This is a genomic window from Stenotrophomonas sp. 1278, assembly GCF_029892765.1.
GTDB classification, from domain to species: Bacteria; Pseudomonadota; Gammaproteobacteria; order Xanthomonadales; family Xanthomonadaceae; genus Stenotrophomonas; species Stenotrophomonas indicatrix.
The window spans coordinates 1-51,835 of the sequence record NZ_JARXWD010000026.1 but is presented as its reverse complement, the minus strand read 5'-3'; the positions used below and the strand labels follow the sequence as shown (position 1 = coordinate 51,835).

The 51,835-nt window shown below is 67.3% G+C and carries 51 protein-coding genes; 34 read left to right on the top strand and 17 right to left on the bottom strand.

Features of this window, described 5'->3' with window-relative positions; translation table 11 throughout:
* Positions 1 to 224 precede the first annotated feature (224 nt).
* Entirely contained in the window at positions 225 to 1,001 is a 777-nt protein-coding gene (locus tag M2299_RS17595; RefSeq protein ID WP_033830232.1) for a lytic transglycosylase domain-containing protein, read from the top strand.
* 7 nt (positions 1,002 to 1,008) lie between these two features.
* Here M2299_RS17595 and M2299_RS17590 read toward each other — a convergent pair whose 3' ends face one another.
* Complete coding sequence (locus tag M2299_RS17590; RefSeq protein WP_223484550.1) at positions 1,009 to 2,532, bottom strand: hypothetical protein; 1,524 nt, start codon at positions 2,530 to 2,532, stop codon at positions 1,009 to 1,011.
* 174 nt (positions 2,533 to 2,706) lie between these two features.
* Here M2299_RS17590 and M2299_RS17585 point away from each other — a divergent pair, with 174 nt between their 5' ends.
* Positions 2,707 to 4,788, top strand: a complete 2,082-nt coding sequence (locus M2299_RS17585) for an SMP-30/gluconolactonase/LRE family protein (protein ID WP_099782651.1) — start codon at positions 2,707 to 2,709, stop codon at positions 4,786 to 4,788.
* Here the strand turns inward: M2299_RS17585 and M2299_RS17580 are convergent.
* On the bottom strand, positions 4,766 to 5,173 hold the full coding sequence (locus tag M2299_RS17580) for a YciI family protein (protein ID WP_049464203.1): 408 nt from the start codon (positions 5,171 to 5,173) through the stop codon (positions 4,766 to 4,768). The genes M2299_RS17585 and M2299_RS17580 overlap by 23 nt on opposite strands.
* 719 nt (positions 5,174 to 5,892) lie before the next feature.
* Here M2299_RS17580 and M2299_RS17575 point away from each other — a divergent pair.
* From M2299_RS17575 to M2299_RS17515, 13 genes are all read left to right on the top strand, one after another.
* Positions 5,893 to 6,309: a YciI family protein gene (locus M2299_RS17575; protein ID WP_099841820.1), complete on the top strand. Its 417-nt coding sequence runs from the start codon at positions 5,893 to 5,895 to the stop codon at positions 6,307 to 6,309.
* A 39-nt stretch (positions 6,310 to 6,348) separates the two neighbouring features.
* A complete protein-coding gene (locus tag M2299_RS17570) occupies positions 6,349 to 6,771 on the top strand; it encodes a VOC family protein (protein WP_025878381.1) in 423 nt (140 codons plus the stop codon).
* A 37-nt stretch (positions 6,772 to 6,808) separates the two neighbouring features.
* Entirely contained in the window at positions 6,809 to 7,219 is a 411-nt protein-coding gene (locus M2299_RS17565; protein WP_025878382.1) for a VOC family protein, read from the top strand.
* A 24-nt stretch (positions 7,220 to 7,243) separates the two neighbouring features.
* Complete coding sequence (locus tag M2299_RS17560; RefSeq protein ID WP_025878383.1) at positions 7,244 to 7,600, top strand: DUF1428 domain-containing protein; 357 nt, start codon at positions 7,244 to 7,246, stop codon at positions 7,598 to 7,600.
* Positions 7,601 to 7,645: 45 nt separating this feature from the next.
* Complete coding sequence (locus M2299_RS17555) at positions 7,646 to 8,908, top strand: sigma-70 family RNA polymerase sigma factor (RefSeq protein ID WP_099782657.1); 1,263 nt, start codon at positions 7,646 to 7,648, stop codon at positions 8,906 to 8,908.
* 107 nt (positions 8,909 to 9,015) lie between these two features.
* Positions 9,016 to 10,212, top strand: a complete 1,197-nt coding sequence (locus M2299_RS17550; RefSeq protein ID WP_025878385.1) for a hypothetical protein — start codon at positions 9,016 to 9,018, stop codon at positions 10,210 to 10,212.
* Entirely contained in the window at positions 10,203 to 11,303 is a 1,101-nt protein-coding gene (locus tag M2299_RS17545) for a hypothetical protein (protein ID WP_280884752.1), read from the top strand. Before M2299_RS17550 ends, M2299_RS17545 begins: the two co-directional genes overlap by 10 nt.
* A 134-nt stretch (positions 11,304 to 11,437) precedes the next feature.
* Positions 11,438 to 12,112 carry a hypothetical protein gene (locus M2299_RS17540; RefSeq protein ID WP_025878387.1) on the top strand — a complete coding sequence of 225 codons (675 nt, stop codon included), beginning with the start codon at positions 11,438 to 11,440 and terminating at the stop codon, positions 12,110 to 12,112.
* A gap of 16 nt (positions 12,113 to 12,128) precedes the next feature.
* Positions 12,129 to 13,775 (top strand): CsgG/HfaB family protein, encoded by a 1,647-nt coding sequence (locus M2299_RS17535; protein WP_280884751.1) that lies wholly within the window; start codon positions 12,129 to 12,131, stop codon positions 13,773 to 13,775.
* Between the two features lie 391 nt (positions 13,776 to 14,166).
* Positions 14,167 to 15,816 carry a M28 family metallopeptidase gene (locus M2299_RS17530; RefSeq protein ID WP_099841824.1) on the top strand — a complete coding sequence of 550 codons (1,650 nt, stop codon included), beginning with the start codon at positions 14,167 to 14,169 and terminating at the stop codon, positions 15,814 to 15,816.
* Between the two features lie 361 nt (positions 15,817 to 16,177).
* Positions 16,178 to 17,437, top strand: coding sequence for a histidine kinase (locus M2299_RS17525; RefSeq protein WP_025878390.1), 1,260 nt, complete (start codon positions 16,178 to 16,180; stop codon positions 17,435 to 17,437).
* Positions 17,427 to 18,197: a LytTR family DNA-binding domain-containing protein gene (locus M2299_RS17520; protein ID WP_033830239.1), complete on the top strand. Its 771-nt coding sequence runs from the start codon at positions 17,427 to 17,429 to the stop codon at positions 18,195 to 18,197. The genes M2299_RS17525 and M2299_RS17520 overlap by 11 nt, the downstream gene beginning before the upstream one ends.
* Positions 18,198 to 18,229: 32 nt before the next feature.
* On the top strand, positions 18,230 to 18,574 hold the full coding sequence (locus M2299_RS17515; protein WP_088099863.1) for a hypothetical protein: 345 nt from the start codon (positions 18,230 to 18,232) through the stop codon (positions 18,572 to 18,574).
* A 39-nt stretch (positions 18,575 to 18,613) separates the two neighbouring features.
* Here the strand turns inward: M2299_RS17515 and M2299_RS17510 are convergent, their stop codons facing one another.
* On the bottom strand, positions 18,614 to 19,228 hold the full coding sequence (locus tag M2299_RS17510; protein WP_025878393.1) for a hypothetical protein: 615 nt from the start codon (positions 19,226 to 19,228) through the stop codon (positions 18,614 to 18,616).
* Positions 19,229 to 19,537: 309 nt separating this feature from the next.
* Here M2299_RS17510 and M2299_RS17505 point away from each other — a divergent pair, with 309 nt between their 5' ends.
* Positions 19,538 to 20,467 (top strand): oxygenase MpaB family protein, encoded by a 930-nt coding sequence (locus M2299_RS17505; RefSeq protein WP_280884750.1) that lies wholly within the window; start codon positions 19,538 to 19,540, stop codon positions 20,465 to 20,467.
* A gap of 128 nt (positions 20,468 to 20,595) precedes the next feature.
* Here M2299_RS17505 and M2299_RS17500 read toward each other — a convergent pair whose 3' ends face one another.
* Complete coding sequence (locus M2299_RS17500; RefSeq protein WP_099841827.1) at positions 20,596 to 21,183, bottom strand: TetR/AcrR family transcriptional regulator; 588 nt, start codon at positions 21,181 to 21,183, stop codon at positions 20,596 to 20,598.
* A 131-nt stretch (positions 21,184 to 21,314) separates the two neighbouring features.
* Between M2299_RS17500 and M2299_RS17495 the strand changes: the two genes are divergently transcribed.
* Together M2299_RS17495 and M2299_RS17490 are read left to right on the top strand one after the other, a co-directional pair.
* Complete coding sequence (locus M2299_RS17495; protein WP_280884749.1) at positions 21,315 to 22,529, top strand: MFS transporter; 1,215 nt, start codon at positions 21,315 to 21,317, stop codon at positions 22,527 to 22,529.
* Positions 22,526 to 23,701, top strand: coding sequence for an MFS transporter (locus M2299_RS17490; protein ID WP_280884748.1), 1,176 nt, complete (start codon positions 22,526 to 22,528; stop codon positions 23,699 to 23,701). The genes M2299_RS17495 and M2299_RS17490 overlap by 4 nt, the downstream gene beginning before the upstream one ends.
* A 97-nt stretch (positions 23,702 to 23,798) precedes the next feature.
* Here the strand turns inward: M2299_RS17490 and M2299_RS17485 are convergent, their stop codons facing one another.
* A complete protein-coding gene (locus M2299_RS17485; protein ID WP_099782668.1) occupies positions 23,799 to 25,910 on the bottom strand; it encodes a M13 family metallopeptidase in 2,112 nt (703 codons plus the stop codon).
* A 174-nt stretch (positions 25,911 to 26,084) separates the two neighbouring features.
* Between M2299_RS17485 and M2299_RS17480 the strand changes: the two genes are divergently transcribed.
* Positions 26,085 to 29,147, top strand: a complete 3,063-nt coding sequence (locus M2299_RS17480; RefSeq protein WP_099782670.1) for an EAL domain-containing protein — start codon at positions 26,085 to 26,087, stop codon at positions 29,145 to 29,147.
* A gap of 92 nt (positions 29,148 to 29,239) precedes the next feature.
* On the opposite strand, the gene M2299_RS17475 is transcribed toward M2299_RS17480, so the two are convergent.
* On the bottom strand, positions 29,240 to 30,121 hold the full coding sequence (locus M2299_RS17475) for a LysR family transcriptional regulator (protein WP_223484559.1): 882 nt from the start codon (positions 30,119 to 30,121) through the stop codon (positions 29,240 to 29,242).
* Between the two features lie 94 nt (positions 30,122 to 30,215).
* Here M2299_RS17475 and M2299_RS17470 point away from each other — a divergent pair, with 94 nt between their 5' ends.
* From M2299_RS17470 to M2299_RS17455, 4 genes are all read left to right on the top strand, one after another.
* Positions 30,216 to 30,626 (top strand): DoxX family protein, encoded by a 411-nt coding sequence (locus tag M2299_RS17470; RefSeq protein ID WP_280884747.1) that lies wholly within the window; start codon positions 30,216 to 30,218, stop codon positions 30,624 to 30,626.
* Positions 30,627 to 30,669: 43 nt separating this feature from the next.
* Positions 30,670 to 31,479 carry a class III extradiol ring-cleavage dioxygenase gene (locus M2299_RS17465; RefSeq protein ID WP_105163356.1) on the top strand — a complete coding sequence of 270 codons (810 nt, stop codon included), beginning with the start codon at positions 30,670 to 30,672 and terminating at the stop codon, positions 31,477 to 31,479.
* Positions 31,476 to 31,607, top strand: coding sequence for a hypothetical protein (locus M2299_RS17460; RefSeq protein WP_263291268.1), 132 nt, complete (start codon positions 31,476 to 31,478; stop codon positions 31,605 to 31,607). Before M2299_RS17465 ends, M2299_RS17460 begins: the two co-directional genes overlap by 4 nt.
* 110 nt (positions 31,608 to 31,717) lie before the next feature.
* On the top strand, positions 31,718 to 33,361 hold the full coding sequence (locus M2299_RS17455; protein ID WP_025878400.1) for a Na+/H+ antiporter: 1,644 nt from the start codon (positions 31,718 to 31,720) through the stop codon (positions 33,359 to 33,361).
* 69 nt (positions 33,362 to 33,430) lie between these two features.
* On the opposite strand, the gene M2299_RS17450 is transcribed toward M2299_RS17455, so the two are convergent.
* Positions 33,431 to 33,679 (bottom strand): DUF3297 family protein, encoded by a 249-nt coding sequence (locus tag M2299_RS17450; RefSeq protein ID WP_025878401.1) that lies wholly within the window; start codon positions 33,677 to 33,679, stop codon positions 33,431 to 33,433.
* Between the two features lie 90 nt (positions 33,680 to 33,769).
* Between M2299_RS17450 and M2299_RS17445 the strand changes: the two genes are divergently transcribed.
* Positions 33,770 to 34,312: a hypothetical protein gene (locus tag M2299_RS17445; RefSeq protein ID WP_025878402.1), complete on the top strand. Its 543-nt coding sequence runs from the start codon at positions 33,770 to 33,772 to the stop codon at positions 34,310 to 34,312.
* 87 nt (positions 34,313 to 34,399) lie between these two features.
* On the opposite strand, the gene M2299_RS17440 is transcribed toward M2299_RS17445, so the two are convergent.
* The 5 genes from M2299_RS17440 to msrB form a co-directional block, all read right to left on the bottom strand.
* Complete coding sequence (locus M2299_RS17440; RefSeq protein ID WP_025878403.1) at positions 34,400 to 34,675, bottom strand: DUF4031 domain-containing protein; 276 nt, start codon at positions 34,673 to 34,675, stop codon at positions 34,400 to 34,402.
* Between the two features lie 13 nt (positions 34,676 to 34,688).
* Complete coding sequence (locus M2299_RS17435) at positions 34,689 to 35,180, bottom strand: hypothetical protein (protein WP_033830249.1); 492 nt, start codon at positions 35,178 to 35,180, stop codon at positions 34,689 to 34,691.
* 134 nt (positions 35,181 to 35,314) lie between these two features.
* Positions 35,315 to 36,289: a flagellar motor protein MotB gene (gene motB / locus M2299_RS17430; RefSeq protein WP_280884746.1), complete on the bottom strand. Its 975-nt coding sequence runs from the start codon at positions 36,287 to 36,289 to the stop codon at positions 35,315 to 35,317.
* 3 nt (positions 36,290 to 36,292) lie between these two features.
* Complete coding sequence (motA, locus tag M2299_RS17425) at positions 36,293 to 37,147, bottom strand: flagellar motor stator protein MotA (RefSeq protein WP_012509934.1); 855 nt, start codon at positions 37,145 to 37,147, stop codon at positions 36,293 to 36,295.
* 101 nt (positions 37,148 to 37,248) lie between these two features.
* Positions 37,249 to 37,716, bottom strand: a complete 468-nt coding sequence (gene msrB, locus M2299_RS17420; RefSeq protein ID WP_280884745.1) for a peptide-methionine (R)-S-oxide reductase MsrB — start codon at positions 37,714 to 37,716, stop codon at positions 37,249 to 37,251.
* A 138-nt stretch (positions 37,717 to 37,854) separates the two neighbouring features.
* Here msrB and M2299_RS17415 point away from each other — a divergent pair, with 138 nt between their 5' ends.
* Entirely contained in the window at positions 37,855 to 38,229 is a 375-nt protein-coding gene (locus tag M2299_RS17415; protein WP_280884744.1) for a classical arabinogalactan protein 4, read from the top strand.
* A 572-nt stretch (positions 38,230 to 38,801) separates the two neighbouring features.
* Entirely contained in the window at positions 38,802 to 38,954 is a 153-nt protein-coding gene (locus M2299_RS17410) for a hypothetical protein (RefSeq protein ID WP_025878408.1), read from the top strand.
* A gap of 57 nt (positions 38,955 to 39,011) precedes the next feature.
* On the opposite strand, the gene M2299_RS17405 is transcribed toward M2299_RS17410, so the two are convergent.
* A complete protein-coding gene (locus M2299_RS17405) occupies positions 39,012 to 39,491 on the bottom strand; it encodes an AsnC family transcriptional regulator (RefSeq protein WP_025878409.1) in 480 nt (159 codons plus the stop codon).
* Positions 39,492 to 39,640: 149 nt separating this feature from the next.
* On the opposite strand from M2299_RS17405, the gene M2299_RS17400 reads away from it, so the two are divergent.
* The gene (locus M2299_RS17400) at positions 39,641 to 40,945 is read left to right on the top strand and encodes a D-amino acid dehydrogenase (protein WP_032976409.1); all 1,305 of its coding nucleotides are present in this window, start codon (positions 39,641 to 39,643) and stop codon (positions 40,943 to 40,945) included.
* On the top strand, positions 40,924 to 41,994 hold the full coding sequence (alr, locus tag M2299_RS17395) for an alanine racemase (protein ID WP_280884743.1): 1,071 nt from the start codon (positions 40,924 to 40,926) through the stop codon (positions 41,992 to 41,994). The genes M2299_RS17400 and alr overlap by 22 nt, the downstream gene beginning before the upstream one ends.
* Positions 41,995 to 42,290: 296 nt before the next feature.
* Here the strand turns inward: alr and M2299_RS17390 are convergent, their stop codons facing one another.
* Positions 42,291 to 42,857, bottom strand: coding sequence for a DUF3016 domain-containing protein (locus tag M2299_RS17390; protein WP_280884742.1), 567 nt, complete (start codon positions 42,855 to 42,857; stop codon positions 42,291 to 42,293).
* A 249-nt stretch (positions 42,858 to 43,106) separates the two neighbouring features.
* Between M2299_RS17390 and M2299_RS17385 the strand changes: the two genes are divergently transcribed.
* Both M2299_RS17385 and M2299_RS17380 read left to right on the top strand, forming a co-directional pair.
* Positions 43,107 to 45,092 (top strand): ATP-binding protein, encoded by a 1,986-nt coding sequence (locus M2299_RS17385; protein ID WP_235189957.1) that lies wholly within the window; start codon positions 43,107 to 43,109, stop codon positions 45,090 to 45,092.
* Positions 45,093 to 45,136: 44 nt separating this feature from the next.
* Positions 45,137 to 45,427 carry a DUF3247 family protein gene (locus M2299_RS17380; protein ID WP_025878414.1) on the top strand — a complete coding sequence of 97 codons (291 nt, stop codon included), beginning with the start codon at positions 45,137 to 45,139 and terminating at the stop codon, positions 45,425 to 45,427.
* A 162-nt stretch (positions 45,428 to 45,589) separates the two neighbouring features.
* Here M2299_RS17380 and M2299_RS17375 read toward each other — a convergent pair whose 3' ends face one another.
* Positions 45,590 to 45,853, bottom strand: a complete 264-nt coding sequence (locus tag M2299_RS17375; RefSeq protein ID WP_025878415.1) for a hypothetical protein — start codon at positions 45,851 to 45,853, stop codon at positions 45,590 to 45,592.
* A 156-nt stretch (positions 45,854 to 46,009) separates the two neighbouring features.
* On the opposite strand from M2299_RS17375, the gene M2299_RS17370 reads away from it, so the two are divergent.
* Genes M2299_RS17370 through M2299_RS17360 form a run of 3 tightly spaced genes read left to right on the top strand, consistent with a single transcriptional unit; the run spans position 46,010 to position 48,458 of the window.
* Positions 46,010 to 47,080 (top strand): class I SAM-dependent methyltransferase, encoded by a 1,071-nt coding sequence (locus M2299_RS17370; RefSeq protein WP_099841836.1) that lies wholly within the window; start codon positions 46,010 to 46,012, stop codon positions 47,078 to 47,080.
* Positions 47,077 to 47,778, top strand: coding sequence for a pseudouridine synthase (locus M2299_RS17365; RefSeq protein WP_099782687.1), 702 nt, complete (start codon positions 47,077 to 47,079; stop codon positions 47,776 to 47,778). The genes M2299_RS17370 and M2299_RS17365 overlap by 4 nt, the downstream gene beginning before the upstream one ends.
* Complete coding sequence (locus tag M2299_RS17360; RefSeq protein WP_033830258.1) at positions 47,775 to 48,458, top strand: HAD family phosphatase; 684 nt, start codon at positions 47,775 to 47,777, stop codon at positions 48,456 to 48,458. The genes M2299_RS17365 and M2299_RS17360 overlap by 4 nt, the downstream gene beginning before the upstream one ends.
* Before the next feature lie 202 nt (positions 48,459 to 48,660).
* Here M2299_RS17360 and fabB read toward each other — a convergent pair whose 3' ends face one another.
* Both fabB and fabA read right to left on the bottom strand, forming a co-directional pair.
* Positions 48,661 to 49,869, bottom strand: coding sequence for a beta-ketoacyl-ACP synthase I (fabB, locus tag M2299_RS17355; RefSeq protein WP_025878419.1), 1,209 nt, complete (start codon positions 49,867 to 49,869; stop codon positions 48,661 to 48,663).
* Positions 49,869 to 50,384 carry a 3-hydroxyacyl-[acyl-carrier-protein] dehydratase FabA gene (gene fabA, locus M2299_RS17350; RefSeq protein ID WP_025878420.1) on the bottom strand — a complete coding sequence of 172 codons (516 nt, stop codon included), beginning with the start codon at positions 50,382 to 50,384 and terminating at the stop codon, positions 49,869 to 49,871. The genes fabB and fabA overlap by 1 nt, the downstream gene beginning before the upstream one ends.
* Before the next feature lie 191 nt (positions 50,385 to 50,575).
* Between fabA and dinB the strand changes: the two genes are divergently transcribed.
* Complete coding sequence (gene dinB, locus M2299_RS17345; protein WP_280884741.1) at positions 50,576 to 51,670, top strand: DNA polymerase IV; 1,095 nt, start codon at positions 50,576 to 50,578, stop codon at positions 51,668 to 51,670.
* Positions 51,671 to 51,835: the final 165 nt, after the last annotated feature.

The window sequence follows — 51,835 nt, the reverse complement described above, 5'->3', positions numbered from 1 at the left end:
TGCGGGGGTGTCCGCGGCATGGATGCCGCGGCCAAGCCCCCAGGGATGGGTTTACGGCGTCCCCCGCAACCGGACCCACCCCGCCATCCCACGGATAGCCCGCTGTTGCTGTTGCCGTTGCCATTGCCGTTGCTGCGGCCGTTGCTTCTGCGGGTGCCGGGCGCCACCCGGCCGAACCCCCATTCACTCAGTGTTAGCGGCCGCAGCCGGATCATCCCGCCGCCATGTCCCTCCGTCCCGCCCTCGTCGCGCTGTTGCTGCTGTCTGGCCTGTGGCCAGGGCTGGCCGCTGCGCGCACGGTCTACCGCTGCGTGCAGGGCAACACCGTCAGCCTGGCCACCGCACCGGAGCCCGGCTCGCGCTGCACGCCGAAGGAGATCGAGGACAGCGCCGTGCAGACCCCCAACCTGTGGGGCAACATGGGCGTGTTCAGTGGCGTGCTGTACGAGCGCGAGCAGGACGGCAAGCTTGTCTACTCCACCCGCAACCTGCCTGGCTCGCGGGTGTTCCTGAAGTTCACCGTAGCCACACCGCCGGGCGAACCGGCGCATGAAGGCCTGGGCAAGGTCGGCAAGCCCCAGCTGGCCCAGCACGCAAAACAGTTCAAGGCGGCGGCCAAGGCCACCGGCGTGGACGATGCCTGGTTGCGGGCGATCGCCCACGCCGAAAGCAATTTCGACGCGCTGGCGGTGTCCAGCAAGGGCGCGCAGGGCGTGATGCAGCTGATGCCGGACACCGCGCTGGAATACGGCGTGCGCGACCCGTTCTCGCCGCAGCAGTCCATCGACGGCGGCGCCCGCTATATGCGCGCGCTGCTGCGTCGCTACAACGGCGACCGTCCGCTGGCAGCGGCGGCCTACAACGCCGGCATCGGTGCGGTGGCGCGCTACAAGGGCGTGCCACCGTATGCCGAAACCCTTGCCTACGTGGACAAGGTGATGGCCCTGTACACCCGCTATCGCGAGGCGATGGGCATCCGTATCGAAGTGCCGGCGAAATGACCGGCGATCAGCGCGATGTGGAAATGCTGTAGAGAGGGTAGCGCTCAATCCGGCCGACGCGGTTGATCGCGGCACGCACATCGGCACGCTGTTTCAGTTCGCGCCAGCGTTCGTCGGCCACCCGCTCCGCCGGCAGCGAGGGATACACGCGCATGTCCTGCAGGCTGAGCAGTGCGTCGGTGCGATCCTCTGCGGATTCCAGTTGGCTTATCAGCGCGGCTGCGGCGGCCTCCATGTCGCCTTCTTCAATCAGCAGCTCCATATGGATCTGGGGTGCGTCCTTGCGGTGGCCGACGATTTCCGCGCGCGCGGCCGCCGCTGCCGCCGGATCGTTGTTCTCGCGCGCATGCACGAAGGTCAGGTAGGCGCGCGCCGCCAGCCCGAAGGGCGACAGCCCGTCCATGCCGGCAAGCAGGGTGTCGCTCTCGCGTTCGTGGCCAGTGGCAGACAGCATGAAGGCCAGGTTCATGCGGTGCTCCGCCGCGTCCGGGCCAAGAGCACCGACCGCATCGGTCAGTCGTGCGGCCGCCACCGAGTCGTCGATGCGATCCAGCCGGCGCAGTGCCAGCGTGCGGTAGTCCAGCAGCCACGCCAGCCAGGTTGCCTCCTCACCCGCAGGACGCTGGCCGGCACTGACCATCCGCGCCATGTCATCGGTGAACTGCACGATCTGCTCGTTCTCGCCCACCATCAGCTGGATGAAGCCGAACGCAGCCAGCTTGGCATTCAAGCGGCGATCGAGCAGGCCCGACACGCGCAGGTCATCCAGCTTGCGCTGTGCCACCTGCTGCGGATCGAACCGCGGATCGCGGCGATCGACGTAGCGGTCGAAGCGCTTGTCGCTGCGCAATGCGATCACCTCCAACGGTGTATCGATGCGGGCAATCGTGGCAGCTGCCTCTGCGCTGCGGCCGTGCTCGACCTGCAATGTCGCCAGCACCAGCCAGAGGCCGGTGGGTTCAACGCCATCCCCCGTCCACTGGTTGTCGAACAGGCTCTTCAGCAGGGCCATGCGTTGAGCCGGCTGCGCACGCAGCGTGTACTGCAGGTAGCTGACGGTCTGCGTATCAACCTGCACGGGGGCATCTGCATGGGTGGCCGCTTGCAGCAGGTGTAGGGTTGCGGCGGCGGTGTTGTCCTCGGCCAGTTCCACCGATACCAGGGTGGCCAGCGTGGCCGGGTCGTTCGGCAGCGCGGTCAGTGCCTGCTGCAGGTAGCGGCGGGCAACGCCGGGGGCATCCTGCATCAACGCGGTGGCACCGGCGATCTGCGCGTTGCGCCCACGCACGGCGGGCTCGAGACGGGCGAACAACGGATCGTCCATCAGCCGTTCGAACGCGATCATGGCACCCAGCATGTTGCCGCTGCCGGCCATCATCAACGCCGACTCCCACCGTTGCTGGTAGGCGGAAAAGGGGGTATCCGCGATCTCCTGCGCTGGCGCCTCGGGATGGGGCTCGACGGCGTGTGCAGATGCTGCCGCCAGCACGGTGAGCAGCAGCGCGGCGAGAGGCAGGGTAGGTCGGGACATGACGGCATCCATCCTTGGAAAGTGCGTTGATTTGAATGCGAAGTGCGTTGATTTGAACCCGCAAAGGGCTGCCACCACAAGCACCCCCGCATTTGCAGCGGCGTGGCCTTGGCAGCCGGGAGTGCAGCGACTATCGTCTGACCCTCTTCACGGTCTGGCAGGCGAACAGGAACGATGGCACGGCGGCATTGGATGGCGGCAGGCGTAGTGGTGGCAACAGCGGTGGCGCTGGCGGCAACCTGGTGGGAGTTCCCGGCATCGGGCCCGACAGTAGCGAGCGGCCCGGCCGCCACGCCGCTGGGCTGGACCGCACAGATCGAGCTGCTGGCCGGCGACGGTCATCCGGGTAATCGCGATGGCGCCTCGGCGCAGGCACGCTTTGCCGACCCCTACGCGCTGCTGGCCAGTGCCGATGGCAGCGTCTACTTCACCGATGCCGGTGACAACAACCGTATTCGCCGCCGCCTGGCCGATGGCCGTATTGAAACGGTAGCGGGGCAGGGCGAGGGTCGTGTTGATGGGCCTGCCCTGCAGGCAAGTTTCAACACGCCTTCGGGTATTGCCGCCGATGCGCAGGGCAACCTGTATGTGGCCGACACCGGCAATCATGCGATCCGGCGCGTCAGTACCGATGGACAGGTGACGACGCTGGCCGGTGGCCAGCAAGGCTTCGCCGATGGTCCTGCCGCGCAGGCGCGCTTCGATGGGCCGATGGGCATCGCCGTGGATGCGCAGGGACAGGTCTATGTGGCTGATACCTGGAATGACCGCATCCGGGTGATCGGTACCGATGGCAACGTGCGTACGTTGGCCGGCGGCGACCGCCCGGGCTTCGCCGATGCGGTCGGCGCTGACGCTCGTTTCGATACACCGGTGGCGCTGGCCTTCGATGCGCACGGCGCACTGCTGGTGGCCGATCTGTTCAACAACGCAGTGCGTCGCGTCGGCACCGATGGCATGGTCAGCACCGTCGTTGGCCGCGGGGAGGTCATCAATGGCCCGCTGTCACTGGCCACCACGCATGACGGCGTGCTGTACGTGGGTGACCTGGATGGACGCATCGTGCAGGTGACCCCGCAGGGACATCAGCTGGCACTGCTGGGCAATGACCGCCTGCCACGCCTGGCGCGCCCGAGCGGTCTGGCGGTAGAGGCCGACGGCACCCTGCTGGTGGCCGATTCCGCGGCTTATCGCCTGCATCGCCTGCGCCCGTTGCCGGTGGGTGAACTGCCCGCACCGGCGCTGGTGGGCCCGGCCTCGGATGCGGCGCTGCCGGACAGTGGCGGACGCTGGCCACTGGCACCGCAGGATGGCTGGCACGAAGTGGTCGGCACACTCGGCGAGGTGCGCGGCACCTTCCAGGGTGAGAGCCGCCACCACCTGCACGGCGGCTTCGATGTGCGCGGCGATGTCGGCCAGACCGTACTGGCGATCGCCGAGGGCAAGATCAGCAGCCCGATTGCCGCCTGGAGCCTGGGCGGACAGGCCGAAGGCCTGGCCGTGGACCGGTTGAAGTACATCCACATGCGCGTCGGTCGTACGCCACGCGGCGAACCGTTCGACGCGCGCTGGCAGCCGCTGTACGCCGAAGACGGCACGCTGGAGCGGATCCGCGTGCGCCGTGGTACACGCATCCACGTCGGCGACCGCCTGGGCAGCATCAACAACCAGGCGCACGTGCACCTGGCCGTGGGCAATGGCGGTTTCGAGACCAATGCGGTGGCGCTGGGGTTCAAGGGCTATGCCGACCACTTCGCGCCGCGCATCACCGATGTGGCGCTGCTGGACGATAACGACCAGCCACTGGCCGCCGGCAGCGATGGCGTGGTGATGCTGGCCCGGCAGGGACGCGGCGTGCAGATCGTGGTGGAGGCCTGGGACCAGGTGGACAACAACCTGCCGCGTCGTCGGCTGGGGCCGTACCAGGTGGGCTACCAGATCCTCGATGCCGCCGGGCAGCCACTGCAGGGCTACGAGCAGCCGCGCTGGAACATCGTCTTCAACCGCATGCCACCGCAGAAGCAGGCGGTGAAAGTGGCTTACGCACCCGACAGCGGCATCACCGTGCATGGCAGCGCGGTCACCCGCTTCCGTTATCTGGTGACCAACACCGTGCGCGATGGGCTGATGGAAACCGGGCGCTGGCAGCCGGCGGCGTTGCCGCCGGGCGAGTACATCGTGCGTGCCAGTGCGCGCGACTACAGCGGCAACGAAGGCGTGGGCCCGCGCGACATCAGGGTACGGCTGCTGCCATAGCCGCGGCCGGGGCGCCGCAGCGTTCGCGCTCGGCGTCCATGTCTTCCAGCGGCCGCACCTCGATGCTGCCGAAGCGGGCCCACGGGAAGCCCTGGGCGATACGCATGGCCTCATCGCGGTCACGGGCCACGATCAGGTTGAAGCCGGCCAGCAGTTCGCGGGTTTCGGCGAAGGGGCCATCGAGTACCCGGCTGTGGCCATCGCGCACGCGCAGGGTCTGCGCCGATTCGATCGGCTGCAGTTTCTGCGCGGCCAGCAACGTGCCTTCGGCCTGCAGTTTGTCGGCATGGGCGAGGCAGTCGCGCATCAACGTATTGAAGTCGTCGATGGGCAGTGTGCGCAGCAGTGACGGGTCAATGTAGATCAGAAGCAGGTACTGCTGCATGGCGGAGTCCTGGCGGGGGCGGGGGGACCATGATCGCGCAGGTTTGCGCGGGGGCATGCTGCACTGCGAAAGGCAGAGCGGGAAGCGCGCCTTCGGCGGGGATCGGCGAACGGCGGGGCCCCTCCGTGGTGGAAGCACAAGCACAAGCATGAGCCATGGGATTGGCCGGGTGGGTAGGCGGGTCGGGGGACGCCGTGAACCCATCCCTGGGGGCTTGGCCGCGGCATCCATGCCGCGGACACCCCCGCCCCGCCTACCCACCCGGCCCTGGACAGTTTCCTGCGGCGTCCACCACGGAAAATCACAAACAAAGGCAAAAAGCGGGTCGCTTCGCTCGCAAAGCCGAGGCCGCCAGCCAACCGCCTTTGCTGTTGCTTCTGCCTTTTTTCCTGATCTTCCCGTGGTGGATCGGAGGCAGGAATCTGTCCGTGGCCGGGCGGGTGGGTTGCGCAGGGGCGTAAGCGCCATGGATGGCGCGCCCGAGCCTACAGGGACGTATTCACGGCGTCCCCTGCGCAGCCCACCCGCCCGGCCAACCCACAGAGATGCAGCTCTTCACGACCAACCAACCCCACCACGGAGGGGCCCCGCCGTTCGCCGATCCCCGCCGAAGGCGCGCTCTCCGCAGGAAAAATAATTCGCACGACGGTGTCGATCCTCGCGCCCCTGGTTCGTTGTAAGAGGGAAGGGCACGCACCCGCAGCCCAGCGGAGACCGCAATGAAAGTGATGGTGATCGTCAAAGCCAACGCCGATTCCGAAGCCGGGCGCATGCCCAGCGAACAGGAACTGGCCGCCATGGGCGCCTACAACGAACAACTGGTGGCCGCCGGCATCATGCTCGCCGGGGAAGGCCTGCATGCCACCCAGCGTGGCCGCCGCATTCATTTCGGCAGCGGCGCGCCGCAGGTCGAGACCGGCCCGTTCGGCCCGGCTGGCGAGCAGATCGCTGGGTTCTGGCTGTGGGAGGTGCGCTCGCTGGACGAGGCCACCGAATGGGCCAGCCGTGCGCCCTTCGGCGCGGGCGGTGCCCTCGAACTGCGCCCGCTGATCTCGGCCGAAGACTTCGGCGAAGCCTTCACCCCTGAATTACAGCAGCAGGAACAGCGTCTGCGTGAGCAGCTCGACCGTGCCTGAGCACGGCCGCGCATTCATCCCATCCTACGGAGCATTCCCATGAAACTGATTCCCTTCCTCGGCTTCAGCGGCCAGGCCCACGACGCAATGGCGTTCTACGCCAAGGCGCTTGGCGGCCAGGTCACGTCGGAGATGAAGTACCGCGACATGCCGCCGTCCGACGGCTCGCCGGGCTGCAATGAGATGCCGGCCGACACCCTCGACCATGTGGCCCACAGCCAGCTGGAGATCGGCGCGGCGATCCTGATGGCAGCCGATGGTCCCGGCGGCGGCGAGGGTGGTTCGACCACCATCAACGTCGACGTGGACAGCATCGAAGAAGCCGAGCGTGTTTTCGCGGCGCTGGCCGAGGGTGGCCAGGTGCAGATGCCGATCGCCGAAACCTTCTGGGCCCACCGCTGGGGCATGTTGACCGACCGCTACGGCAAGCCGTGGATGGTCAACTGCATGAAGCAGCCCTGATTTTCCTTTTCTCCATCCATCGCAGGGAACCGCACCGATGAGTACACCGCAACCGCAGATGATCTTCGTCAACCTGCCCGTGCAGGATCTGGAAAAAGCCAAGGCGTTCTTCGCCGCGTTGGGCTACAGCTTCAACCCGGCCTTCACCGACGAGAACGCCGCCTGCATGGTGGTCAGCGAGAGCATCTTCGTGATGCTGCTGGTCAAGCCGTTCTTCCAGCAGTTCACCACCAAGGGCATCGCCGATGCGCATGCGCAGACCGAGGTGATCACCTGCCTGTCGGCTGACAGCCGCAAGGCGGTGGACGCCATGGTGGACAAGGCGCTGGCCGCCGGTGCCAGCGAACCGCAGCCGGCGCGCGACTACGGCTTCATGTACCAGCGCGGCTTCCAGGACCTGGATGGGCATCTCTGGGAAATCGCACACATGGACGGCGAGCCGGGCTGAGCGGCCGCCGCAGGGAGAATCCCGATGGCTTACGTGGATGCTTACGTATTGCCGTGCCCGCAGGACAAGGTGGCGGCCTATCGCCGCCTTGCCCGCCAGGCCGGCGCAGTGTGGAAGGACCATGGCGCGCTGCAGTACATGGAATGCGTGGCCGATGACGTGCAACCCGGCAAATCGACCTCATTCCCGCAGGCGGTGAAGCTCAAGCCGGGCGAAACGGTGATCGTGGCCTTCGTGGTGTTCCGCACGCGTGCCGCGCGCGACCGCATCAACAAGAAGGTGATGGCCGACCCGCGGCTGGCGCATATCGGCCCGAAGGACATGCCGTTCGATACCAAGCGCATGTTCTGGGGCGGCTTCAAGCCGATCGTGGAAGCGTGAACGCCGGCGCTTGTGCGGGCCGGGCCCGCATGCTGTGATCGGCGCATGCACGAGCCCGCCCTGAGCCAGCGCCTGGACACCCTCTGGCGGATGGAATCGCCAGTGTTGATCGCGCGCCTGGCGCGCCTGCTCGGCGGCGATGTCGGTCGTGCCGAAGAGCTGGCCCAGGACACCTGGCTGGCCGCGCTGGAGCGTTGGCCGGTGCAGGGCATCCCGGACAATCCTGGAGCCTGGCTGATGACCACCGCGCGCAACCGTGCGATCGATGTGCTGCGCCAGCACCGTCGGGTGGCGCAGCAGCATGCGCAATGGGGAGAGGAACTGCATCCGGCCGCATTGCCCGCGCCCGACGACAGCCAGGCGCTGGAAGACGACATCGGCGATGACCTGCTGCGGCTGATGTTCGTGGCCTGCCATCCGGTGCTGCCTGCCGATGCGCGGGTGGCGCTGAGCCTGCGCCTGCTGGGCGGGCTGACCACGACCGAGATCGCCCGCGCGTTCCTGCAGCCGGAACCGACCATCGCCCAGCGCATCGTGCGTGCCAAGCGCACGTTGGCGCAGAAGAAGATCCCTTATGAAGTGCCCCGTGCCGATGCATTGCCGGCACGACTGGCCTCGGTGCTGGAGGCGATCTACCTGGTGTTCAACGAAGGCTATGCAGCCAGTGCGGGTGACGACTGGATGCGACCGGCGCTGTGCGCTGAGGCGCTGCGGCTGGCGCGCATCCTCGCCCATCGCATGCCGGCACCGCCGGTGCTGGGGCTGTTGGCGCTGATGGAACTGCAGGCCTCGCGCGCGGCGGCACGGGTGGATGCGCAGGGTGCGCCGATCCTGCTGGACCAGCAGAACCGGGCGCGCTGGGACTGGCTGCAGATCGAACGCGGCCAGCAGGCACTGGCGCGTGCGGTGTCGGCGGGTGGCGGCGATGACCCCTATGTGCTGCAGGCGCGGATCGCTTTCTGCCATGCCAGTGCGCGGCGTGCCGAAGACACCGACTGGGCGCGCATCGCTGCACTGTATGCACAACTGCTGCAGGTGATGCCATCGCCGGTGGTGGCATTGAACCGGGTGGTGGCGGTGTCGCGCAGCGAAGGCGCGTTCGCGGCATGGGCACTGTTGCAGCCGCTGCTGGATGAGCCACGCCTGCAGGGCTACGCACCGCTGATGGTGGTGCGGGGCGAACTGCTGCAGCAGCTGGGACGTGAGCAGGACGCGCGTGACGCATTCGCCTCGGCAGCGGCGCTGAGCCAGAACCAGGCAGAGCGGACCCTGTTGCGGCAACGGGCCGGCCTGCCGCAGGAAAATTGAAGCCGACAAGGTCAGCACTTGTCGGTTTGCCCCGGAGCGGCTATGTTTCGCGCCCAGCGGGCGTGTTCGCGCCTGTCATTCGTGTGTCGTGACCGAGGAGCGGTTGGATGTTTTCAAGGACGAAGAGCGCACCGCGCGCTTTTGCGCGCCTGCTTGCCTATGCCCTGTGCCTGGCCGTATGGCCGTTGGCCAGCCAGGCCGCAGACAAATCGCAGCAGGCCTACTGGGCCGGCTTTGCCTATACCGCTGACGCCGCCGCCGTACAGGCGACCACCCCGCATGCGCATGCCGTGCTGGAAAAGCGTGGCCTGATTCCGCTCAACCAGACCCTGGCACAGGCGCTCAAGCGCCGCGCACCGGCCAACCTGGAACTGATCGACCAGCCGGTGGCGATGCTCGACGGCACCACCAGCGCCGTGGTGCTGGCCGCTGCGCTGGACCGCGAGCTGGTATCGGTCGAACCGATCGGCGACCAGTACAAGGTGCTGGTGGAAGTGGCACTGCAGGCGCTGTTCTTCGATTTCCGCGAGCGCCAGGTGATCGCCTCCTATCCACTTACCCTGCAGCGCATCGACGTGCAGGAGTACCGCCCGGACAGCGACGATATCGATGCGATCGTCGCCGATCTGCTGTACGGCGGTGCCGATACCAGCCTGTCGCAGGTGCTGGCCACCACCCTGGCCCAGGCCAAGCTGCCGGAAGCGGCCACGCGTCGCCTGCAGGTGGGTGCGGTGACCTTGTCCGACGCCACGCTGGCCAAGCTGCCCGACCCGAAGTGGGCCGGGCCGCTGCGCGCCACGCTGGCCCATGAGCTGTCCAAGACGCTGTCGTCCAATACCGGTGTCGGCCTGCTGCCGCCGGCCTCGGGCCAGGCGATCGGCGGTGCCATGGCCGCACGCTTTGCCGACGGCAAGGTCTACCAGCTGAAGATTCCCGAGGCCGACTACGTCATCAGCCTGCAGGTGGATGCGCTGAAGAACGGCGTCATCAGTGAAACGCCGGCGATGAAGACGATGCTGTTCGGCGCGTTCTTCACCGCCAAGGTCACCGAGCCGTTCTCCGGCAAGGTGTACTTCGAACAGCCGCTGCGCAAGGGCGCCACCAAGGTGGTGCCGGTCACGCAGTGGCAGGTCGACCAGTGGTCGGCCAGCTACGAAACCCTGCTGGCCGGCTTCGATGCCTTCGCCGGCGCCGCCGCCAAGCGTGCCGATTCGCGCGCCTGGCTGGACGAGCAGAAGCCCGGCGGACGCCCGCTGCAGCAACAGACCCAAGCCCTCCAGGAGTTGATCAAATCATGTCGTTGATGCGTACCATCCTGCTCATCCTCATCGCCCTGGCGTTGGCCTCGCCGGTCGCCGCGCAGACCGCCAGCTCGCGCGGTACCGGTTCGGCCAGCTACAGCCTGCGCCTGAGTGCCGATACCCGTGCGCAGGCCCTGAACAAGGCCAAGGCCAATGCACTGGAGGCGTACATCGCCGAATCCGGTGCGGCCAAGCTGCGCCTGTTCGAATCGCGTCGCGCCGAGTTCCTCGGTGAAATCGACCGCTACGTGCTCAGCGCCGTGCAGCTGTCGGACAACGAAGACAAGAAGGCCAAGACCTACAGCGTCACCGTCCGCGCCGAAATCAACACCACCCTGCTGCAGACCAAGCTGGATGCCGGTTCGGCCGTGGCCGGTGCCACCGCTGCACAGCGCTCGCTGCTGACCTTCCTGTTCATGGCGCGCTCGCAGGACACCGTGCAGTCGTTCCAGGACAAGGAATACCGCCGCGTCGACGCCAGCAGCAGCTACAGCGAAAACACCCGTGAGGGCGACAGCTTCCGCGGCAACTCGGTCAGCACCAACGGCAGCATCAACCAGAACGGTTCGGTGTCGGTCACCAGCGGCGGCAGCACTACCGCCCGCAGCGACAACATCAGCTGGAAGGTGGCCAACGCCGCCGAAGTCAACACGGCCATGACCGGTGCCTTCAGCGCCGCCGGCTACGAAGTGGTTGAAGCCGAATACGTGGAAGGCGAGTCGCGCGGCCTGCTCAGCATCGAGCGCATCCGCAAGGACTTCAGCACCGGCAACGATCTCTCCGCGGCCACCCTGCGCGATACCGCCAACGGCATCCGTGCGGCGAACATCCCGTACATCGCCGTCGGTACCCTCGACGTCGGCATGCGCGACCGTGATCCGGCCAGCGGCAACACCCGCGTGTTCGTCACTGTCACCGGCAAGGTGCTGGACGTGACCGGTCGCTTCCCGCGCACCGTGTCGTCGGTGGGCCCGGTGCAGTTCTCCGGTACCGGCCCGAACGAAACCGTCGCCCGCACCAATGCACTGCAGCTGGCTGCCGAAAAGGCCGCCCAGCAGATGATCAACGAACTGAACGTCAAGGCGGTCCGCTGACGTTACCGCTGCGATCGCCGGGCATGGCCCGGCGCTACCGGCTCTGGTGGGTGCCGAGCGTGCTCGGCACCCACCCGCTGCTATCCCCGATCCCGCGCGCCGCATTGCGGCCGTCTCTCCCAAAGGACTCTTCCATGATCCGTAATACCGCTCTCGTCGTGGCCATCGCGGCCGCCACCCTGTCGATGCCGGCCCACGCCCAGTTCGGCAAGCTGAAGGACCTGGCCGGCGGCGCCACCGGCAGCTCCAGCAGCAGCGCCAGCGCTGCCGCCCCGGACGAAGCCGCGCAGGAAGCGCTGGTCCGTCGTTTCGTCAGCTCGCAGTCGCACTCGCTGCAGGCACAGACCTCCTTCGCCCGTGCCTTCGGCCTGGCCGAGCAGGTGCAGCTGCTGGAAGCCGAGCGCCAGGCGCTGTCGTCTGGTTCGGTGAACGTCGATGCGATGAAGAAGTCGGTGTCGGTCAGCGAAGCCGCCCAGGCCGCCATCGACGAGCGCCAGGCTGCACAGCCGGAACTGAACGCTGAATCCAAGCAGCACTACGCCGAAGGCCTGGTCTCGCTGCTGGCCTCGGCTGCCGAAGCACAGAAGTTGAGCGGCGAAGCCAGCGGCTTTGCGGCCGGCATGAAGAACCTGGGCGCCACCCAGATGGCCACCGTTGGCCGCAAGCTGGCCGCCGGTGCCTGGGTTGCCAAGGAATCGCCGGGCTTCATCAAGGGCCTGTACGGCTCGACCAAGTCGGCTGTGACCTTCGCCAAGAAGAGCAAGGTGAAGGTGCCGTCCAACGCCGATTCGATGCTGGATTCGCTCTGATACGAGGCAGCTCCGCATGCGTACGACGACTCGATTGATCGGCCTGGGTCTGGCAGCGGCCCTGCTGGCAGCCTGCGGCAAGCAGGATGCACCGGCAGAAACCGCTCCGGCCAAGGACAAGGCTGCCAGTGCACTGGCCAGCAATGCGCCGGTGCAGGAAGCGCCCCTGCGTGGCACGCCGGATTTCGGCGGCACCACCCAGGTCGCGCGTGAAGCCGACGGTATCGGCAGCACCCCGGAACTGGCGGTGCTGGCGGCATTGCAGTCGGCCGTGGCCCAGGTCAACGGCGTACGCGTGGCCAGCCAGATGCAGAGCCTGCGCGCAGGCCTGCATGTGGACGTGGACGGTGAACACGTCGGCGATATCCGCGCCGACGCGTTCTCCCAGCAGATGATTGCCGGCTCGCAGGGCGCGGTGCTGGGCTATGAAATCCTCTCGCAGGATGAAGTGAGCCAGCTCGACGAAGAAACCATCGCCCGCGTGCGCGCCAGCGACGAAGGCTGGAGCTTCAAGGGGTCGGCCTCGGCCAGCGCTTCCGGCGAAGCCTCCGCCAAGGGCGGCTCGGCGTCGGCCAGCGTCAAGGAGAACTACGAGGAGCAGGTCAAGGTAGACGCCAAGCGCGGTGCCAGCTCCTTCGATTCGGATGTCACCCGGCGCAGCATGCGCAGCTACTGGAAGGTGCGTGTCCGCGCGCAGATTGCCCAGTACCGCGCACCGGACGAAGAAGGCAAGCCGAAGATCGTGGTGGCCCTGCCGCGCACCAAGTCGGGCAGCTATGCCGTTGGCGATGGCCGGGTGAACGCCGACGAGGTCGCCCAGGCGATCCGCGCGCGGCTGTCCGACACGCTTACCCAGACCCAGCGTTTCATCGTGCTGGACCGCGAGTTCGGCGACGAACTGCAGGCCGAGATCGACCACATCAACAGTGGCAACGTGCGCCTGCAGGACACCGCGCGCGTTGGCCAGCAGCTGGCGACCGACCTGATCCTGATTCCGACGATCGAACGGTTCGAGTACCCGCGCAGCGTGCGCAACCTGCGCATGTCCGATCGCCAGGTGACCTCGTATTCCGGTGGCGGCCGCATCACCCTGCGCCTGGTCAATGCCACCACCGGCCAGGTGGTGATGTCCGACAGCTTCGACCACCAGCTGGCCTCGACCGGCCCGAGCACGCTGCCGCGCGTGGTCAATGGCCGCAGCATGGCCGCCTCGATGATGGACTCGCTGTCCGGGCAGATCGGCAGCACGATCGTCACCACGCTGTTCCCGGTGTCGGTGGTGTCCGTCGATGGCGACCAGGTAGTGCTGAGCCAGGGCGGTGACACCGTGCAGGTCGGCCAGCGCTGGCAGGCCGTGCGCCTGGGCGAAGAGCTGAAGGACCCGCAGACCGGCCGTTCGCTCGGCCGCAGCGAGCATCCGTGCTGCACCATCCGCATCGACCGCGTTGCCACGCAGACGTCCTACGGCACCCTGGAAGAGGGCGTCGACGCGATGCGCGGTGGTTTCCGCCCCGGCCAGATCGAACTGCGCCAGAAGCTGGGCAGCAAGCCCAAGGCCGCCGCCGGCGCAACCGCATCGGCCGCCCCGGCCGCCGCAGCGCGCCCGGCCAGCAAGCCCAAGCCCAAGCCCGCCGCCGCCCCGGCCGAAGACCCGAACTGGTAAGACACCTCGGTAATGCACAGATGGGGTCAGAGCTCTTTCCCACCGGGAAAGGGATCTGACCCCTTCTTGTTGCGTGTCGACCAAGGTCGATACCTACCAACAGCATCACAGAACGCCGTTCCGACAGATCGCAGAAATCTGTCCAAGGCGGGGAGGGTCTGGTTGCGGGGGTGTCCGCTGCATGGATGCCGCGGCCAAGCCCCCAAGGATGGGTTTACGGCCTCCCCCGCAGCCGGACGCTCAGCGCCATCCCACGGAATGCAGCTTCTGCTGTTGCTGTTGAGGTTGCCGGCCAGCGGCCGGCACTACCGCGGCTGCCGGGTGCAGGGCGCAGCCCTGCCGAACCTCTTACCCCTTACACTCCAGAACGATTTCCCTGCTGGAGAGAGCAATGAAGCGAGTAGTACTGGGCGTGCTGGCCCTGTCGGTGTCGAGCGCACTGATGGCGGCCACCCCGAAATTCGATGGCGCGCGGATCTCCGCCGACGTCAAGGAACTGGCCTCCGACGCCTACGAAGGCCGCTCCCCGGCCACCGCCGGCGAACAGAAGACCATCGCCTTCCTCAGCAAGCAGTTCGCCGACGCCGGCCTGCAGCCCGGCGGCGACCTGAAGGACGGCAAGCGCCTGTGGACCCAGGCCGTGCCGCTGCGCAAGGGCGACATCGTCGGCACCCCGCAGCTGTCGCTGCAGCAGGGCGGCAAGACCATCGCGCTGGAGCAGGGCAAGCAGATCGCCGTGCGTGCAGCCATGAACGGCGCCACCAACGTGGATATCAGCAAGGCACCGCTGGTGTTCCTCGGCTATGGCGTAAAGGCGCCGGAGCGCAACTGGGACGACTTCAAGGGCGTGGACCTGAAGGGCAAGATCGCCGTCGTGCTGATCAACGACCCGGACTTCGAAACCGGCAAGGGCGACTTCGACGGCAAGGGCATGACCTGGTATGGCCGTTGGCCGTACAAGTACGAAGAAGGCGCACGCCAGGGCGCACTCGGCGTGCTGATCGTGCATGAGACCGCCCCGGCGTCGTATGGCTGGGCCACGGTGGCCGGCTCCAACACCAACACCATGTTCGACGTGGTGCGCGACAATCCGGCTGACAGTCATCCGCTGCTGGAAGGCTGGATCCAGCGCGATCTGGCGGTCGAACTGTTCCGCTCGGCCGGGCAGGATTTCGAGGCGCTGAAGAAGAAGGCGCAGCAGCGTGACTTCACCCCGGTGCCGCTGACCGGCGCCAGCCTGGATGCGAAGTACGCGGTGAAGACCGAAGTGATCACCTCGCACAACGTGGCCGCGCGCCTGGAAGGCAGCACGCATCCGGACGAGACCCTCATCTACAGCGCGCACTGGGACCACATCGGCGTGGGCGAGCCCGACGCACGCGGCGACCGCATCTTCAACGGCGCGCTGGACAACGCCAGCGGCACCGCCTCGCTGATCGAACTGGCGCGTGGCTTCGCCAAGGCACCGCGTCCGCAGCGTTCGGTCGTGTTCCTGGCGGTAACCGCCGAGGAGAAGGGCCTGCTGGGTTCGGAGTACTACGCAACGCACCCGCTGTACCCGCTGGAAAAGACCGTGGCGATGATCAACATGGACGGCATGGCGCCGTTCGGCCCGTCGCGCGATTTCGGCATCTACGGCGCGGCGCGCTTCGAGCTGCTGGACCAGTTGAAGGACGTGGCCAAGGGCTGGGACATCCGCTACACGCCGGACCCGAAGCCGGAGGCCGGCCTGTTCTTCCGCTCCGATCACTTCCCGTTCGCCAAGCGTGGCGTGCCCGCGCTGTCCTGGTCGGCAGGGCAGGACTGGGTGGACGGTGGCGTCGCGGCGGGCAAGAAGGCGTCCGAGGACTACACCGCCAAGCGGTACCACCAGCAGGGCGACGAGTGGCAGCCGGACTGGGTGTTCGCTGGCGCCGCCCGCGACCTGGAAGTGCTGTACACCCTGGGCAACCAGTTGGCCAACTCGCGCAGCTGGCCGAACTGGAGCAAGGACGAGGCGTTCCGCGCCGTGCGTGACGCCAGCGCCGACCAGCGCAGATAAGGGAATGCGCCGGGCTCACCCGGCGCCTCCCCGGTTGCCGGCCGCTGGCCGACAACCCGGTAGTGCCTGGTAGTGCCGGCCGCTGGCCGGCAACCAGGTGATGCCTGGTAGTTCCGGCCGCTGGCCGGCAACCCGGTGATGCCTGGTAGTGCCGGCCGCTGGCCGGCAACCCGGTGATGTCTGGTAGTGCCGGCCGCTGGCCGGCAACCCGGTGATGCTTCCGGAAGCAATGGGGAGCCGGCCAGCGGCCGGCCCTACCAGAACTGGTTCCATCCACCCTTTCCCGGCCTTCGTCGCACATCGCTTGTTTGCCCGAAGGGCCGCTCTATGCTCGGCTCACCCCTTCCACCAAGGCGCCGCCGTGATCGCCAGCTTCTCCCTCATCATCCGTCATCTGCTGGCCTGGGCCGCGGCGCTGTTCGTTGCCGGCATGGTCTGGAGTGGCATCTTCAGCGGCATGAACGACGGCCCAGGCTGGGTGTTCGGGCTGCTGGTGATGTTCCTGATGATCTCCGCGCTGGGCAGCGCGATCACCCACGTGCGCCGGGTCTGGCTGGTGGCCGGTCGCCTCGATGGCGCCACGTTGTCGGGCCGCCAGCGCCGGCAGATCGAACTGCCGATGGATGCCGGCCAGGCCTTCGCAGTGGTCGAGGCTGCCGTCGGCGAACTGCCGCGGGTGGAAGAGGTGGAGAGCTCTGCCGGCAGTCTGCAGGTGCGTGCCTATGTGCGGCGCGTCGATCTGTGGAACGGCCGGCAACCGTCGCGCTGGAACCTGCCGGCGCGGCTGGCGATCAAACGCAACAGCGTGCTGGCCACGGTAACGCCGGGGCAGGGCACCAGCACGGTGACGCTGCTGTTCGAACCGGACGCCGGCTGGTGGGCCGATCTGCTGGCACTGGATGAAGGCAGCAACTATGAGAACGCCGAAGCGGTGACCCGTGCGATCAGCCGCCGCGTGGCTGACCAGCGCCGCGACGAGCAGGCCGCTGCCGAACAGACCCAGGTGGAAAAGGAACTGTCGGTCGCGCGCTTGAACCTGCTGCACGCGCAGGTCGAGCCGCACTTCCTGTACAACTCGCTGGCCAATGCGCAGGTGCTGACCCGCACCGACCCGGCGCGCGCCGAGCAGATGCTCGGCCACCTGATCCAGTACCTGCGCAGTTCGCTGCCGCAGGTGGACGAATCGGTTTCCACGCTGGGCGTGGAGCTGGAACGCACCCGCGCCTATCTGGAAATCCTGCGTATCCGCATGGGCGCACGGCTGGCGGTGGAAGTGCAGGTGCCCACCGAGCTGCACGAAGTGAAGATGCCGGCGATGGCGCTGCAGACCCTGGTCGAGAATGCGATCAAGCACGGCCTGGAGCCCAAGCCCGGCGGCGGCACGATCTGGATTCTCGCGCGTGGTTTCGATGACCATGTCACCGTGACGGTCGCCGACGATGGGCTCGGTTTCGGACAGGGCACCAGCGGCACCGGCATCGGCCTGAAGAACCTGCGCGAGCGCCTGCGGCTGACCTGCGGCGAGCAGGCCGGAGTGGCGATCGTGGCCAATTTCCCCAGTGGTGTAGCCGCTACCATGACCCTGCCGCAGTTGGCCAAGGAGCCCAGCCATGCCGCTTGAAGCGCTGATTGCCGAAGACGAGGAGCTGCTGCGGCACTCGCTGGTCGAGCAGCTCGGGCGGCTGTGGCCGGAGCTGAAGCTGGTGGCCGAATGCGAGGACGGTGCCAGTGCGCTGGAACAGCTGGCCGAGAAGCAGCCGGACATCGCCTTCCTCGACATCCGCATGCCCGGCATCAGCGGCATCGAAGTGGCGCGGTCATTGGCCGAACTGAGCCCGCGCACGCAGGTGGTGTTCGTCACCGCCTACGACCAGTACGCCATCGATGCCTTCGAGCAGGGCGCGATGGATTACCTGCTCAAGCCGGTCAGTGACGAACGGCTGCTGGCCACGCGCGACCGCATTCTTTCGCGGCTGCCATCCACGCGCCAGGACGATGCGGTGCTGGAGCGCCTGCTGCAGCGCCTGGGTGCAGGCCCGGCCGCCAACGACCGGCCGCCCTTGGCCTGGATCACCGCCAGCAATGGCCGCGATACGCAGCTGATCATGCTCGACGATGTGATCTATTTCCGCGCTGACAACAAGTACACCACGGTGGTCACTGCCGCCGGCGAAAGCCTGCTGCGCACACCGCTGCGCGAGCTGCTGGAAGTGCTCGATCCGCTGCACTTCCGCCAGGTACATCGCTCCACCATCGTCAACATGAAGGCGGTGGCAGCCGTCAGCCGCGACGATACCGGCCGTGGCGTGCTGCGCCTGCGCCAGCGTGCCGAAACCCTGGTGGTCAGCCAGCCGTTCATGAGCCTGTTCCGCGGCATGTAGCCGCAGCCATTGCCATCCACCGAGGAACGAACATGCGCCGTATCCTGCTTGTAGGTGTCGCCGTGCTGGCCATCGCCGGCTGCGAAAAGTCCAGCAACACGTCGATCACCCGCACCAATGCCAATGGCGTGGACACGCTGTACAGCAAGAGCACGGTGGTCGATGGCGTGGCGCGTTTCGAATGCATCGCCAGCAGCAGTGGCCAATGCCATTACCTGGTGCTGGCGCCGGGCTGCAGCACCGACACCGCTTGCGCGACGCCGCCGCTGCGCCGGTTCGCGGTGGCCGCAGGCAAGACCGAGCAGGTCAGTGGCCTGCCGAAGGACTTCCGCCAGTGCGTCAGCGACGTGCAGAAAGAACAATGCCACCGTGACTGAGCACGGTGGCATTGTGGCTCCCCCCGGATTGCGTTCGGCTCAGTAAGCCGGCTGCAGCGTCATGTCGTGATGGTGTTCGGTTTCACCGACATGATTCAGGCGACCCACCAGTTCGGAGTGCTGCTTCATGCGCCCGATCTCGGTCATGATGCGGATGTCCTCGTGGCGCAGCTCGCGCTTGGCGGTGACCGCCTGCTTGTAGTCCAGCACTTCCGGATAGTGTTCAGCCAGGTCCAGCGCTTCGGCCACGTGCTCGACGCTGTCGGCCTTGGAGGTGATGCGCGCGCGGCTGTTGAAGGCCTTCATCCAGCGTTCGAAGCCCGCTGTGCGGTCGAACATGTTGGCCATGAACCAGATCACGAACAGGATCGAGATCCACGAGCCGAACACCACGACCACGCGGGTGAAGGTGATGTGGTAATCGTCGCGCCACAGGTAATTGGTGATCAGGCCGAGGATCAGCAGCGAAGCCGCCTGCCATCCGACGATCGAAGTGATCAGCCATTGGCACTTGGCCTGGGCCAGCACCGCCACTTCATCGCGGATCTGCTGTTCGCTGAGGCTGCGCCAGTGCGCGACCTGTTTTTCGAACGGGCTGCTGTAGAGCTCGTTGTCGCGAAGCAGTAATCCCAAACCCTTGAACAAAGCAATCATGGCTGGCTCCTTGTGGAACGTGCGGCGATCTGCAGTGGACGGTGTGGCGGGTTCAGTTCTAGCACTTCCAGCGAGCGGTGCAATGGCCTCAAGGCCACGCGGCACAAGGGTTCTGTCTGAACAGGTGAATATTGTTGCGACGCAGCATTGCTCGCGTGGCCTGCGACAAGATGTCGCAGGGTGAAATGTGCTGCGCGCGCACATGAAACCGACGCTAAGCGGATGGGCTCGCTGTGCCGGTCGTGATCGACCAGAATCGGGGTGGACCGCGCAGGACGTGGTCCGTCCCTCCGCCGATCTGGACCCGTGATGCCGCCGTTGCTGCACCGTCTTTCCCGCCCCGTCACCGCGCCGATCCGGCGCTGGGTCCTGGATGCGTTTCCGCGTGGCCAGAGCGGCATCGACTACGACCATCCACTGGGCGATCCCGGCTGGTTCGGGCCGGACAGCGTGACCTGGCGGATGCACGCAGAGCTGCCCTCGATGCTGGCCGGCGGTCTGTGTGCGCTGATGCTGCAGACGCTGCATCCGCGCGCGCTGGCCGGTGTCTACGATCATTCCAATTTCCGCCAGGACCTGGTCGGCCGCCTGCGCCGTACCACTGCCTTCGTGGCCGGCACCAGCTACGCGCCGGCGCGCGAGGTGGAAGCGCTGGTGGCCAAGGTGCGGCACATCCACGCGCAGGTCCGCGGGCGTACCGCGCAGGGTGAGCCGTATGCCGCCGACGATCCGCACCTGCTGACGTGGGTGCACGTGACCGAGGCCTACGGCTTCCTGCAGGGCTATCGCCGCTACGGGCGCGAGGTGCCTGCCGCGATCGCCGACCGCTATTACGACGAGTACCGCTGCGTGGCCGAAGCGCTGGGCGCGGTGGACGTACCACGCAGTGCAGCGGAAGTGGATGCGTATTTCTGTGCACGGCAGCCGGAGCTGGTGGTGGACGAACGCTCCCGCGAAGTGCTGCAGGTGCTGTCCGGCGTGCGCCTGCCGGTGCCGGTGCCCGGCCTGTCGCGCGAGATCTTCCTCGGTGCCGGTGCCGCGCTGCTGCCGGACTGGGCCGAGGGCATGCTCGAGCGCAGCACGCGCCAGCGTGCGCAGGCCGCAGCTTCGGCGAAGCTGATGCAGGGCATGGCGCCGCTGTTCCGCCGCGCGCTGCCCGACGGCCTGGCGAGCCGCGCCTGCGCCCGCGTGGGTGTGCCGGTGGAATCGTTGCGCGAGTGGCCGGCATTGCCCCGGTAAACGCCGACCTTCGGCACGCTGGCCGGCTGTGGTGGATGTGGACCTGGGACCGCACGCTTTGGCGCCCAGCCTCGTCCACGCCATTCGCGGATGGCACACGGTAGATCCACGCCATGCGTGGATTGGCTTTACGTGGTCGACTTCAGCCCACGCAACAGCATCTCCAGTGCCGCCGTTGCTTGGCGAAGGCGCGCATCGCCATCTTCACCTTCGGCTATCCAGAACGCGGCCTCGGCCAGGCTGCCGTAGATCAGCGATGCCAGCGCCTGCGCGTCCACCGGCGCGACCAGGCCTTGCGCGATCAACTGTTCGATCAGGCGTTGCATCGAGTGCACGCAGTTCCGCTGCGATTCCGGCGATGCGCCACCGAGCACCGCACGTGCATCGCGCAGCACGATGCGCTGGATCTCTGGTTCCAGCGCCATCTCCAGGTAGGCACTACAGCGCCGCACGAAGCCGTCCCAGGTGTCGGCGGTACCATCGCTGATCGCCTGCAGGCGCGCGTCCATCTCATCGTCAAGCTGGACGACCACCGCCGCCAGCAGACCCTTCTTGTCGCCGAAATGGTGATACAGCGCGCCGCGGGTCAGCCCAGCCTGGGCTGTCAGGTCGTCCATCGAGGCGGCGGCATAGCCCTGTTCGCTGAACACGCGACGGGCGGTGGCCAGCAGATTGGCGCGCGTTTCTTCCATCTCGGCGCGGGTGCGACGGACCATCGGGATCTCCTTACATACGACGTGCATGATTATTTACATACGGAGCGTATGAATGTAGTCTCATATTCATACGTTCTGTATGTATTGTCGTGGCGCCGCGTGCGCCAGACAAGTCTGCCCTGGAGATTTCGATGGCCACCCCGTATCGCGACCTGTTCGCAGCCCCAGGCACCACCGGCCTTGCCCTGGCCGGGCTGCTGGCACGCCTGCCCCTGCCGATGACCGGCATCGGCTTCATCACCTTGCTGTCGCAGCTGCGCGGCAGTTATGCGCTGGCCGGTGCGGTGTCGGCCACCTTCGTGCTGACCTATGCATTGCTGTCGCCGCAGGTGTCGCGTTGGGTCGACCGCCATGGGCAGCGCAGGGTTCTGCCGTGGGCCACCGCAGCCAGCGCTACAGGCCTGTTGCTCCTGCTGGCATGCACGCTGCTGCGGGCGCCGTACTGGACCTTGTTCGCCGCGGCGATCCTGGCCGGCTGCATGCCCAGCGTGTCGGCGATGGTGCGGGCGCGCTGGACCGCGATTCACCGCGGTCGCCCGCAACTGCAGACGGCCTATTCGCTGGAGACGGTGTTCGATGAGGTCACCTTCATCGCCGGTCCGCCGTTGTCGGTCGGGCTGTCGGTGGCTATATGGCCGCAGGCCGGCGTGCTGGCTGCCGCCCTGCTGCTGGTCGTCGGCATGACGCTACTGGTACTGCAGCGTGGCACCGAACCGCCGCTGCAGGCCTGCGAGGGCGGCGCACCTTCGCGCTCATTGCTGCGGCAACCGGAGATCTGCCTGCTCGCATTGCTGATGCTGGCGATGGGTGTGGTTGTCGGCACGGTCGACATCACCAGCGTGGCCTTTGCCGAACAGCGAGGGCAGCCACTGGCAGCCAGCGCGGTGCTGTCGGCGTACGCACTTGGCAGCTGCGTGGCAGGGCTTCTGTTTGGTGCGCTGAAGCTGCAGGTGCCGTTGCAGCGCCTGTTGCTGCTGGGCGCAGGAGCAACCGCGTTGACCACATTGCCGCTGCTGTCGGTGGGCACCCTTCCTGCATTGGCCATTGTGGTGCTGCTGGCTGGGCTGTCCTTCGCGCCGACGATGATCGTGGCGATGTCGCTGGTGGAACAGCGCGTGCCCGAATGGCGCCTCACCGAGGGCATGACCTGGTTGCTGGCTGGCCTGAACATCGGCGTGGCACTGGGTGCCGCGTTGTCCGGGCAGAGCGTTGATGCCGGTGGTGTGCGCAGCGGCTTCGTCGTCGCGTTGGTGGCAGGCAGCGTCGTGCTGCTGATCGCCCTGCTCGCGCAAGGTGCGCTACGCACTTCTGCTTCGTCCACCTCCTCTGCTGGGATGGTCCCGTGAGTACTTCATCGCCCGCGCAAGCGTCGCCTGTGCCTCGCCATCCGTGGTGGGCCACCTCCGCCGTCGGCCTCGCTACCTTCTCCGTGGTCACCACCGAAATGCTGCCGGTCGGCCTGCTGACCCCCATCGCCGACAGCCTCGGCGCATCCGTAGGCACCGCCGGTCTGATGATCTCCTTGCCGGCACTGCTGGCGGCGCTGTTCGCACCGCTGGTGGTGATCGCAGCCGGTGGCATTGATCGTCGCCGCATCCTGTGCGCGTTGCTCGGCCTGCTGCTGGTGGCCAACGTCGCCTCGGCACTGGCGCCAAGCATCGGAGGGTTGCTGGCCGCGCGCATGCTGGTGGGCTTCTGCATGGGCGGCATATGGGCCATCGCCGGCGGACTGGCGGCGCGCCTGGTGCCGTCAGCGCGCATCGGCCTGGCCACCTCGATCATCTTCGGTGGCGTAGCCGCGGCCTCGGTGCTGGGCGTGCCGCTGGGTGCACTGATTGGCGAGGCGCTGGGATGGCGTTGGGCCTTCGTGGTGATGGCTGCGTTCAGTGCAGCCGTCCTGCTGTTGCACCTGTGGGTGGTGCCAGCGTTGCCGGTGGACGGCTCGGTGCGCGCGCGCCAGTTCGTGCAGCAGCTCGGCAACCGCAGCCTGCAGCAGGGGCTGCTGCTGACCCTGCTGCTGGTGGCGGGGCACTTCATCGCGTTCACCTACGTGCGGCCGCTGCTGACCACGCTGGCGAGCATCGATGCGGCGTGGATCGGAGGCCTGCTGTTTGCCTATGGCATGGCCGGCATCGTCGGCAACTTCATCGTTGGCCTGCTGGCGGCGCGACGTCCGCGCGGGTTGCTGCTGGCCATTGCGCTGGGGTTGCTGCTGACACCGCTGTTGTTCCTGTGGACCGGCGGCACGCCGGCCAGTGGCGCGGTGGTGTTGCTGTTGTGGGGCCTGGCCTATGGCGGGGTATCGGTGGGGTTGATGACGTGGATGATGACGGCGGCCCCCAAGGCCGTGGAGATCGCTACGGCGCTTTACGTGGGCGTGTTCAACATCGGCATCGCGCTGGGCGCGTGGGGTGGGGGGCTGCTGCTGGATGGCATCGGGCTGCGCGCCAATCTCTGTGTCGCAGCCGGGTTTGCGGCAGCGGCGACGTTGGTCGTGGCTGGTATGCGCAGGCAGTAGATCCACGCCACGTGTGGATGGCGAAAAACTGCCAACCGAGGTTGGCGTCTACCCATGGAAATAAAACGGGCGCCTTTCGGCGCCCGTCTGCGTTACATCACCACACCTTGACCCGCTTGTCCGGGGCCAGGTACAGCTTCTGGCCTTCCTTCACTTCAAACGCCGGGTACCAGGCGTCGATGTTGCGCACCGTCAACGCGCGGAACTGGCCCGGTGCATGCACGTCGGTTAGCAGCGAATTGCGCAGCGCCTGCTCGCGGCTCTTGCTGCGCCAGGCCTGGGCGAAGCCGAGGAAGAAGCGCTGGTCCGGGCTGAAACCTTCCAGGGTCTGGCCCGGCTTGCCCTGCAGCGACAGCTGGTAGGCGTCGTAGGCGGTACCCAGGCCGGCGACATCGGCGATGTTCTCGCCCAGCGTCAGCTTGCCGTTCACATGTACACCCGGGAACGGCTCGTAGCTGCTGAACTGCGCGGCCAGTGCATCGCCGGCCGCGTTGAACTGCTTGAGGTCTTCGGCCGTCCACCAGTTGTGCAGCTTGCCGGTGTCGTCGAACAACGCACCCGCGTTGTCGAAGCCATGGCTGATTTCGTGGCCGATCACCGCGCCGATCGCACCGTAGTTCACTGCGTCGTCGGCGGCACCGTCGAAGAACGGCGGCTGCAGGATCGCCGCCGGGAACACCAGGCGGTTTTCCAGCGGCACGTTCATCGCGTTGATGGTCTGCGGCAGCATCGCCCACTCGCTGTGGTCGACCGGCTTGCCCAGCTTGGCGATGTTGCGCTGGTACTCGAACAGCTCGGCGCGCTGCGCATTGCCCAGCGGATCATCACGACGGATGTCCAGGCCGGTGTAGTCGCGCCACTTGTCCGGATAGCCCATGCCCACGGTCAGGCCGGCCACCTTGGCCTTGGCGCTGGCCTTGGTCTGCGGTGACATCCAGGCCAGTGCATCGATGCGCTTGGCGAAGGCGGCGATGATGTTCTTCGCCATCTCGTCGGCACGTTCCTTGGTCTTCGCATCGAAGTGCTTTTCGACGTAACGCTTGCCGATGGCCTCGCCGACGGCATGGTTGGCGTCATCCACGGCACGCTTCCAGCGGTCGCTCTGCTGCGGCGTACCGCTCAGCGCGGTGCCGTGGAAGGCGAAGCGCGCATCGGCGAACTTCTTCGGCAGGTAGGCAGCGGCTCGGTCCAGCGCGTGGAAGGTCATGTAGTCCTTCCAGGCATCCAGCGGCTCGGTGGCCACCAGCTTGGACAGGCCGGCCACGGCCTTGGGCTGCCACACGATGAAGTCCTGCTGCTGGCCAAGCTTGGCGGCGTCCAGGAACGCGGCCCAGTCCATGCCCGGGGCCTTGGCGTTGAAGTCGGCCTGGGTCCAGGGGTTGGCGCCCTTGGTCACGTCATTGGTTTCTTCCTGCGTGGCATGCGCCTGGGCGATCTTCGTTTCCAGGGCGAGGATGCGCTGCGCCTTGCCGGCCGGGTCGGCCACGCCGGCCAGCTGCAGCACCTGCGCGATGTAGGCCTGGTACTGCTTGCGCAGCTCGGCCATGCGGCCACCGCCCAGGTAGAAATCGCGGTCCGGCATGCCCAGGCCGCCCTGCACCAGGTACGGCGCGGTACGGTCCGGCTGCAGCAGGTCCACCGACACCCACAGGCCGAACAGGCGGTCGGTGTAGAAGTTGGTGGCATTGAGCAGGTCGACGTCGGCGCGCACGTCGCCGCCGAGGGCGCGGGCCAGGCCGGCCTTGTCGGCGATCGCATCGATGTTCTTCAGCTGCGGCTGCACCGGTGCCAGGCCGCGCTGCTCGATGCCGGCCTCGTCCATGTAGGCGGCGTAGTAGTCGCCGATCAGCTTGTCTTCGCCGCTGGCCTGGGCGTTGCCGGCAGCGCCTTCCAGGATCGCGCGGGTGTCGGCCTGGGTCTTCTCGGCAATCACGTTGAAGCTGCCGAAGCGCGAGCGGTCGGCCGGAATCTCGGTGTTCTTCACCCAGCTGCCGTTGGCGAAACCGAAGAAGTCGTCACCGGCGGCGATGCTGCGGTCCATGCCACTGGCATCGAAACCAAAACTGCCCAGCATCGGCTTGGCGGCAGCGGGTGTCGCCTCGGCCGGTGCGGCGGTGCCGGCGGCCGGATCGGCCGGGCGGTCGCAGGCGGCCAGGGACAGGCTGGCAACGATGGCCAGTGCCAGGGTGGGGCGGCGCAGCTTGGACATGGACTTCTCTTGCGGCGGAAAACTCCAAGTCTAATCCGCTGCGGGCCGGCTGGACGTGCTCGACAGGGCCAGCACTGTGCGTGATCTGGCTGAACACGCCGCAGCGATCTTCACGCGGTCACCGGCGTGGTGCATGCTGCGGGCTGGATGTCTGCAGCACCCGGGGGAGGGCGCATGCAGGACGGGTCGAGGCGTCAAGAATGGCGTCCGCCGGCCGTTGAGGTCGGGGATGTGGAGGAATCGTTCGCGCATGAAGCCAGCCGACTGCACAGGGAAGACCGACCGATGCCGGCGCTGAGACACGCGCTGGCCCGGCCGTTGCGTGCCATTACCTGGGGCGGCGTGGTGCTGGGCGTGCTGCTGGCGGCAGGCCTGGCCGCGATGCTGGCCAACGATTACCAGCGCCGGCTGGAAGCCGCGCAGCGGCAGAGCCGGGCGCTGGCGATAGGCAGCGAGCGCCTGCTGGCACTGGAGCTGCGCAACCTGGAACGGGCGATGGCCGGCATCGCCGCCGATGCGGCCGAGCTGTTCCGCACGGTGCCTGCGCAGGCGCCCGCGCTGCTGGACGCCGCCATAGCCGGCGTGCTGCGCCGGCACGCCGAACTGCACAGCATTGTCGTGCTCGATACCTATGGCCGCGCCCTGACCGCCGGCAAGGGCGACCTGCAGCTGCCACTGTGGACCGATCCGCAGCGACGGGGGCAGGGAAGTGCGCTGTACATCGGGCCGCCGCAGCGTGCCAGCGACGGTGGCTGGGTGGTGCCGCTGGCGCTGCCGATGGCTGGCGATCGCTGGCTGCTGGCACGGCTGCGCTGCGGCGAACTGCAGCGGATCGTGGGCGGTCTCGATGTGGGGCCGAGTGGCCTGGCCTCGATCAGCGACGCCGATGGCTACATGCTGGCCCGCGTCCCCGATCCGCACGGCACCGTCGGCCGCCGTTACACGCTGCCGGCACGCACGCTGCTGGGCCGGCAGGCAGTGGTCGAGCTGGGCAGCATTCCCGGCGCGGTGGACCAGATACCGCGCATCTCCACCATCAGCACCCTTGAGCGCAGTCCACTGGCGGTGCAGGTCGGCCTGGCAAACGAAGATGTGCTGAAGCCGTGGTGGCCGTATCTGCAGGCGGCGATTGCCATCATGCTGGCCTACGTGGCGCTGCTGCTGGTGCTGCTGTACGCGGTGCGCCGCAGCACGCACCGGCAGCAGTCGATGGCCGAAGAGCTGCGGACCGGCCACGCCGAGCTGCGCCTGGCCCATCAGGTGGGCCGCGTATGCACCTGGTATGTCGACGAAGACGCTGCGCTGCTGCGCTGGTCACCGCTGGCGCGCGAGATCTTCGGTGTGCAGACCGATGCGCTGCCGGTGGCCGAATTCTTCGCCCGCGTGCACCACGATGACAGCGCACGCATGCAGCAGGCCTTCGATCAGGCCTTCGCCGGCAACGCTGTACTCGACGAAGAATTCCGCCTGGTGCTGCCCGGCGGTGCCGTGCGCTGGGTTGCCGCGCGTGGCCAGCGGGTAGCGGTGGTCGATCGGCAGCGGCGCATGATCGGCGCACTGACCGACCTCAGCGAGCGCTACCAGGCACGCGAGCAGATGCGCCAGGTTGAACGCCGCTTCCGCCTGTTGTTCGATCGAAACCCCGCGCCGTTCTGGGTGTTCGATCCGGACACCTTGCGCTTCATCGAGGTCAACGAGGCGGCCGTGCAGCAGTACGGCTACAGCCGCGATGAATTCCTGGCGATGAGCATCCTCGACATCCGCCCACGCGAGGGCTGGGAAGAGGTCAAGGGCGCGATCGCGCAGGTGCGCAGTGGTGAACTGCAGGACGCTGCGGTGCGCCTGCACCAGCGCAAGGATGGCTCGGTTTTCGAAGTGCGCGTGCACCTGTCGCAGCTGGATTTCGATGGCCAGCCCGCGTGCCTGGTGCTGGCCGAGGATGTCAGCGAGCGGCTGGCCTACGAGCGCGACCTGGCCTATCACGCACGCCACAACCCGGCCACCGGCCTGCTCAACGTGCGCGCACTGAGCGAACAGCTGGACGAGCAGGCCGGCGCCTACACCATCGCCTATGTGCAGCTGCGCGGGCTGCAGCTGGTGGCCGATACGCTGGGTCGCGAGATCGGTGATGCGGTACTGCAGTCGATGGCCTCGCGCCTGGGCGGGCTGGGCGCGCGCTTCGGCCTGCTGGCGTTCCAGCCGGCGGAGGATTTCGTGCTGGCGATCGCGCCGGAACACAACACCCAGCGCGTGCTGGACGATCTGCTGCAGATCGTCTCGGCACCGATGCGCGGCCAGGATTCGCTGCACCAGTTCGAACCCCGCATTGGTGTGGCCGTACATGACGCCGATGCAGGCCACAGTGCCGAACAGGCGATCGGCATGGCCGCGCAGGCGGCGCACGCGGCCCGCGCCGAAGGCAACGTGGTGGCCTGGTTCGATGCGGCGGTGACCATCCGCCTGGCCGACCGCCTGCGCCTGGCCGGGCGCATCCACGCGGCCATCGACAACGAATTCCAGCTGTACTTCCAGCCGATCCGGCACGCCAGCGATGGCAGCCCGGCGTCGCTGGAGGCGCTGCTGCGCTGGCCGCAGGCCGATGGCAGCTTCATCCCGCCCAGCGAGTTCATCCAGTTGTGCGAGGACACCGGCCTGATCCTGGCGTTGGGACGCTGGGTGATCCGCGCGGCAGCACAGGCGCAGCGGCGTCTGGTCGAAGCGGGGTGGGGCGAGCTGTCCATCGCAGTCAACGTGTCGGCGGTGCAGTTCTTCAACAGCGATCTGGTGGCCGAGTTCGCCCGCGCGCAGCAGGATTTCGGCCTGGCCCGTGGTGCACTGCACGTGGAACTGACCGAGAGCAGCCTGATGCGCAAGCCGGCACAGGCGATGCAGACCATGCAGCGCCTGCACGAGCAGGGCATCCGCGTGTCGCTGGACGATTTCGGTACCGGCTACTCGAGCATGTCCTACCTGCAGCACCTGCCGCTGGACGTCCTGAAGATCGATCGCAGTTTTGTGGCCGACGTGGAGACCAATCCGCGCAACGCATCGATCTGCCGGGCACTGCTGTCGCTGGGCCACAGCATGGGGCTGACGATCATCGCCGAGGGCGTGGAAACGCCGGGGCAGCTGGACTGGCTGGCCGCACATGGCTGCGACCAGGTGCAGGGCTACCTGCTGGGACGGCCGGCACCGCTGGAAAAGATCATCGCGCAGCTGGATGAGGTTGTCGCCTAGGCCGCGCTTCGCGCTTCGCCGGGCATGGCCCGGCGCTACCGTGTCATGGGCGCGTCTCTGGTAGCGCCGGGCCATGCCCGGCGGACGCACGCTTACACCCCGGTTTCCACCAGGTAGTCGATGAAGCTGCGCACCTTGGGGGCGAGATGGCTGCGGCTGGTGTAGACGGCGAAGATGCCGATCGGCTCAGCTTCCCATCCGGGCAGGATGCGCACCAGGCGGCCATCGGCCAGCGCCTCGTGCAACAGGAAGTCCGGCTGCAGGATCACGCCCATGCCGGCAATCGCCGCTTCGCGCAGGACGTCGCCATTGTTGGCGCGCAGCATGGTGGTCACTGCAACCTTCACTTCGCCACCCGGTCCCTGCAGGGGCCAGTGGTCGCCGGCGGCCCAGTAGCTGTAGCCGAGGCAGGCGTGGGTCTGCAGATCCTCGGGGGCCTGCGGCGTTCCGTGTGCGGCCAGGTAGGCCGGTGCGGCACACAGGCTGATCCGAGATTGGCCCAGGCGCCGCGCGATCAGGCTCGGGCCCGGTTCGCGGGTGATGCGGATGGCCACGTCGTAGCCTTCTTCGACCATGTCCACCAGGCGGTCGGACAGCGCCAGGTCCAGTTCGACCTGTGGGAAGCGTTCGCGGTAGCCGGCCAGCAACGGGCCGAGGCGGGCGATGCCCCAGCTGACCGGTGCGTTGATGCGCAGCGTGCCGGACGGCTCCAGCGCCTGTGCGCCGATGCTGGCCTCAAGCGCATCGAACTCGGCCAGCAGGCGCACGCACTGCGCGTAGTAGGCGGCACCGGCGCTGGTCGGGCTGACCCGGCGGGTGGTGCGGTGGAGCAGGCGGGTGGACAGGCGCTTTTCCAGTGCGGCGACCTGGCGGGTGACACCGGCCGTGGACATGTCCAGCGCCTGTGCGGCGGCGCTGAAGCCGTTGCGTTCGACCACCGCGACGAACACGCGCATCGCATCCAGGGTGTCCATTGTTGCGCCTTCTGAAATAAATACGGTCGATCCATCGTATTTATCGGCAATGGAGGGCGCAATAACCTGTGCCCTGTCCCTGCCGAGGTACCCCATGAACGCTACCGCCGCCCGCCTGTCCCCGCTCGCCCCGTACGCCGCGACCCTGCTGCGGTTGGCCCTGGGCGTGTTGTTCCTGGTCCATGCGCTGACCAAGCTGCTGGTGTTCACTCCGGCAGGTACCGCGGCCTTCTTCGAGTCGCTGGGCCTGCCCGGCGTGTTGGGCTACCTCACCATCGCCGTTGAACTGGCGATTTCCGCAGCGCTGCTGCTCGGCATCTACGCGCGCTGGATCGGCCTGCTCGGTGTGCCGCTGCTGCTGGGCACCATCGTGACGGTGCACGGCGCCAACGGTTTCAGCTTCGCCAATGCTGGCGGTGGCTGGGAATACCCGGCGTTCTGGGCGCTGGCCCTGGTCGTGCTGTTCCTGCTGGGCGATGGTCGCTGGACCCTGCGTTCGCGCTGAACGTCCCCCGGCCCGCTGCCTGTTCCTGTGATTGGAGAAGATCATGTCCCGCCTGCCTTCGCTGTACATCTCCCACGGCTCGCCGATGACCGCCCTGCATCCGGGCCAGGTCGGCGTGCGGCTGGCCGAGCTGGCCCGCGACCTGCCAACGCCGCGTGCGATCGTCATCGCCTCAGCGCATTGGCTGGCCCGGCAGCCGCTGGTCGGCAACCATCCGCAGCCGCCCACCCTCCACGATTTCGGCGGCTTCCCACGCGAACTGTTCGCGCTGCAGTACCCGGCGCCCGGTGATCCGGCGTTGGCTGAAGAGGTGGCGGGCCGCATCGCCGCCGCCGGCCTGCCGGTGGCACTCGATCCGCAACGTGGCCTCGACCACGGCGCGTGGGTGCCGCTGCGCCTGCTGCACCCGCAGGCCGACATCCCGGTGGTGCCGGTGTCGATCCAGCCGATGCTGGGCCCGCAGCATCAGTTCGCGCTGGGCCGTGCGCTGGCGCCGCTGCGCGAACAGGGCGTGCTGCTGATCGGTTCGGGCAGCATCACCCACAACCTGCACGATTGGGGCCACTATCAGGACGGCAAGCAAGCGCCCTACGTGCGCCCTTTCATCGACTGGGTGGAGCAGCGGCTGGCCGCCAATGACCGCGATGCCCTGTTCGACTACCGCCGACAGGCACCGTTTGCCGAGCGCGCGCATCCCACCGATGAGCATCTGCTGCCGCTGTACTTTGCGATGGGTGCGGCGGGGGAGGGGGGCTTCGGTGCCAAGCGCATCGATGCGGGTGTCGATGCCGGCTTCCTGGCGATGGACCTCTATCGCTTCGATGGTGAGGACCGCGCTCAGGACGCGGCATGACCCCACCGCTGCTGCCAGGGCTGGAACGCCCTGCACAAGGACGCGTGCAGGGCCGGTTGGCAGTGCTGCATGACGACGTGGCCAGCACGCCGGCCTCGACCGGGCGGCGCTTGCTGTCGCGGTCCTGACGCGCATTCAGATGGCTGGCCGCAGTGGCGGCCTGCTGTGTTAAGTTTTTTCCCGTCCCCCGGCGCACTCCGGTTTTTCCGGCCCCACGCGCCGCTCCTGTGGAAGAAGCATGCACACCATCGAAGTCGTCCTGGCGATGCTGGTGGCCGTTGTCGCCAGCGGTTACCTGGTTCGCGTCCTGCCATTCTCGTTGCCGCTGCCGCTGGTGCAGATCGGCCTCGGCGCGGTGATCGCCGGGGTATTCAACCGCGGCCATGCACTGGAACCGGAAGTGTTCTTCCTGCTGTTCCTGCCGCCACTGCTGTTCCTCGATGGCTGGCGCATTCCCAAGCAGGGCCTGTTCCGCGACAAGGGCGCGATCCTCGAACTGGCGTTCGGGCTGGTGGTGTTCACCGTGATCGGCGCGGGCCTGCTGATCCACTGGATGATTCCGGTGATGCCACTGGCGGTGTGTTTCGCGCTGGCCGCGATCGTGTCACCGACCGATCCTGTGGCGGTCGGCGCGATCGCTGCCAAGGCACCGATTCCCAAGCGCCTGATGCACATCCTGGAAGGCGAGTCACTGCTCAACGATGCCTCCGGCCTGGTCTGCTTCCGCTTCGCGGTAGCGGCGGTGATGACCGGTACCTTCTCGCTGGCGACCGCCTCGCTGACCTTCGTGTGGGTGGCGGTGGCCGGCCTGGCCGTCGGCGTGGCGGTCACCCTGGGCGTGTCCACGTTCCAGCGCTGGCTGTGGCGCCGTTTCGGCGAAGAGCCGGGCGCGGCGATGCTGGTCAACCTGCTGATCCCGTTCGCGGCGTACCTGCTGGCCGAAGAGATCAATGCTTCGGGCATCCTCGCTGCGGTCGCAGCGGGTATTTCGATGAGCTACGTGGAAATGACCGGCCGTGTCTCCGGCAGCATGCGCGTGCAGCGCGCCGGCGTCTGGAACATGCTGCAGTTCAGCTTCAACGGCATCATGTTCGTGCTGCTGGGCGAGCAGCTGCCGGGCATCGTCGAACGCGCCACCACCACCATGAACGAGAGCGGCCACCAGAGCGCGTGGTGGCTGCTGGTGTACGTGCTGGTGATCAACGCGACGCTGATCGCGCTGCGCCTGCTGTGGGTTTGGCTGTCGCTGCGCTGGAACCTGCTGCGTGCGCGTCGCCGCGGCCTGGAGCGTGGCGAGGCACCGAACTGGCGCATCGTGGTGGCCACCTCGGTGGCGGGTGTGCGTGGTGCGATCACCCTGGCCGGCGTGTTGACGCTGCCGTTGTTCCTGCCCGATGGCAGCCCGTTCCCGGCACGCGACCTGGTGATCTTCCTGGCTGCTGCGGTGATCCTGTGCTCGCTGGTCGGCGCCAGCGTGGCGCTGCCGCAGCTGTTGAAGGGCCTGCAGCTGCCGGCCGATTCGGGTGAGCGCAAGGAAGAGGATCTCGCCCGCAAGCTGTCCTCGAAGGCCGCGTTGGCGGGCGTGGAGCGCATGCGCCAGCAGCTGGTGCTGAACCAGAACACCGAGAACGTGCAGCTGTACAACGACGCCGCATCGCGGGTGAGCCTGCTGTATCAGCGGCATCTGGACCGCGACAACCCCGACGTGGACCCGGAGAAGGTGAACCGGATGGAGATGGGCTACCGCCAGCTGCGCAGCGCCGGCCTCAATGCCGAACGCGAGGAACTGTTCCGGCTGACCCGCCGCGGCGTGGTGTCGGACGAGATCGCACGGCGGCTGATCCGCAACCTCGACCTGCTGGAATCGCGCAAGCGCGAGTGACCGGTATGCCGATCGGGGTCAGATCCCTTTCCGCAGGAAAGGGATCTGACCCCGCCCCGGGACGGCCGGTTACTCCGGCTTCTGTTCCAGGAAATACGCCTCGACCTTGCCCTTGACCTTGATGGTCATCGGGTTGCCGCGACGGTCACGAGCCTTGCCGGCCTGCACGCGGATCCAGCCTTCGCTGACCGAGTATTCCTCGACGTTGTCGCGCTCGACATCGTTGAAGCGCACGCCGACGCCGCGCTCCAGGGCCTGCGCATCGTGGAAGGGGCTGGCCGGGTTGATCGCCAGGTGGTCGGGAGGGGTATCGCTCATCGCTTCATTCACAGTGACGGCCACCACGGCCGGCTTCAGCAGTACAGGATAAACCGTAGAATGCCCCCCTGCTCCCGAGGACGTTCCGCCATGCCTGACAACAGCGACTATTTCGACTTCGAGGAAGACGCCCACGATTTCGACGAGGACGATTTCGAGGCGCGGGTCTGGAACCTGCTCGTGCTGATCAACCCCGGTGACGAAGAGCTGGCCCTGCAGCAGTTCAACCGCTGGCGCGAGCATCTGTCCGAGGACGGCCAGCCGCTGGAAGCCGACAGCGACTGGCTGCCGGCGCTGTTCACGGCCATCGCCTGGCAGTCGGGCTTCGAGGTCGAGCGTGATGATTTCGATTCGCTGCAGTCGGCGGTGAACGAGCTGTCGGCGCGCTTCAACCTGCAGCTGGACTGGGGTGGCGACCTGGACGACGAGGATTTCGCCGCGGACCTGGATGGGGTGCAGCTGATGAGCACCGCCTTCGACCGCCTGCGCGAGCACAACTACACGCTGTGGAGCGTGGATGCCGGCAACGACGGCTTCAGTGGCTGGATGGCGCTGACCCGCGATGACGACGCCCTGCTGGCGCTGTGCTCGCTGCTGAACGTGGAAGTGCGCCTGGGCAGCGACCCGTTCTGAGATTCACCGGTCGCGCCGGGCCATGCCCGGCGGCTTCCCGCCGCGCTGCGCGCTCGCCGGGCGCGGCCCGGTGCCACCTGTACCAGCCTAGGGCTGGTACTGCGCCCTGGCGTTGGCGATCACCGCCTTCACCTGCGCCCGGTCCACATGCCGGGAAATGGCGACCGCACCCAGCGCGAGTGCCTGCGCACGCAGCTCGGCGGTGACATCGTAATGCGCCCCGCTGGCCTTGTTCTGGAAGGCCCGTGGAGGAATGCCGAGCTGCGCCGCCATCGCGTGCAACTCGGCCAGGGTATCGGCCATCAGGTGCGCCCAGCGCTGACCGCGCCAGGGATGCACCGCGTCATCGACGTAGACCGACACCGCCGCCGCCGGATCAGGCCTGCGGCTTGCCGTCGGCGTCGGCGGCCGGAGTGGCCTCGGCGTCGGCAGTGTCTGCAGCCGCTTCATCGGACGCTTCGCCTTCAGCGGCTGCATCTTCAGCCTGCTCGCTGGCGAACTCGGCCACCAGCTTGTCCAGGTATTCCTCGGCGGTCTGGCCCGCTTCTTCGGCCAGGGTGTCGAGCAGCTTCTGCATCAGCTCGGAATATTCCAGGGTGACCTTGCGGCCTTCGGCTTCCTGCACGTTGGACAGGTGCTTGAGCATGGCCAGCATCGGCACCGGGTTGTCGGCGTTGCCCATGGTCTGGCCGCCGATGGCCAGCAGCCACTCGCGGCCCTGCAGGCCGATGGCGGCCACGGCCTGGCCGTCCTCGTTGACCAGCACGGCATGGTTCTGCACCTGCTGCTGGGCGTTCAGACGGAGGAACGGACGCTTGGTCTGCTGCTTCTTGCGCTTGTCGCGCTTGGCCTTGGACAACTTGGACATGGGGGTGTGATCACCTGGAGTCGGAAAGACCGCCATTGTACTGGGTGCCGCGCTGCGCGCTCGCCGGGCATGGCCCGGCGCTACCCTGATGTGTCCGGATGCGCGCTCACCGGGCCATGCCCGGCGAAGACGGGTCAGGGGGCAGCGCCCTTTCCTACGGAACGGGATCCGACCCCGGCCTCACCCTGCGCGGCCTGCACGTCCGGGTCCACGGTGGTTGCCGACAGGCCTACCTGTGGCCCGGCGCCGGCCAGCGCAGCTTCCTCGGCGGCCTTGGTCATCACCACGATGCTGATGCGGCGGTTGATCGGGTTCTGCGGATCGGCCTTGTCAAACAGCACCGACGAAGACAAGCCGACCACGCGGGTGATCTTGCTGTCTTCCAGGCCGCCATCGATCAGCGCGCGGCGCGCGGCATTGGCGCGGTCGGCGCTCAGTTCCCAGTTGCCGTAACCGCGTGCGGCCGAATAGGCGGTGATGTCGGTGTGGCCGGTCAGGCTGATCCGGTTCGGCACGTGGTTCAGGTACTCGGCCAGTTCGTGCAAGATCTGCTGCGTGTACGGCTTCAGGGTGGCGCTGCCGAGGTCGAACATCGGCCGGTTCTGCTTGTCCACGATCTGGATGCGCAGGCCTTCCGGGGTCAGATCCAGCAGCAGCTGGTCCTTGAACGGTTCCAGCGCCTGGCTGCGGCTGATCGCTTCCTGCAGTTCCTTCATCAGCGCTTCCAGCTGCTGCTTGTCGCGCTGCTGCTCGTCCACCGGCTGCGGTATCGACTTCTGCTGGTTCTGGAAGGGATCGTTGCTGTTGCCGCGCGAAACATCGGTGGCGCCGCCGAGCTTGATCATCGAGGTGCTGGCACCGCCCGGCCCGGCCATGCCTGGCGCCGGCGTCGCGCTGGAGCCGACCAGCGGGCTGGGGTTGCGGAAGTACTCGGAAATGGCTGCGCGCTCGGGCTTGCTGGTGCTGGCCATCAGCCACAGCACCAGGAAGAAAGCCATCATCGCGGTCACGAAGTCGGCATAGGCCACCTTCCACGAACCGCCATGGTGGGCGGCGTGGCCGGCCTTCTTGACCCGGCGGACGATGACGGTGGGCTTGGTCTCGGCCATGGCTTACTTGACCGTCTTCAGGTGCTGCTCGAAGTCGGAGAACGCCGGGCGCACGTTCGACGGCAGCGTCTTGCGGGCGAACTCCAGCGCGATCTTCGGGTTGTAGCCGCGCAGGCAGGCCAGCAGGGCGGTCTTCACCGACTCGTAGATGCGGCTGTCCTGCTCGGCACGGGCTTCCATCGCCGAGGCCATCGGGCCGACGAAGCCATAGCCCAGCAGGATGCCGAGGAAGGTGCCGACCAGCGCGCCGGCCACATGGCCACCCACTTCGACGATGTCGCCGCCGATCGAGCCCATGGTGATGACGATGCCCAGCACTGCCGCCACGATGCCGAAACCGGGCAGGCCGTCGGCGACCTTGGTCAGCACCTGTGACGGCGCCATCGCTTCGGCGTGGTGCTTTTCCAGCTCCAGCTCCAGCAGCGGCTCCAGCTCATGCGGCTCGATGTTGCTGCCGATCATCAGGCGCAGGCAGTCGGTGATGAAGTCGATCAGGTGGTGGTCGGCCTGCACCTTCGGGTAGTTCCCGAACAGCGCGCTTTCGGCCGGGCGCTCGACGTGGTCTTCCAGCGCCATGAAGCCTTCACGGCGGGCCTTGTTGAGCAGTTCGTAGACCAGGCTGAGGACGTCGATGTAGTCCTGCTGCTTGTAGCGCGGGCCCTTGAACACGCCGACCATGGCCTGCAGCGTCTGCTTGACCGTTTTGGCCGGGGTGCCGACCAGGAACGCACCCAGCGCGGCACCGCCGATGATGACCAGTTCGTAGGGCTGCCACAGCGCCCCAAGGCGGCCGTGTGCGCCGAGGTAGCCGCCCAGCACGCTGATGATGACGACCAGGAATCCAACGATGATGAGCATGGCGCGACGCAAGGAGGGGGGATATCTCCTTGTCGGCCTGACACCGGTGTTTCTGAAGAGGGAATTCTGTGAAGTCGGTCAGCGGGGCCTTGCGGCGCGTGTCAGCCCGCCACGCCGGCCTCCGCGCCGCCACGCCGCAGCGGATCGGGCCACGGCTCGCCGTTGCCGGTGAATGAAAGTGAGACCGAGTTCAGGCAGTGGCGCTCGTAGGTGGGCGGCGGACCGTCCGGGAACACGTGCCCCAGATGGCTGCCACAGCGGGCGCAGGTGATCTCGGTGCGGACCATGCCATGGCTGGTGTCGCGGATCTCGCGCACGTGTGACGCGTCGAACGGGGCGAAGAAACTGGGCCAGCCGGTGCCCGAATCGAACTTGGTGCTGGAGCGGAACAAGGGCAGGGCGCACAGCCGGCAGCAGTAGACGCCCTCGCGCTTGTTGTCGAGGAATACCCCGCAGAACGGCGCCTCGGTGCCGTGCTGCAGCAGCACGCGGCGCTCCTCGGCGCTGAGCCCGGCAACCAGGGCGTCGGTCTGCGTGGCGGTGGGGGGCGTCAGATCGAAAGCGCTCATGCCGGCTCTCCGTGGGGTTGTGGCCTGGGATGCCAGCAGACGTGGGGGTGTCGGCACACGCTTGCAAGTGTGATGGCCGTTCATGGCCGGCACACACGGGCAGGCGCAGGGTAAGGCTGGCCCACCCTGGAGCGCGCGATGAAACCCCGCCTAGTCCTGTTGCTGTCGACCCTGGTGCCTCTGCTTGCCCAGGCGCAGGTTCCCACCGGCAGTCCGACCGCCACCCGCAGCAGCGCGACGGTGGCCCCGCCGCCTGTCGCCCCGCCACCGCAGGCGTCGCGCCCGCAGCCGCAGGTGCTGCCCTCGCCGCAGCCGGCACAGCCGATCCGATCGACCGGCCCGGCCCAGGTGACCCCCACGCCCGCGCCGGCGCTGCCGGACAAGGTCTACGACCGCAACGGCCGCATCGTTCCCGGCGTCAAACCGGTCGGCCCCAACCGCGTGTTCGACTCGCGCACCGGCCGCTACTACGACAGCGTACCGACCGGCGACGGCCAGCAGATCAAGCGCTGACCCCAGCGCCCGCAACCAATCGCGCAACCCAAAGAGAGCGCAGCGACCCGCTGTCGCTCTTTTTTTCTTTTCTTTTTCCGTGGCTGGCGCCCGCATGAACCTGTCCAAGGCCGGGCGGGTGGGCTGTGCAGGGGCGTAAGCGCCATGGGCCCGAGGCATGCCTCGGGCGGATTGGGCAGGACGCCCAACCCCGGTCTTGCCGTGTGCGCAGGACAGCGCACACGAGCAAGGCGCGCCCGAGCCTACAGGGGTGAGGGCGCTTTGCTTGCGAAGCACTGCTTCGCAAGCGCCCGAACGCACAGCCGCTAGCGGCTGGGCCGGTCTGGGGGTTCACGGCGTCCCCGCCTGATCCCACCCGCCCGGCCCACTCGCAGCACCGCACCCGGCCCCAGCCACGAGGGGCTCAGCCGTTGGCAGGAAACCCGCCACCCACATGAACGCCGGAAAACAGCCCCCGCCCTGCACACCCCGCATCACCCGTTTTTCGCCTGCGATTAACCGTGCCAGGACCACGGTGGACCTGCGCCGGCATCCCTGTCGTCGCGCTTCCCTCGTCCCCTTGGAATACGATCATGGCCAACCAGCAGAACCGTCATCCCGGCAAGGAACAGCAGGGCAAAACACCGCAGGAACAGCAGCGCCAGCAGCAACAGCAACAGCAGCCGAACGAGCAGCAGAAGAAGAATCCGCAACAGGGTTCCATGAAGAACCCCCAGCAGCGCTGATGCAGCCAGGGGCCAGAGCCCGCGTTGCGGGGTCTGGTCCCGCTGCCGCCGGTCGGTTCAATCCGGAATCGGCAGCGCCCAGGTCTCCTTGACCTCTTCCATCACGATGTAGCTCTTCGACTCACGCACATGTGGCAGGGTCAGCAGGGTGCTGCCCAGCAGCTTGCGATAGGACGCCATCTCGCTGATCCGTGCCTTCAGCAGGTAATCGAAATCGCCCGACACCAGATGGCATTCCAGCACGTTGGGCAGCTTCAGCGCTGAACGCCGGAACTCCTCGAAGATGTCGCCGGACTTGTAGGCCAGGCTGATCTCCACGAATACCAGCAGGCTTGCTTTCAGCGCGCTGGGGTCCAGGTGCGCGTGGTAGCCGGTGATCACCGCTTCGCGCTCCAGCCGGCGCACCCGCTCGGTGCACGGGGTGGTCGACAGGCCGACCCGTTCGCCCAGCTCGGTGAAGGAAATTCGGCCTTCGGCCTGCAGGATGCGCAGGATCTTGCGGTCGATCTTGTCCAGCTCGCGGGGACGGGTGGCCATGGGCGTCAAGCTCGGGGAATGAATCACAGGGAAATATCCTGATTGAATTGTTGAAATCAGGCAAATCATCTGGATACGGAAGAATATACTTCCCCGATTATGGCCCCTGCGCATGCAAATGCAGGGAATGATCGGGTTGGAGAATTCCCATGCGAGTCCTAGTCCTCGGCAGCGGCGTGATCGGCACCACCAGTGCCTGGTACCTGCGACAGGCCGGGTTTGAAGTCACCGTCGTCGACCGCCAGCCCGGTCCCGCGCTGGAAACCAGCTTCGCCAATGCCGGCCAGTTGTCCTTCGGCTACACCTCGCCGTGGGCTGCTCCGGGCGTGCCGAAGAAGGCCATCGGCTGGCTGTTCGAAAAGCACGCACCGCTGGCGATCAAGCCGGGCATGGACCTGGCCCAGTACCGCTGGCTGTGGCAGATGCTGCGCAACTGCACCCACGAGCGCTACGCGATCAACAAGGCGCGCATGGTGCGCATGTCCGAGTACAGCCGCGACTGCCTGAACGAGCTGCGTGCGCAGATCGGCATCGATTTCGAAGGGCGCGACCTGGGCACCACCCAGTTGTTCCGCACCCAGCAGCAGCTGGATGCATCGGCGCAGGACATCGAGATCCTGGCCCAGTACGGTGTGCCGTACGAAGTGCTGGATCGCGCCGGCATCATCAAGGCGGAGCCTGCGTTGGCCCACGTCGATGGCCTGGTGGGTGCGCTGCGCCTGCCGCGCGACCAGACCGGCGATTGCCAGCTGTTCACCCGCCGCTTGGCGCAGATGGCGGCCGAAGCGGGGGTCGAGTTCCGTTACGACCAGGACATCACCGGCGTGGAATCCGACGGCGACCGCATCACCGGCGTGCGCATCGGCGGCAAGCTGGAAACCGCAGACCGCTTCGTGGTCGCACTGGGCAGCTATTCGCCGGGACTGGTCGCGCCGCTGGGCATGCGCCTGCCGGTGTATCCGCTGAAGGGCTATTCGCTGACCCTGCCGATCACCGACCCGGCGATGGCGCCCACCTCGACCATCCTCGATGAGAGCTACAAGGTTGCGGTGACCCGCTTCGACAACCGCATCCGCGTCGGTGGCATGGCCGAGGTGGCCGGTTTCGACCTGTCGCTGTCGCCGCGCCGCCGCGAGACGCTGGAGCTGGTGGTGCGCGACCTGTACCCGAAGGGCGGTGACCTGGCCAAGGCCGAGTTCTGGACCGGCCTGCGCCCGGCCACGCCGGACGGCACGCCGGTGATCGGCGCCACGCCGTTCCGCAACCTGTTCCTCAACACCGGCCACGGCACGCTGGGTTGGACCATGGCCTGCGGCTCGGGCCGCTACCTGGCCGACCTGATGAGCGCGCGCCAGCCGCAGATCAGCACCGAAGGCCTGGATATCTTCCGCTACGGCCAGTACCGCCACGCCCCGCAACATGAGAACCGCACATGCGTCCTGCCCGCGCGCTGATCGACCTGGGCGCACTGCGCAGCAACTATCGCCTGGCCCGTGAACTGGGCGGTGGCAAGGCGCTGGCGATCCTCAAGGCCGACGCCTATGGCCACGGTGCGGTGCGCTGTGCGCAGGCACTGGAAGGCGAGGCCGACGGCTTTGGCGTGGCCACCATCGAAGAAGCGCTGGAACTGCGCCAGGCCGGCATCCGTGCGCCGATCCTGCTGCTGGAAGGCATCTTCGAGCCCAGCGAAATGGCGCTGGTGGCCGAGCATGACCTGTGGTTCTCGGTCGGTTCGCCGTGGCAGCTGGAAGCGCTGGTCGCGTTCGACAGCACGCGGCCGCTGACGGTGTGGCTGAAGCTGGACAGCGGCATGCACCGGCTGGGCCTGGACGTTCCTGGTTTCCGCACCGCGCACGCGCGTCTGTCTGCACTGCCGCAGGTGGCGCGCATCGTGATGATGACCCACCTGGCGCGCGCCGATGAACTGGACAGCGAGCGTACCCGTGAGCAGGCCGCGACCTTCGTCGAGGCCATCGATGGTCTTGAAGGCGAGACCAGCATCTGCAATTCGCCGGCGCTGCTGGGCTGGCCGGACGTGCGCAGTGACTGGGTGCGCCCGGGCCTGATGCTGTACGGCGCCAATCCGCTGCCGGACAACAGTGAACTCACCGCGCGCCTGTGCCCGGTGATGACGATGCAGTCCAAGGTGTTCGCCGAGCGCTGGATCGAAGCCGGCGAGCCGGTCGGCTACGGTGCGCGCTTCGTGGCCAAGGCGCGCACACGCGTGGGCGTGGTCGCACTGGGCTATGCCGATGGTTATCCGCAGTTCGCCCCCAATGGCACGCCGGTGCTGATCGATGGCCAACCCGGTGGGCTGATCGGCCGCGTGTCGATGGACATGCTGACCGTGGACCTGACCGCGCATGCGCAGGCCGGTGTCGGCAGCGTGGTGGAACTGTGGGGTACGGCGCCGACGCTGTCCGAGCTGGCGCCGCGCTGCGGTGTCAGTGCCTACCAGCTGCCGTGCGGCGTCAAGCGCGTGGCACGCGTCTACCAGGACTGACCGGCTCTGGTAGCTGCCGACCTTGGTCGGCGCTGTGGCTGCGTGTCGACCAAGGTCGACACCTACCGGATCGGATCAGCGCTGCGCACGGCTCTGGTAGCTGCCGACCTTGGTCGGCGCTGTGAATGCGTGTCGACCAAGGTCGACACCTACCGGATCGGATCAGCGCTGCGCACGGCTCTGGTAGCTGCCGACCTTGGTCGGCGCTGTGGCTGCGTGTCGACCAAGGTCGACACCTACCGGATCGGATCAAACCCTGGTCGGCGCTGTGAATGCGTGTCGACCAAGGTCGACACCTACCGGGCAGCGGTAACGCGTGAGGTCAGCTGGCGCTTCACCCAGTCATCGATCAGCCGCTTTTCATAGCGCAGCGGATCGGTATCGCTCTTCAGGCCGATGTTGTGCAGGTAGCCGCTGTCGCTCAGGCGGGCGTCGCCTTCATCGATGATGCGCCCGCTGGCGTCCTTCAGCGTGTACTGCAGGGTGATCCGCGGCGGGTAGATGTCGCGCATGATCCGGATGTCGCGGCCACGCGGGCCGTGCCAGGGCTCGTAGTCGCCTGCGCGCTTGACGTCCACCAGGGTCACCTCCAGCGTCTGCCCGGCCTGCAGGGGCTTGGCGGCGCTGGTCTGCACGTAGCGTGCCAGCTGCTGCACCCAGTCCCCGCGTTCGGCCTCGAAGCGGTTGGTGCTCTGGCGGATCTCGGTGAATTGCGCCGGATCATTCCATTGCACGCTGACCGGGCCATCGGCCTGTAGTGCGCGCGGCGCATCGGGCGCGGTTACCGTCCGCGGCGCGGCGGCCACGCTGCCCAGGGCAAGCATGCCGGCCAGCAGCAGGGCGGTTGAAAGCGAACCTTTCATGGCAGTCTCCTGCGTCCCCGAAGCGGGGAGGATGATGATCTTGGATCGAGTGTGATCCCGCCGCGGGGCCGCAGCAATGGCCAGTAGCGTCAAATGCGTCAACAGTTGCCGCCAATTCATGGTCGTCAACCCTGACTGACGGCGCTTGACGCTGTGAATACGCACTCTGGAAGATGCTGTACCTCCATCCGGTCTTTTCCTCCCACGCCCTTGTCCACACTGCCGCCCCTCGTGGAGCGCTCACCCTTGATGGTGCCGACGCCCGAAACCGACCTGCACCATGGCGTGCTTGAGCGCATCCACGCAGGTTTCTGTGTGATCCAGGTGCTGTTCGATGGCGACGAGGCGATCGACTACCGCTTCCTCGAGGTCAACGATGCCTTCGAGCGCCACACCGGCCTGAAGGATGCCTGTGGCAAGCGCATGAGCACGCTGGAGCCACATCACGAAGGCGACTGGTTCCGTATTTATGGCGAAGTGGCGCGGACCGGGCGACCGGCCCAGTTCGAAATGGATGCCCGTGCCCTCGGGCGCACGTTCGCGGTGGATGCCGTTCGGGTTGGCCAGCCGGGCGAGGACAAGGTCGGCATCCTGTTCTTCGACGTGACCGCGCGCAAGCAGATGGAAGTGGAACTGGGCGAGAGCGAGGCCCGTTTCAGTGCGTTGGCCGATGGCCTGCCGATGCCGGTGTGGGTGCTGGACGAGCGCGGTCACGCCCGCTTCGTCAACAGCGCCTTCAGCGAGTTCTTCGGCGGCGACGAGAACCGGGTGCCGGAAGATGTCTGGCGCGGCCTGGTGCATCCCGACGATGCGTCGGTATTTGAGTACGAACTGCAGGAAGCACTGAAGGCGCAGCGTTCGATGCATGCGTTGGTGCGTGCCCGTCGTGCCGATGGGCAGTGGCGCTGGCTGGAAATGAACGCACGTCCGCGCTTCTCGCGGATGGGCCGTTTCATCGGCCTGGCCGGCAGCAGCCCGGATGTCACCGAGCGCCGCGAGATCGAACTGGCGCGCGAGGAACTGCTGCAGTCCGAGCGTGCCGCGCGCAGTGCGGCCGAAAACATGGCGCGGCTGAAGGATGAATTCCTGGCCACGCTGTCGCACGAGCTGCGCACGCCGCTGACCACGATCCTGGGCTGGAGTGAACTGCTGCTGCAGCGCGTGGATTCCACCAGCCCGCTGTACAAGGGCCTGGGCGTGATAGCCAACAGCGCGACCGCGCAGAAGCGGTTGATCTCGGACATGCTCGACCTCAGCAGCATGCTGCTGGGCAAGGTGCAGCTGGAAGTGGAAGTGCTGGACCTGCGCGACCAGTTGAACGAAGCGATGGGCGCACAGGAGCTGGTGGCCGAGGGCAAGGCGCTGGACGTCACCCTGCAGCTGCCGGCACAGCCCTGCCAGGTGCTGGGCGATGCCACCCGGCTGCAGCAGGTGTTCTGGAACCTGTTGTCCAACGCGATCAAGTTCACCCCGGCCGAAGGCCGCATCGACGTGCAGCTGCAGGCCGATGGCAACTATTGGACGATCACCGTGCGCGATACCGGCGACGGCATCGCGCCGGAGTTCCTGAACCATCTGTTCAGCCGCTTCCGCCAGGCCGACGGCACCACCACCCGCCGCCATGGCGGTCTGGGCCTGGGCCTGGCCATCGTGCAGCAGTTGGTCGAGCTGCACGGCGGTTCGGTCAGCGCGGCCAGCGATGGCCACGGTCACGGCTCCACCTTCACCGTGCGCCTGCCGCAGCATCTGCCCGATGCCGAACGGCGTCCGCTGCGCGAGGTCGTCAGCGGTCCTATCCTGGAACCGATGGTGGTCGAACCGTACCCGCTGCGCGGCCTGCATGTGCTGGCGGTGGAAGACCAGCCAGAAGTGCTGGAGTACCTGCGGCGCATGCTGGAAGAGCAGGGCGCGAGCGTGTCCGCCGCCAGTTCGGCGGGCGAAGCGCTGGCGCTGCTGGCCGACAATGGCCACCTGCAGTACCAGGTGCTGCTGACCGACATCGGCATGCCGGGCATGGATGGCTATGGCCTGGTAAGCACGTTGCGGCAGGACCTGGGCGTAGACGCGGCAGCGCTGCCGGCGGTGGCGGTGACTGCGCTGGCGCGTGCCGATGACCGTCGCCGTGCGTTGGCCTCTGGCTTCCAGGAGCATGTGGCCAAGCCGTATTCGGTGGCCCAGCTGGTGGGTGTGGTGCGGCGCGTGCAGGCCACGCGCGGGGACAACCTGCTGCACTGAGCATTCACGGACGATCGGCGACCCTGCAGTTCAGGAGGTCGCCGATGTCCCGTATTGCTCCCCGTATCCATACTGATTCCGCGCAGATCGCGCGCCTGGAAGCCCTGTTGCCGCAGTTGCAGGGGGAAACCGAGGTGCAGCTGACCCTGCACGATGGCCGACGCCTGCTGGGCACGGTTGCGGTGCAGCCGACGCTGCAGCAGTACCGCAACGACGCCGGCGACGAAGGCAGCAACGGCCAGCTGCGGCTGGACGATCTTGATGCGCCGGTGCAGCAGCATCACGTGTGGCTGGATGAAATCGCCAGCATCCGCAGGTTGCCGCCGAGGCTCTGACGGCAACTGCAGATGGCTGCATCCACGCATGGCGTGGATCTACTGTAGAGCCACGCCACGCGTGGCCGCGGTGATCATTCGAACAGTAGAGCCACGCCATGCGTGGCTGCGATGGTCAACGTTCGAACAGGCGTAGAGCCACGCCACGCGTGGCTGCGGTGGTCAATGTTCGAACAGCGTTGCCGTCGCTTCGAACCTGCGCGCATACGCGCGCTCCTCGGCTACCCGGGTTACTTCATCGTCTGCCAGATCCGGCGCGCCATAGACGGCGTAGGCCACGCTGCCATCGGCGCCGTGGCCAACCTGGTGCAGGCGGTAGCGGGAATGGCCGCCGCCGGTGTCCTCCGGGTAATGCACGGGGGGATGGCTGCCTTCCAGGTCCATTTCACTGTTGTCGACAACACCTCCGACGAACAAGGCACGCATGCAGGATCTCCAGGGGTTGCGGGGGAGCTTCTACCCTGAACGCTGGCATGTTGCTGCGGCATCAAGGCAACGTTGAAGTTTCGCAAAGCGGCGGCCGGGGCCGGGGCGGACAAGCCGGTACAATGGACGGCCCTCACGCTTCCAGTACCCGCGCCGATGGCATCCAGCGACGACGCCCCCCTGCAGACCCTGTTCCTGCCGTTCTCCAGCGGCGCCCTGCGCTGGCCGGAGGGCCCGGTGGCCTTCCTGCGCGCCCGTGACGGCTGGCCACTGCGCGAGCAGGCCGGCGGCCGCCAGGTGGATTGCGAGCAGAGCTTCGCCCCGTTCGCGCAGCCGCTGCAGCAGGCCACTGGCTGGACCGTCAGCGGGCAGCTGGATGATGTTGCCGGCCGCGGGCGTTACCCGCTGGTGCTGGTGCTGCCGCCGCGCCAGCGCGAGGAAGCCCGCGCGCTGTTCGCCCGCGCCCTGGCGCTGGTCGCCGAGGGTGGCCGCATCGTGGCCTGCCAGCACAACAACGAAGGTGCCCGCTCCGGCGAAGGCGACCTCAAGCAGCTGGCCGGCCTCGGCGGCAGCCTGACCAAGAACCACTGCCGCGTGTTCTGGACCGCTCCGCTGCAGGGCCAGCACGATGTGGACGTAGCCAAGCGCTGGGGCGCGCTGGACGCGGTGCGGCCGATCGTCGGCGGCCGTTTCCTCAGCCGTCCGGGCGTGTTCGCCTGGGACCGCATCGACCCGGCGTCGGCCCTGCTGGCCGAGCATCTGCCGGCCGACCTGGCCGGGCGTGCAGCTGACCTCGGTGCCGGTTACGGCTACCTGTCGCGTGAACTGCTGGAGCGCTGCCCGAAGATCACCGCGCTGGACCTGTACGAGGCCGAGAAGCGAGCGCTGGACCTGGCCGAACTCAATCTGGCACCGCCACCGCGCCCCGTGCCGCTGCGCTTCCTGTGGCGCGACGTCACCGCCGGTATCGAGCCGGACTACGACGTCATCATCAGCAACCCGCCGTTCCACACGCCCTCGCGTGCGGATCGCCCGGACATCGGCCAGCGCTTCATCGCCGTGGCCGCGCAGGCGCTGCGCCCGGGTGGGCGCCTGTATGTGGTGGCCAACCGCCACCTGCCCTACGAGTACACGCTCAACGAGAGCTTCGGCGCGGTGCGCGTGGTTGCCGAGCGCGATGGCTTCAAGCTGGTCGAAGCGGTGAAGGGCAAGGGGAAGGGCCGGTGAAGCTGGTCAAGCACATCGCCAACCTCGGCTACGGCAGCCGCAAGCAGGTGCAGTGGATGTTCCGCGAAGGCCGCGTTACCGACGCCGACGGCGAGGTGCTGTACGCCGACGACCAGGTGCCGCATGAAGCGGTGCGGGTCGACGGCGAGCCACTGGACCCGCCGGTGGGCCTGTCGCTGGCGATGTACAAGCCGGCCGGCTACACCTGTTCGACCAAGGACAAGGGCCGCCTGATCTACGACCTGCTGCCGCCGCGCTTCCGCGACCGCGACCCGGTGCTGTCCACCGTCGGCCGTCTGGACCGTGAGACCAGCGGCCTGTTGCTGCTGACCGACGACGGCAACCTGCTGCATCGGATCATTTCGCCGAAGTCGAAGCTGCCCAAGGTCTACGAAGTGGAGCTGGCCGAAGACCTGCGTGGTGACGAGGTGGCGCTGTTTGCCAGCGGCGCGTTGATGCTGGAAGCGGAGAAGACGCCCCTGCTGCCGGCTGAACTGCAGGTGCTGGGGCCGCGCAAGGCGCGCCTGGTACTGCACGAAGGCCGCTACCATCAGGTACGCCGCATGTTCGCTGCCGCAGGCAACCATGTGCAGGCACTGCATCGCAGCCGTGTTGGTGGCCTGGACCTGCAGGGACTGGCCGAAGGGCAATGGCGGCTGCTGACCTCCACCGATCTGGATACGTTGTTCGCTCCATGACTTCCATCGCTGCGCTGCCGTTCCTGCCCGACGCCGTCATCTTCGACATGGACGGCCTGATGATCGACAGCGAGCGTGTGTCGCTTGCATGCTGGAGCGAGGCGGCGGAGGAATTCGGCCTGCCCCTGGATGCCAGCTTCTTCGTGCGCATGGTCGGCCTTGGCGACCGCGACAGCCAGGCGCTGCTGCGCCAGCAGGGCATCGAAGACAGCATGATCGAGGCCATGGCCGCGCGTTGCCATGATCTGTACGAGGAGCGCACGCAGACCGGGCTGCCGCTGCGGCCGGGCATCCTGGAACTGCTGGAGTTGTTGAAGTCGCACGCGGTGCCGCGCGCGGTGGCGACCACCACGCGGCAGCCGCGGGCCAACCGCAAGCTGGCTGCAGCCGGACTGCTGCCGTACTTCGATGCGGTGATCACCAGTGGCGATGTGGCGCGGCCGAAGCCGGCGCCGGACATCTACCTGCTGGCCGCGCAGCGGCTGGGACAGGCGCCGGAACGTTGCCTGGCGCTGGAGGATTCGCCGGCGGGAACCCGTGCCGCGCTGGCCGCCGGCATGACCGTGATCCAGGTACCGGACTTGGTGCATCCCGATGAAGAACTGCGCGCGCTCGGCCACCGCATCGTCGGCTCGCTGGTGGACGCGCACGCCTTGCTGCTGCCGTTGTTGCCGAGGTAACGGTGGGGGATTGTGGGTGCCGACCGTTGGTCGGCACGCTTCACCGCTCTCGCCGGGCATGGCCCGGCGCTACCGCCCTGGTGGGTGCCACCTTGAACCTGGTGGGTGCCGACCGTTGGCCGGCACGCTTCACCGCTCTCGCCGGGCATGGCCCGGCGCTACCGCTCTGGTAGGTGCCAACCTTGGTTGGCACGCTTTCAGATCACACTCTGCCGAACACCAGCGCCGCGTTGGTGCCACCGAAGCCGAAGCTGTTGGACATCACCGTATCCAGCTTCTGCTCGCGGCTTTCGCGCAGGATCGGGAAGCCTTCCACCCTCGGGTCCAGCTCGCCGATGTTGGCCGAACCGGCCACGAAGCCATCGCGCATCATCAGCAGGCAGTAGATCGCTTCATGCACGCTGGCGGCGCCCAGCGAATGGCCCGACAGCGCCTTGGTCGAGGACAGCGGCGGAATCGCATCGCCGAACACCTCGCGGATCGCACCCAGCTCGGTCACATCGCCCAGCGGGGTCGAGGTGCCGTGGGTGTTGAGGTAATCCAGCGGACGGTCGACGTTCTGCAGCGCCATCTTCATGCAGCGCACGGCGCCTTCGCCGGACGGCGCGACCATGTCGGCGCCATCGGAGGTCACGCCATAGCCGATCAGCTCGGCATGGATGTGCGCACCACGTGCCACCGCGTGGTCGTAGTCCTCCAGCACCAGCATGCCGCCACCGCCGGCGATGACGAAGCCATCGCGGTCCTTGTCATACGGGCGCGAGGCGCTGGCGGGGGTGTCGTTGAAGCTGGTGGACAGTGCGCCCATCGCATCGAACATCACGCTCATCGACCAGTGCAGGTCTTCACCGCCGCCGGCGAACATGATGTCCTGCGCGCCGTGGCGGATGAGGTCGGCAGCCGCACCGATGCAGTGCGCCGAGGTCGCGCAGGCGGCCGACAGCGAGTAGCTGACGCCCTTGATCTGGAATGCGGTGGCCAGGCAGGCCGACACGGTCGAGCACATCGTGCGCGGCACCATGTACGGACCCACCTTGCGCACGCCACGGCTGCGCAGCAGATCCACCGCACCCACCTGCCATTCGCTGGAGCCACCGCCGGAACCGGCGATCAGGCCGGTGCGCAGGCCGCTGACCTGTTCCGGGGTCAGGCCCGCATCGGTGATGGCATCGGCCATCGCCAGGTAGGCGAAGGCAGCGGCATCGCTCATGAAGCGCTTCTGCTTGCGGTCGATCAGCGCATCCAGATCGAGGTCGACGCGACCGCCGACCTGGCTGCGCAGGCCGGCTTCGGCGTGGTCGGCCAGCGCGGTGATGCCGGCGCGGCTTTCACGCAGGGCGGCCGAAACGGTATCCAGATCATTGCCGAGGCAGGAGGTGATGCCCATGCCGGTGATGACGACGCGACGCATCAGAAGCTCCCGGTTTCGGTGAACAGGCCCACGCGCAGGTCGCGGGCGTTGTAGATCTCGCGGTCGTCCACGTACATGCGTGCGTCGGACTGGGCCATCACCAGCTTGCGGTTGATGACGCGGCTGATGTCGATCTCGTAGCGCACCAGTTTGGCGTCGGGCAGCACCTGGCCTGTGAACTTCACTTCGCCGCAGCCCAGGGCGCGGCCCTTGCCGGGGGCACCCAGCCAGGTCAGGAAGAAGCCGGTCAGCTGCCACATGGCATCCAGGCCCAGGCAGCCGGGCATCACCGGGTCGCCGATGAAGTGGCAGCCGAAGAACCACAGGTCCGGGCGGATATCCAGTTCGGCGCGTACCATGCCCTTGCCATGCGGTCCGCCGTCCTCGCGGATTTCGGTGATGCGGTCGAACATCAGCATCGGGTCGTTGGGCAACCGGCCGGCGGCAGCGCCGAACAGTTCACCGCGTGCGCTGGCCAGCAGCTGGTCGCGGTTGAACGCGTGGAGACGAGTCATGGAAAGCGCAATCCTGGAAGCGAAAACAAGGCAACGAGTTCCCGAGGATGCACGACGGATCAGGCGGATATCAAACCGCGTCTCCGTACGCGTGCGTAGTGTTTTCAGCTGAAACCACGCATCCCGTTGATGCACAACGACCATACTTCGGCGTCTGGACCGGTACGGTGCGGGTATCATGTGGGCCAACCATGAACGCACTGCGCAAGATCATCCACGTCGACATGGACGCCTTCTACGCGTCGGTGGAGCAGCGTGACGATCCGTCACTGCGCGGCAAGCCGGTGGTGGTGGCATGGCGTGGTGCGCGTTCAGTGGTGTGTGCCGCTTCGTACGAGGCGCGCGTGTTCGGCGTGCGTTCGGCGATGCCGGCACTGCGCGCCGAGCGCCTGTGCCCGGACGCGGTCTTCGTGCCACCGGACTTCGCGCGTTACAAGGCGGTATCGCGCCACGTGCGCGAGATCTTCCTGCGCCATACCGACCTGGTCGAGCCGCTGTCCTTGGACGAGGCCTACCTGGACGTGACCGAGCCGAAGAGTGGCATCGAACTGGCCACCGACATCGCCCGCACCATCCGCGCGCAGATCCGCGAGGAAACCAACCTGACCGCTTCAGCCGGGATCGCGCCGAACAAGTTCCTGGCCAAGATCGCCTCGGACTGGCGCAAGCCCGACGGCCAGTTCGTGATTCCGCCGCAGCGGGTGGACGCATTCCTGCTGCCGCTGCCGGTGAACCGCGTGCCCGGCGTGGGCAAGGTGATGGAAGGCAAGCTGGCGGCGCGCGGCATCGTCACCTGCGGCGACCTGCGGCAATGGACGCTGCCGGACCTGGAAGACGCCTTCGGCAGCTTCGGGCGCAGCCTGTACAACCGCGCACGTGGTGTCGACGAGCGGCCGGTGGAGCCTGACCAGCAGGTGCAGTCGATCTCTTCGGAGGACACCTTCGCCGAGGACCTGCTGCTGGAAGACCTGAGCGAGGCGATCGTGCAGCTGGCCGGGAAGACCTGGCAGGCCACGCGCAAGACCGAACGCATCGGCCACACCGTGGTGCTGAAACTGAAGACCGCGCAGTTCCGCATCCTCACCCGCAGCTTCACCCCCGAACGCCCGCCCGAGTCGATGGAAGAACTGCGCGACATCGCACTTTCATTGCGCGCCCGCGTAGATCTACCCGCCGACACCCGCTATCGGCTGGTCGGCGTCGGCCTCGGCGGTTTCCGCGAAAAGGAAGCCGTGGTGCAGGGCGAATTGTTCGAGCACGCAACGAACGATTCCCCACTTACCTGATACATGTGTCGACCAAGGTCGACACCTACCAACAGCAGCACAGAACGCCGTTCCGACAGTTCGCGGAAATCTGTCGAAGGCGGGGTGGGTCCGGTTGCGGGGGTGTCCGCGGCATGGATGCCGCGGCCAAGCCCCCATGGACGGGTTTACGGCGTCCCCCGCAAC

Bases quoted from the DNA above. Each gene is read 5' to 3' on its own strand.
- M2299_RS17595 (WP_033830232.1), top strand. From the start codon at position 225: ATGTCCCTCCGTCCCGCCCTCGTCGCGCTGTTGCTGCTGTCTGGCCTG.
- M2299_RS17590 (WP_223484550.1), bottom strand. From the start codon at position 2,532: ATGTCCCGACCTACCCTGCCTCTCGCCGCGCTGCTGCTCACCGTGCTG.
- M2299_RS17585 (WP_099782651.1), top strand. From the start codon at position 2,707: ATGGCACGGCGGCATTGGATGGCGGCAGGCGTAGTGGTGGCAACAGCG.
- M2299_RS17580 (WP_049464203.1), bottom strand. From the start codon at position 5,173: ATGCAGCAGTACCTGCTTCTGATCTACATTGACCCGTCACTGCTGCGC.
- M2299_RS17575 (WP_099841820.1), top strand. From the start codon at position 5,893: ATGAAAGTGATGGTGATCGTCAAAGCCAACGCCGATTCCGAAGCCGGG.
- M2299_RS17570 (WP_025878381.1), top strand. From the start codon at position 6,349: ATGAAACTGATTCCCTTCCTCGGCTTCAGCGGCCAGGCCCACGACGCA.
- M2299_RS17565 (WP_025878382.1), top strand. From the start codon at position 6,809: ATGAGTACACCGCAACCGCAGATGATCTTCGTCAACCTGCCCGTGCAG.
- M2299_RS17560 (WP_025878383.1), top strand. From the start codon at position 7,244: ATGGCTTACGTGGATGCTTACGTATTGCCGTGCCCGCAGGACAAGGTG.
- M2299_RS17555 (WP_099782657.1), top strand. From the start codon at position 7,646: ATGCACGAGCCCGCCCTGAGCCAGCGCCTGGACACCCTCTGGCGGATG.
- M2299_RS17550 (WP_025878385.1), top strand. From the start codon at position 9,016: ATGTTTTCAAGGACGAAGAGCGCACCGCGCGCTTTTGCGCGCCTGCTT.
- M2299_RS17545 (WP_280884752.1), top strand. From the start codon at position 10,203: ATGTCGTTGATGCGTACCATCCTGCTCATCCTCATCGCCCTGGCGTTG.
- M2299_RS17540 (WP_025878387.1), top strand. From the start codon at position 11,438: ATGATCCGTAATACCGCTCTCGTCGTGGCCATCGCGGCCGCCACCCTG.
- M2299_RS17535 (WP_280884751.1), top strand. From the start codon at position 12,129: ATGCGTACGACGACTCGATTGATCGGCCTGGGTCTGGCAGCGGCCCTG.
- M2299_RS17530 (WP_099841824.1), top strand. From the start codon at position 14,167: ATGAAGCGAGTAGTACTGGGCGTGCTGGCCCTGTCGGTGTCGAGCGCA.
- M2299_RS17520 (WP_033830239.1), top strand. From the start codon at position 17,427: ATGCCGCTTGAAGCGCTGATTGCCGAAGACGAGGAGCTGCTGCGGCAC.
- M2299_RS17515 (WP_088099863.1), top strand. From the start codon at position 18,230: ATGCGCCGTATCCTGCTTGTAGGTGTCGCCGTGCTGGCCATCGCCGGC.
- M2299_RS17510 (WP_025878393.1), bottom strand. From the start codon at position 19,228: ATGATTGCTTTGTTCAAGGGTTTGGGATTACTGCTTCGCGACAACGAG.
- M2299_RS17505 (WP_280884750.1), top strand. From the start codon at position 19,538: ATGCCGCCGTTGCTGCACCGTCTTTCCCGCCCCGTCACCGCGCCGATC.
- M2299_RS17500 (WP_099841827.1), bottom strand. From the start codon at position 21,183: ATGGTCCGTCGCACCCGCGCCGAGATGGAAGAAACGCGCGCCAATCTG.
- M2299_RS17495 (WP_280884749.1), top strand. From the start codon at position 21,315: ATGGCCACCCCGTATCGCGACCTGTTCGCAGCCCCAGGCACCACCGGC.
- M2299_RS17485 (WP_099782668.1), bottom strand. From the start codon at position 25,910: ATGTCCAAGCTGCGCCGCCCCACCCTGGCACTGGCCATCGTTGCCAGC.
- M2299_RS17480 (WP_099782670.1), top strand. From the start codon at position 26,085: ATGCAGGACGGGTCGAGGCGTCAAGAATGGCGTCCGCCGGCCGTTGAG.
- M2299_RS17475 (WP_223484559.1), bottom strand. From the start codon at position 30,121: ATGGACACCCTGGATGCGATGCGCGTGTTCGTCGCGGTGGTCGAACGC.
- M2299_RS17470 (WP_280884747.1), top strand. From the start codon at position 30,216: ATGAACGCTACCGCCGCCCGCCTGTCCCCGCTCGCCCCGTACGCCGCG.
- M2299_RS17465 (WP_105163356.1), top strand. From the start codon at position 30,670: ATGTCCCGCCTGCCTTCGCTGTACATCTCCCACGGCTCGCCGATGACC.
- M2299_RS17460 (WP_263291268.1), top strand. From the start codon at position 31,476: ATGACCCCACCGCTGCTGCCAGGGCTGGAACGCCCTGCACAAGGACGC.
- M2299_RS17455 (WP_025878400.1), top strand. From the start codon at position 31,718: ATGCACACCATCGAAGTCGTCCTGGCGATGCTGGTGGCCGTTGTCGCC.
- M2299_RS17450 (WP_025878401.1), bottom strand. From the start codon at position 33,679: ATGAGCGATACCCCTCCCGACCACCTGGCGATCAACCCGGCCAGCCCC.
- M2299_RS17445 (WP_025878402.1), top strand. From the start codon at position 33,770: ATGCCTGACAACAGCGACTATTTCGACTTCGAGGAAGACGCCCACGAT.
- M2299_RS17435 (WP_033830249.1), bottom strand. From the start codon at position 35,180: ATGTCCAAGTTGTCCAAGGCCAAGCGCGACAAGCGCAAGAAGCAGCAG.
- motB (WP_280884746.1), bottom strand. From the start codon at position 36,289: ATGGCCGAGACCAAGCCCACCGTCATCGTCCGCCGGGTCAAGAAGGCC.
- motA (WP_012509934.1), bottom strand. From the start codon at position 37,147: ATGCTCATCATCGTTGGATTCCTGGTCGTCATCATCAGCGTGCTGGGC.
- msrB (WP_280884745.1), bottom strand. From the start codon at position 37,716: ATGAGCGCTTTCGATCTGACGCCCCCCACCGCCACGCAGACCGACGCC.
- M2299_RS17415 (WP_280884744.1), top strand. From the start codon at position 37,855: ATGAAACCCCGCCTAGTCCTGTTGCTGTCGACCCTGGTGCCTCTGCTT.
- M2299_RS17410 (WP_025878408.1), top strand. From the start codon at position 38,802: ATGGCCAACCAGCAGAACCGTCATCCCGGCAAGGAACAGCAGGGCAAA.
- M2299_RS17405 (WP_025878409.1), bottom strand. From the start codon at position 39,491: ATGGCCACCCGTCCCCGCGAGCTGGACAAGATCGACCGCAAGATCCTG.
- M2299_RS17400 (WP_032976409.1), top strand. From the start codon at position 39,641: ATGCGAGTCCTAGTCCTCGGCAGCGGCGTGATCGGCACCACCAGTGCC.
- alr (WP_280884743.1), top strand. From the start codon at position 40,924: ATGCGTCCTGCCCGCGCGCTGATCGACCTGGGCGCACTGCGCAGCAAC.
- M2299_RS17390 (WP_280884742.1), bottom strand. From the start codon at position 42,857: ATGAAAGGTTCGCTTTCAACCGCCCTGCTGCTGGCCGGCATGCTTGCC.
- M2299_RS17385 (WP_235189957.1), top strand. From the start codon at position 43,107: ATGGTGCCGACGCCCGAAACCGACCTGCACCATGGCGTGCTTGAGCGC.
- M2299_RS17380 (WP_025878414.1), top strand. From the start codon at position 45,137: ATGTCCCGTATTGCTCCCCGTATCCATACTGATTCCGCGCAGATCGCG.
- M2299_RS17375 (WP_025878415.1), bottom strand. From the start codon at position 45,853: ATGCGTGCCTTGTTCGTCGGAGGTGTTGTCGACAACAGTGAAATGGAC.
- M2299_RS17370 (WP_099841836.1), top strand. From the start codon at position 46,010: ATGGCATCCAGCGACGACGCCCCCCTGCAGACCCTGTTCCTGCCGTTC.
- M2299_RS17360 (WP_033830258.1), top strand. From the start codon at position 47,775: ATGACTTCCATCGCTGCGCTGCCGTTCCTGCCCGACGCCGTCATCTTC.
- fabB (WP_025878419.1), bottom strand. From the start codon at position 49,869: ATGCGTCGCGTCGTCATCACCGGCATGGGCATCACCTCCTGCCTCGGC.
- fabA (WP_025878420.1), bottom strand. From the start codon at position 50,384: ATGACTCGTCTCCACGCGTTCAACCGCGACCAGCTGCTGGCCAGCGCA.
- dinB (WP_280884741.1), top strand. From the start codon at position 50,576: ATGAACGCACTGCGCAAGATCATCCACGTCGACATGGACGCCTTCTAC.